This is a genomic window from Colwellia sp. MB3u-8 (assembly GCF_014076985.1).
Lineage (GTDB): Bacteria > Pseudomonadota > Gammaproteobacteria > Enterobacterales > Alteromonadaceae > Cognaticolwellia.
The window spans coordinates 230,686-288,356 of the sequence record NZ_JACGVA010000030.1; the positions used below are offsets into that span (position 1 = coordinate 230,686).

Sequence of the window (57,671 nt, forward strand, 5' to 3'; positions counted from 1 at the left end):
GGGTGCTTTGCCATTACTCGGGTAAACATCGGGCTTTGTAGGTAACAATTCAGCCAATTTTTCAGCTTAGGATACGGTGATTGCAAATACCACTGGCGTTCTATGCGGGCAAATTGACGAATAAATGGCAACAGAGCAATGTCCGCTAAACTCTCTTGTGTGGAAAATAAATAGTCATGCTGTATTAAGCGTGACTCCAATAGTTGGATATAATACTCGCATGCAGTTCGGCATTCATTCAGGTTAGTTTCATGGTAACGCTTTGCGCATTTATAAGCTTCTAAACGCAATTTAAATTCAACATCAAACTCGCTAATGAGTGCCAACATTTCATTTAACTTTTCGTTGGTCTTGTTGGGGACGGTATTGACTTTTTCGTCTGGCTTTATAGGTAAAGTGCCCCTGTTATCAGCATGGAGTAAGTTGTTGGGATCAGATTTTTTAAGCGCCCATAGCATAATATCTAGGCTTTCATCGATAACGACACGGTTATCTTCTGCTCGATTTGTACTTGCTTCGCTTAATGCTTTATTCCCTCGCGCATTATCCTGCTTAAACGGGCTGTTTTCATCCAAGACTAAAATAGGCACGGTAGCTTTGGGGGAAGCTAAAATCATCGCGGCAGGTTTATCCGTTAATACCAGATCACGCAGCGCAACCGGTTGATGCGACTTAAAAATAGCAATACGTGCTCGCATTGCATAAGGACAGTTTCTTAACGAATAAAGGATAGGTAATGCCATAACACGCAACTATTGAATTAACATTATTTATAAACGGCAACTTTAACGGTATTCATTGGTGAAATATACGGGTAAAATCCCTGCTCTTAAATTTAGCGAAAAAAATAAGTTGTACCAATGGATCATAAAATAGAATTATTAGCCCCCGGTGGAGATGTCGACGCAATTAAAGCGGCCATTATAGCGGGTGCCGACGCGGTATATTGCGGCTTAGATACCCTAAATGCCCGTAATCGCGCCGCTAATATATCCTTTGAACAGCTGATTGGCATCATACGTTTGGCACACCAATACCAATGCCAAATATTTTTAACCTTAAATGTGATTATTTTAGAACGTGAGTTTAAGTCTATTGCCAAGTTACTCAGTAAACTGGTTAACACTACGTTAGACGGCGTTATCGTACAAGATATCGGCATGTTTAATATCATCAAGAAGCATTTCCCGACCTTAGACATTCATGCTTCAACCCAGTTAACCACTCATAATATCGGACAAATTCCGTTCCTAAAAAAATTAGGTGCTTCGCGGGTTAATTTATCAAGAGAATTAAACTTACGTGAAATTACCGCCATAACCGCTGTGTGTCGTGAATATAACTTGTTGAGCGAAGTATTTGTTCATGGTTCGCTTTGTGTGGCCTTTTCAGGTTTATGTTATTCAACGTCTGCTAGTGTTGGCAATTCAGGTAATCGCGGTCGCTGTAGCCAAGCTTGTCGAGAAGAATATGAAACCACAGCCACAGGTCATAATTTCCCATTAAACATTAAAGACAACTCTGCCTTTTTTGATTTGCCCGCTTTAATCGACGCTGGTGTGCATTCGTTTAAAATTGAAGGACGTATTAAAGGCGCAAATTATGTACATACTGTGGTTGATAGTTTTCGTAAACAAATTGATGGCTTCCTCAATACCGGCGAATTAACTGAAGATGGCGAACGTCTTTACAAAGTATTTAATCGTGATTTTTCTAATGCCTTTTTAAGAGGCGATTTAAATCAATCAATGTTTATTGATAATCCGCGTGATAATTCAAAAGTTCATGCCATAAATAAACATAACGCCACTGAAAACCAAAGCCATTCGCCAGCTAAGTTTCAAGATAAGTCGCAACAAATTTCAGTCGTACAAATTCATGAGGTTGAGCAAAACCTACAAACTGATAAAAATGAAATTGAAGCAGAAGTGGTTGAGAAAATAAAGCATTTAAGTATTGAAAAAGTACCACTATCGCTACGTTTTTCTGGTCAAGCAGCACAACATTTAGAGGTTAGCGTAACCACTACCGGCTTCTCTGTTGAACAAAATAGCTTCACTGTGCAATCCACTAGCTTATTACGCGCCAGTGAAAACGCCAGTATTGATAAGGCCACGATAGAAAAACGCTTTAAAAGCTTTAACAACGCCGAGTTTTTACTGACCGAGCTAAACTGTGACAACTTAAATACCGGCTTGAGCATTCCGTTTAAAGAGCTAACCGCGCTGAAAAATCAAATCGCCAGTTTGTTAAATAATGCTGTTGATATTATTCCAGAAGTGACCTTGCCGCCATTAGTGAATCATCCAAAAGTAGCCTCTGAACTAAGCAGCCAAGTTAGCAGCCAAGTTAAAAGCCAAGCAAAAAATGAATTGTCTATTTTGATCTGTGACGAAGCCGATGCTGAGTTAGCGCATATTACCCATGCCGATATTTATTTTAAATTGCCTGATGCTTATAAACGTGACTGTACAAAATATGTTGGTTTTTTACAGGACAATCCACGTTTAATCCCGTGGTTTCCGGCGGTGCTAATTGGTAAAGATTATGACGCTGCCGTAACTATTTTAGAGCAAGTAAAACCGCCATTAATTGTCACTAACAATACCGGCATTGCCTATAAAGCCAATGCCTTAGGCATAAAATGGATAGCAGGGCCATTTTTAAATACCACTAATTCCTACGCGCTGTTAGCGATGAAAGAAGACTTTGACTGTAGCGGTGCCTTTATTTCTAACGAAATTAACGCCATGCAAATGAAACATATTGCTCGCCCAGAAAACTTTAAATTATTTTACAGTATTTACCACCCTATTTTGTTGATGACTAGCCGACAGTGTTTCTTCCAACAAAGTGTTGGCTGTGAAAAACCACGTATCGACAATGGCTGTATGCTCTCTTGTGATAAATCAACCACCATCACTAATCTCAAAGGTGTGTCGTTCGCGATTGATAAACAAAAAGCCGGTTACCCGAGTATTTACAACCAAGATCAGTTTTTAAATATGGAAATTATTGAAGACTTATCTGATTTATTTGACGGTTTTATGATTGATTTAACCAACATAGGTACCGGTGATCGCCAAGCGCCTGATAAGGCGTTGTTGATCAGCCAATTTGAAGAGTTATTAGCTTATAAAAACTCGACTAACGAGTCTAAAAACCCGATAGATAGCCATTCATCAGCAAAAAAACAGCTGAATAAATTAGTGCCTGAATCAACCAATATTCAATATCATAATGGTTTGTAACTCAATCACTCGCGATTGTCCTGTCTTAAAATAACATCAAAGCCACTGACCTTTTTCAGTGGCTTTTTTAATGCGATATATTGTTGATTCAATATACTTTTAGTACGATATAGTTTTGATTCAATATAGTTATGGCACAGCTTGACCATTTCTAGCTTCTAATAAGCGATACCAATCTTCACGCGCGTAATCTAGTGTTAAAGCTTGTTTAGCGGCAACAATGCGCTCTGGTGTGGTTGACCCTATGATGGGGCAGATATTGGCTGGATGTTTTAATAACCAAGCCAGAATAACTTGCCAAGGCGCGCAAGCATATTTTTCACTTTGGTGGCTTAATTCGTTTTCAATTCTTTGTTCATCTTCACCTGAAAAAGTATTTCCCCAAGCAGAGTAAGCAACACCCCCTAAAGGACACCAAGCAATCGGTGTAATACCATGCTGCTGACATTGATCTAAGGTGCCATCAAGTAAGCTATCAATATTGTGAATATTAATTTCAACTTGATTCACCAACAAGGGCATAGCGAGCGCAGACTTTAATAATTCAACTTGCGACGGTTTAAAATTACTGACACCAAAATGCTTAACTTTGCCACTGGCTTTTAATAACGCAAAAGTTTCAGCGACTTCATGCACATCAAATAAATAATCTGGGCGATGCAATAAAAACATATCTAAGTGATCGGTATGTAAACGTTTAAGTGAAGCTTCAACACTGGCCAACAAGTATGGCTGGCTAAAGTCATAACGCGTGGGGGCATAAGTGTCGTGATCATTATTGCGCGGTCGAATACCGGCTTTAGAGGTGAGAATAATTTGCTCACGTAAATGTGGTTTTTCAGCTAACAGTTCACCAAAAATACTTTCGCTTTCACCAGCACCGTAAATATCCGCATGATCAAAGTGATTATAACCCGCCTCTAGCGCAGCCATTATCGCTGTTTTTCCTTTAATACGATCACTGGCACTATTGTCACCGGCAATACGCATGCAGCCATATATAAAACGAGAAGATTCGATGCTCGAGTTACCCATTGAGACTTTTTTCATGTCTTTACTCTTCATTGTTATTGATTAAATATACTTAAAATTCTTCATGTGTTGGCCATTGTTCAGCCGCGTGTGCTGGCCATTGAATAACCGAATGTTTAATTAAAGCCTTTAAAATATCATATCGTTATTCTACATATATAGGATGGCGATGAATATAATCATCTTTTTCTGCACGATTAAAATAAAAACGCTTATTGCCATTATTATCACCATCACTACAAAAATATTTATGGTGAAAAAACCTGTAAAATAACGCTTAATATTCTTATTAAAGTTAAAAGTAAAGGCAAAAAAAACCAATGAACTTTTAAAAATTGACTGGAGTAATCAACACAATATAAAAATAACCTTTAACCAGCCAATAAAATACGGGGGCATGATGGGGCTTTTGTTGAGTCGTTTGAACAAGTTTTAATCCAGGTTGAACAACCCATAGACGTGATTAACGCTTTCAGCGAAATTAATTCAGCACAGCAACCACTAGCTTGCTAGAATATCGCTGTTTAAGTGAAGACTTAACTTAAAGTCACATTAAACTCATTCAACTCATTCAATATAAGTAACATAAGCAACATTAAGGGCTACGCTTTGCAACATTTAGTTTGGGATTTTGATCCCGTATTTTTCTCCATTGGACCATTGACTATACATTGGTATGGCGTGTTATTCGCCACCGCTATTTTATCTGGCTTACAAGTCATGAAGTGGATTTTTCAAACCGAGAAACAAGATTTAGTCGCGCTAGATAACTTACTGGTCTATATCGTTATTGGTGTTATCGTCGGTGCGCGTTTAGGGCATTGTTTCTTTTATGACCCAAGCTATTACTTTGCTAACCCACTTAAAATACTTGCCATTTGGGAAGGTGGCTTGGCCAGTCATGGCGGCGGTTTAGGGGCTATTATTGCAGCGGGTGTTTATAGCAAAAAAAACCAGATGAACTTTCTCTGGTTACTCGACAGACTCGCGATATGTACCGCGCTGTTTGGTTTTTTTGTTCGCAGCGCAAACTTTGTTAACTCTGAAATATTAGGCACACCGAGTAATGTCCCTTGGGCGGTAGTTTTTGCCCGTATTGATAACCTTGCTCGCCACCCTGCTCAACTTTATGAAGCCTTGTCTTATTTAACAATATTTTTTGTTTTGATGATTTTTTATAAACAGAAAAAATCCCAAACACCACCCGGTGCCATTTTAGGTGTTTTCTTAGTTTTAATTTTTACTGCTCGCTTTCTTATTGAAATGTTGAAAGAAAAACAAGCGGCCTATGCGGCTGACATTGCCTTAACTGCAGGGCAAATGTTAAGTATTCCGTTTTTTATTGCTGGTGTCCTACTAGTTATTTGGTCAATTAAAAACAATAAAAAAGTAAAGCAGTCTTAACAAATAGCGTACAGAGCATAAAAAATCATGGCGAATAAAATAGGGTTAACAATTGATGAGTAAAAAATATTATGTGGTGTGGAAGGGTGCAAAAACTGGGGTATTTGAACAGTGGAATGATGTTAAAAGCCACACCCAAGGACGTGCCGATGCACAATATATGGGTTTTGCATCAAAAGCTGAAGCCGAGGCGGCGTTTCAATCAAGCTACACTAAAGCATTAACTAAGCGCTCGATGAGTAAAAGTGCAAGCACTAAACCTGCCGCTTCTGCTGCCTACGTTAAAGCGGATAGTAGTGCCGTAAGTAATAGCTTAGCGCCGGTTAAACAAAGTGCTGATATTAATATTTATTGTGACGGAGCTTGCTCTCCCAATCCAGGAAAGTCAGGCACGGGCATGGCAGTGTATCAAGAGCAACAGCTCATTGAATTGTGGTACGGTTTATATGAGCCGATGGGCACTAATAATACCGCCGAACTTAATGGCATACTTGCCGCATTTAACTACGCACAAGATCATATTAAACAAGGTAAAACCGTGCAAGTCTTGTCTGACTCTAGATATTCAATTGATTGCATCACTAAGTGGGCAAAAGGTTGGCAAGCTAAAGGCTGGACTCGCGGTAAAGGTGAAGAAATTAAAAACCTTGAAATAATTAAGCAGTGTTTTGCGCTCTACCAAGCATTGAAAAGTAATTTAATTATTAGTCATGTTAAAGGTCATGCGAATATAGAAGGCAATGAACTCTCAGATAGAATGGCGGTATTAGCACGCGTTAAGTGCACAAAAGGTTTTGTGCAATATCAAGACACACTTGATATTAAAACTATTTTGGCCATGGCTTCGGGCTAAAATAGTTTAGTCTTTTATGGCCATTTTATTAGTGCCTTGAGCTATTTTATACGGATAAGAAATAACCCGTTGAAATGTTCACCAAGTGAATGAGCTTGCTCTTATGTAAATTAAACACCAACAGGCAGCCTTAAGCTGTCTTTTGGTTTGAATTACTCGGATAATTTACCCTTAATAATCCGGCTATCTTACCCTTTTGTGAATGCAGCAATAAGCACTCAAAACGCCACATACGACTTTAAATCCACTTTTGCTTGCAGGGTACAACTAATGTCGTTTTATCAATAATAAAAGCACCTGGGCTTGTAAGCCGTTACTACCATCAGCATTAAACTATTTAAGCGTTAAACCTGTATTCGCTAGCTAATGGGTTAATTTATCACTCGCTGCTGTCATCATGGCTTTAGCTTTATCAGCAGAACTAGCTCACTTCTTCTGCATTTTAGCTCTGATTTTTTAGCCTAAATTTAAATCGATTCAACCGCGAAAAAATTATACAGGTAAAAGTTTAAGCTGTGAACGTCGACATAGCCATGATTGATAGGATTAAAACTACGTTTGTGCGCCTTTGAAATATATTAATAAAGCCCTTGCCTAGTGCTACATATCCCAGTATCCTTCGCGGCCATTTTATATTTGGATATCAACATGATCGGATTTGATTACGGTACATCAAACTGTGCTGTCGGCGTAATGAAAAACAACACGCCAGAACTATTATCTTTAGGTGATCATGGTCGCTATATCTCCTCAACTTTGTATGCGCCCAGTCGTGACATTATTGTCAACTGGCTGCACAATAATTTGGCTTTGGCAGAACAAAAAAGCTTTCAACAGCAACGTCAAGCACAGATAAACAAAGGAAAAAACTCACTACGAGAGCTGACCTTAGATGGCTATCCAACCGAATTATCGTTTGGCCAAGCCGCATTAAATAACTATTTACAAGAGCCGGACGAAGGCTACTACATAAAGTCACCAAAATCGTTTCTAGGTGCCAGTGGCTTAATGCCACAGCAAGTTGACTTATTTGAAGATATTGTTGCCTCTATGATGAGCAATATAAAAACGCTTACCGAAGAAAGTCTTGGCAGAAGTGTTGATCAAACCGTTATTGGTCGCCCTATTAACTTTCAAGGTATGAAAGGTGAAGAAAGTAATCAACAAGCCATACAAATATTAACCAATGCAGCAAAACGGGTTGGTTTTAAAGATGTTGAATTTCAATTTGAACCTGTTGCAGCCGGCTTTGAATATGAAGCTAGTCTCACCAAAGAAACCAAAGTATTAGTGGTGGATATTGGCGGTGGTACCACAGATTGCTCAATGCTTTTAATGGGGCCAGAACACGCTGCGTTAACGGATAGAAGCAATGATTTATTAAGCCACAGTGGTGAACGAGTTGGCGGTAATGATTTTGATATTGCCTTTGCACTGAAAGGTATCATGCCGAGTTTTGGTTTAGATAGTTTATTAAAATCGGGTAAAACAATGCCAAGTAACAGTTACTTTCAGGCAATGGCGATTAACAATATTAGCCACCAAACACAATTTTACAGTGCCGAGAATGGACGGTTTTTACAGCAACTGATCCGCGATGCAGAACATCCTGAGTTATTAACTCGCTTGTTAACGGTGCAACAACAAAAATTGAGCTACCGTGTAGTTAATGCCGCAGAGCAAAGCAAAATTGGCTTAACCGAGCAAACCGAGCAGCAAATAGATTTATCTGATATCTATGAAGGACTCAGTGTTAAGCTTGATAGGGATGGTTTTACTGAGGCATGTCATCGACAACTCAGTGCGATAGCCGCGCTAATGAAAGATGCCATTGCCCAAGCTAACTGTCAACCTGATGTGGTGTTTGTCACTGGTGGTAGTGCTAAATCACCGATGTTAAATAAGTTTTTACAATCGCAATTTCAACATACCCCTATTGTTGTTGGTGACCATTTTGGCAGCGTAACGGCTGGCCTAACGCGCTGGGCTAACACTATCTATGCATAAGCTATTATTTGAGCAAAAAATTTAGCCCCATTTAAAGTCATTAACGCTAGCGAATAATAAAGTTGATGACTTTACATATTAATATATTATAGACAGTTACTTTAATAAATGGCTTTTATTAAAGTAACTTATATTGGTAAGCTTTATTGATAAGCTTTAAACATGACTCAAGTTAAAAGAGTTATAAATACTTTGTTGCTAAATGGCTAAGTGCCTGCATTTATGACCTTAATAGCTACTAGAACTAGCGCAAGGAAAGTAGATTGATTTTGCTTTAAGCTAGTGTGATTTATCAGCGGCAATAAGCTAAAGTTTTTGAAAACAGTAGCTATCGTTAATCACTAGTGGTAACTGCGTCAAAACACTTAAACTTGCCAGTAAACTTTTCTAAGAAAATATCCGCAACTGTTCTGCACTGCTTTTCATCGCTAAAACTTACAAGTTCACACACTTTGTCAGTATTTTACGCTTTAAAGTCGCACATGTTTTCGGCATTAATTTAGTGAAACAGTTATAACGTCGAGCTATAGAGTATTAGTTTTTTTTTGCTTATACATGGCTGCATCAGCCGCTTGCAGCATTGCTTCTATTGATTTGTCCGTGTCATGCTTAAAATAACTAACACCGGCACTGTACTCAATTTTGTAAGGTTTATTTAAGGTTTCATTTGCTTGATCAATAGCGCCAGCAAATCGCTCTAGTGCTATATCTGCTTTCCCTGAGTAATAGTCAGAGTCGCTCAGCATAGCCACAAATTCATCTCCACCGAGTCGAGCGATCAAATCACAGTCTCGAAATGAATTAAGCATTATTTTGGCAAAAGTAGCTAAGACAAAATCGCCTTCATGATGGCCATGTTCATCATTAATGATCTTAAATTGGTTTAAATCAAAGAATATAAACGACATTGACATTTGATTACGTCGACATACTTTTAAACTATGCTCGGCCAGAGTCAAAAAACCACGTCGGTTAGAAATCATGGTTAACTCATCTAAAGTAGCGAGTTCAATAGATTTGATTTCTTGCTCAATGATAGCCCCTAGATCTTCAAGCAACTGCTGGTCTTCTTCGTTAAAATATTTAGGTTTTGTATCGATAAGACACAAAGTGCCTATATTAATACCTTGCCTAATTTTTAAAGGACAACCGGCATAAAAGCGAATTTTCAGACCGCCAGTAACAAGAGGATTATCAAAAAAGCGTTTATCTTTGGAAGCGTCAGGCACTATGAATAAATTATCTTGATTAATGGCATGTGCACAAAATGAAATCTCGCGAGGCGTCTCCGAAAGCTCGAGTCCCTGCGTGGATTTAAACCATTGACGGTCTTCGTCAATTATAGTGACCAGCGAGATTGATACGTTAAACATGCGTTTAGCCATGCGAGTGACTCGATCAAAGCGCTCTTCGTGTGATGAGTCAAGAATTTTTAAGGTTCTAAGCGCATACAAACGTTCAATTTCATTTTTAGGCACTTCAGGTTTAATCATTAGGGGGTACTTAATTAAAAATGTAAACTCTTAAAATTATATCAGCAAATTAAGATGGTTTCTTTAAAAATAAAGCGCTTTAAAACAAGAGTGTTGCAAAAAAATCATTGTGCCAAACTGTGACAAATTGTGCCAAGCTGTGACAAATTCAGTCGCTAAATCATTGCGTAAACCAAATAAATTTATTCAAATAAAACATAATTTTACACTCTATTTTCTGAATGAACTTAAATCCATTTCAGCCTGCATTCGTTACCTATTAACCAGCTGAATCACTTAATAAACATAAGCTAATAGTTGTATAGCATATAGCTTTTCTCACCCAACGTTTTGATTTGCATGCGACAACTAAGTCCAAAATTAAATGATTACGTTTATATTTTGAAAGGACGAGACGATATTTACTGGTTTAGATGGGAGTCTGAACATGGCCAAAACGATGTTCTGCTCGCATAAATTGTGGGCAATTGTAATTGAGAGTAACGCTGCCATGCTAGATTTAAACCAGAACAAGTGGGCAATAATGTTAAAATTCTTCAAGATTTAAGTAGCTAGTTAAGCACTTAATATGAGACTTTATTATTAGGGTATATTATTCTCCACCGTCTTAGGGTTAAAAAATAAATGACAACTTGTACTTATGGGCATAAACCAGAGCAACCAAAAGTGGCCCTAATTGTTGGCGCCAGTGGTTTAGTGGGACAACATTTGTTGCAGCAACTACTAGCCAGTAAAACCTATAGCAAAGTTATCGCCTTAGTACGTAAGCCACTCTTGATAGAAGATACTAAACTTGAACAATGGCAAATTAATTTTGAACATCTAGAAGCAGAATTGACCTCAAGTACCTTTTTGGATGATAAACCTCAGGATATAGCCGCTAACCACAAGATAAAAACGATTGATCATATATTTTGCACCCTGGGCAGTACCATAAAAAAAGCCGGTTCTAAAGCTGCTTTTGCTGAAATTGACCATCATTATCCACTGCTTATCGCCAAATACTTTTATAGTCAACATGCCACTTTATTTGCCATAGTCACAGCAATGTCAGCAAATGAAACGTCTGCTATATTTTATAACCAAATAAAGGGCAAAATAGAAAAAGACTTAAGTCACTTAGATTACCAACATCTGTGTCTATTTCGCCCGTCAATGTTATCTGGGCAGCGTGATGAATGTCGACTTGGCGAGCAATTAGGTACAATAGCAATGAACGCGCTAGCTTTTATGATCCCAAAAAAATACCAAGTAATTCAAGCAAAAAAAGTAGCAAAGGCTATGCTAGTTTATGCACAAAACCCTCCAGTGGGTATTAGTATTATTCAGTCAGATCAGCTGCAAAATTACTAAGTGTTTTACCTGTCATGCGATAGCCAACCCACTCTTCTTGCGCGACAGCACCTAGTGAGTGATAAAATTCTCTTGACGGTGTATTCCAATCTAAGCAACTCCATTCAAACCGTGCGCAGTCTTTTTCCACAGCAATTTTTGCCATAGCTTTTAACAGCTTAACGCCTGCGCCTTTGCCTCGATATTCTGGCATAACGTATAGGTCTTCTAAATAAAGACCTGATTTTGCTAACCAAGTTGAATAATTAAAAAAGTAAATGGCTGAGCCAACGGCAACCCCATCAAGCTCACAAATTAAGGCAAAAACATGACTATTTTCAGCAAAAATGCTGGCTTTTATTGTTTGCTCGGTGGCTAATACTTCGTGTTCCGCTTTTTCATAAATAGCGAGATCGATAATAAATTTAAATAATATACTGGTATCGTCTGCTGTTGCTGTTCTAACGACTAAATTGCTCACATTTAACTCCTGACTATTTTATTGACTCATTTACTGGCTATTTTACTGGCCATTTCAGATAACACTGAATATTAGCAAATTATTGATTATTTAGCGCGTATTGTGCACGGCTAATTATTGCGCTTGAAAGCTGCTTAAATACCCCTTTCAATAGTACCCAATGATGCCAGTAAAGTGTTCTAGTAATTGGGTTTTCTGGCATTAAATTGATCAGTTCTCCTGATGTAAGTTCTGCTTGTATTTGCAATTTAGGGATCAAACAATAGGCTAAACCTTGTTTGGCAAAATTAACAAAGGCTTCTGAAGAGCGTACGGTGTGACACGGGTATGACCCCCCTTTTAAGCCAAAGGTTTGTTCGATATATTTAATATGCATATCATCTTTTTGATCATAAGCAACCGCGGGTGTTCGTGCCAAGGTTTGTTTATTAATACCCTCAGAAAAATAGCTTGTAATGAAGCTTGGTGCAGCAACTAATAAATAGTGCATATCGCCGAGTTTTTCTAATGTACAGCCAGGTAAAGCCTGATCATATGTACTAATCGCACCAAAAACCTCACCATCTTTCAAATAGTTAATGGTTCTATTTTCATCAGCCAATCGAAAATTTACCGCTAAGTTATATTGATGACTAACGTCACCAATTGCTGCAATTAACCAAGTGGCTAAACTGTCGGCATTACTGGCGATATTGGCGGTAATAGTTTCATGTTTTTTATTACCTGAAATATCAGGAATAATGTCTTGTTCAAGTAATTTTACCTGCTGATAATGGCCAAGTAATTTTTTGCCAATAGCCGTTGCGACTATCGGTTGTGCCCGAATTAATACCGGTTGGCCTATAATTTGCTCTAAGCTTTTAATACGCTGAGATACGGCAGATTGTGTGATAGCTAATACCGATGCCGCTTTGTCAAAGCTTTGCTCATTGAGTACCACACTCAATGCATGCAATAACTTATAATCTAGCAAGACCATTTCCCCTCTGATGTTAGCAACATTTATTACTCATGTTAGTAAAAAATACATTAGCAAAACTAATCAAAGATTAAAATCATTAATTATACTTATGATTTATTTTTCGTTAAATTAGCCACAATAACTCAGCACAGCATGAAATTTTTAGGAGCAAAAATGTTTTCCCCCCTACTACAAGGCCTTTTTTTAGGCGCCAGCATGATTATTCCTATTGGCGCACAAAACTCTCATATCCTAAATCAGGGTATTAAAAAAAATCATCACTTTTTAGCCGCTTCAATTTGCATGCTTTGTGATGTTGCCCTTATTGCATTAGGGGTGTTTGGTGGCGCACAGCTTATTAGCACATCACCAACCTTGGTAACCGTAATTTCTTGGGCCGGTATTATTTTTTTACTGGCTTATGCTAGCTTGTCATTTCGCCAAGCATGGCTTAATAATAGTACCAGTGAGCAAAATTCAGCCGATAAAACAGACAAAAAGCCTGGTTTGGTTATTGTTTCAACGTTAGCGGTAACCCTGTTAAACCCGCATGTATATCTTGATACAGTATTGGTATTGGGCAGTGTTGGCGGGCAATTTCAAGGTAATGAAAAAATCGCCTTTGCACTCGGCACTATGTTGGCATCTATGCTGTGGTTTTATAGCTTAGCTGGAGCGGCAGCAAAAATGTCACCTTGGCTTAACCAAGCTAAGGTGAGAAGAGTTATTGATATGCTTGTTGGATTAATCATGTGCGCCATCGCATGGTCATTATTTAATAGCCTAGCGATTTAAGACAATCTTTTATGCCAATTTCCAGCGTGATAAAGCGTGCAATTTTCTTCGCTGTCTAATTCTATTTGGTTTTTAACACTGTTAAGCTTTATGCCAATATCTGCCAAGCTATCGGCTATTAATAAGGCTAAGTGCTTACTCTCAGATGACTTTAGATAACTCGCTAATTTTTTATTGCTATCAAAAACACAAACAATTTTTAGACTGTCGGGGAAATTATCGAAATTAACGGTATGGGTTAACCACTCAAAGCCATCAATTTCTTCTAGCGCTGATTGGCATACTTCAGTTAACGACTTTATGATTTGATTATCTATTTTCTTATCTGATTTACGCATTATTTATTAACATTACCTTTAAACTTTATCTTTGATGAATAAGCTTTATATAATACCACTTTGATTAAGTTTTTGGTCTTGTTGTAAGCAGAGATTTTAATAAAATAATTTTCAAGCGAGGTAAACCGCCATCATTATTAATTGCTTTTTAACTTAGCGATATAAGCATAAGGGGGTGCTTGCAAGCTAAAGGATGCTTGCGCGTCAACTTGACTTAACAAATGCTCAACAAAAAAACGATTGTTATCGCTATTTAAATGCTGTAACTTTTTCAATTTAGCATGATTTTCTGTCGGTGTTTTGGCATATACTTTTGTCACTAATAAAATCACCAAAAGTAAGGTAGTAATAATGGTGAGGTTAAGTAGAGTGATCCTTCTAGTTAAGGTCATATTATAAATTCCATTTTTGACAAAAATCTAATGTTTGAATAAAAGCTTAACTTACTATCACCATAAAAGTATAAAATTTGTACTTTAATTTGAAAACGTATCTAATAGTATAGCTCAAAGTAACTCTGCTTCAGGCCTATTACTCTAAAAATACCCCAGCGTAATAATTTATTTTGGCTAGCAAACAGTAAATATCAATTTTTAATTTATACTGTTTAAAGTGTACTAGATGATCGGTCAATGACTGTTAAAAGACCATCAAAAAAGTATCAAAAAAGTAACCAATGCCATATATTACCCATGGGCAGTATAAACTCAAATTTTTCAAGTTATAACTAAGTTAATGAAAGTTTAATATAGTTTAATCACTAATTAATCGCTGAATTTGTCATTAAATTTGGCGAAGTTACCAATATAGTATTCACCTTAAAGCTAAAAAATTGTCCCTAAAATAACGTATAGTAAAAACAAACAGCAATTAACTCACTTTATGATGAGATTACGCATCAAAGTAATTCAGAGTTAATTGACTCAGGCTGGGTAATAAAACCGACAAGAAGTAGAGGATAGAAGTGAATAACGCTAAACTCACCCAAGACGAAAACCTTTCCATCAAGGTCAGTTACCAGTTGTTGCCTACTGACCACCAAAGACTCGATTTATACTTTTCACTACCGGTTGAAATGGGTATCGGCCCTAAAACCCTAGACGAGGAGCATTATTTTCATAGTAGTATAGAAAACCACAGTGCTTATTACTCAGACCAACTGCACTTGCCGTTAGTAAGAAGTCGCTTTATTAGCCAAAAAAAAGGTGAGCTAAGTGACTATCGACTTAACCTTAATTTATTTTCTTATCAAATTTTAATTGCTCTCGACACTGATATAAAACAAACGATTAAGCTTAAAGAAAGTAAAGATTTTTATCCACAAGCCATTGTACTAGCAGAGTTAATTTCTGGTTTACTGAAAAAACTAAGACGATATACGCCATCAGATAATAAGCTGAGCCCATTTTTTCAAAATGCTGACAACTACCTTAGTTGGCAAGTTGAGCAGTCATTTTTAAAGTTGCTATCTCGAGGACCAAAAAGTAGTGACTTTTCCACTGAAAGAAACTTCTTGTTTGCGTTATGTCGCAGTGAAAATGAATACCGTGCAACCCATAAATATAATTCAGAAGTTACCTTATCTGACCCTAACCGCATCACCAATAAAATGCGTTTACTGCAGCGATTAATCGAATACGGCGTAGTACTGCAAAAAGAAATGAAAAGCCTCAATCGCAATTTAAAACGCATTGTACGTGGCACAGTTACAGCGATTATTATGGCTTTTGTGATGTTGTTAGTGCTAAATGCGCGGGCAAACTTTACTGAAGTCACTATTGCCTTAGTAGGCATGTTAGGCATTGTTTATGGTTTAAGGGAGATATTTAAAGATGATATAACCCGTGCTATTTGGCGTAGCATTCAAAAAGGCTTACCTAAATGGAGAAATATTTACACAAATAGTGTTAATAAAACCCGTATCGCTAGTCAAACCATTTGGCTAGAATACATTCGCAATAAAGATCTACCTCAGCAAGTTGATAAATTATTTCAAACTCGGCGTCATCAAAACAAACAAGCGGCACAATTACTACATTTTCGCAGTGACACTAAAGTTAATGCTAAAAGTTTTTTGCCTGGCTATGATGAAATTCAGCAACGTATCTATTTTAATTTAACCCCCTTTATTCGCTTCCTAAAAAAAGGTGAAGGCCGTTTATATTCACTTGATGGTAGTAAAATAACCAAGCAAGCGGTTGAACGCCGTTACCAAATCAATGTCGTATTAATGCAAACAGATAAACAAGAACTACAACAAATACAACGTTTTAAGCTGACACTAAATCGTTCAACCATTATTAATATTGAAGCGATGAAAATAGATGACGACGATTAATAGCAACAACCTAATGGTCAAGCTAGGAGGTTAGGCTAGGTATTATTAAAGTAAACCACAAGCATGCAAAAAACTCTGTGGTGCTCAATTTTTATAATCTACTCAGCCTGAGTAAAAATGACTATATTACTGCGCTTAAGAAAATGTCTAGCTTGCTACTTGTGTCACTTGGTAAGCTTTTGTTGCTTTACCTTATGCAAAAAACTACCTACAATAACGGCGAAATTATCCTAGTAACGCTTATGGTCTTACTATAGGTAAAGCGACAAGCTGTTTCATGGAACGAAAACGATCCAACCCACGGATAGGGCCAGCATTTTGGATCACCCTCTATAGCTTGGAGTTTCTTATGATTGATTTATTATTTAATATCATTGGCATGTCTGGAACCTTTCTTATCGTTGGCGCATTTATAATGTTACAACTAGAAAAATTAAATCCTAAAAGTTTGGCTTATAACCTAACGAACCTTTCTGGCGCAATATTACTGTTAATTAGCCTATGCTATAACTTTAATTTGGCGAGTTTTGTTATTGAACTATTTTGGATTGCCGCCTCGGTAATTGGTTTAGTTAAGTATTATACTAGGTCACCAGAAACAGTAACCACCGACTAACGGTTACTTTTCGTAACAGCAAGCCTTTGTCTGCTAAGTTTTAAAAATTGAATCGGCAAAGGTTTTGTTTATTAACCCTCCACATATTGTTTTTTTATGCACCAGCGTAGAGTTTATCCCCTAATTTAAGCCTTAGCACTTGTAATAGCTTATTTTACACGTATCATGCCGACCTATTTTTGTTTTTATCATCGGAAAACCCCTGTTTCATGAGAAAATTACTTACCTCGCCAAATGCCATGTCGCTTAGCGCTACCGAACAAACAATTTACCAAAATGCCTTGTCGTTAGTCGCTGATCTCAGCCTTAATTTAATGGCAGTAAAAGTAGAGAGTCATCCAGATAATTTTCTTAACTGGTGCAGAGAGTTATACCGAATTTGCTTACACGACATCAACCAAGATTTATTAGAACCTAGTCAACAAAAACCCTTAAAAAAACTACAAGACACCATGTCAAACGGTGTTAGTGCTTGCCAATTAAAAATGGCCCGTATTATCCCATGGCCAATATTTACTAGTTTTGTACAAGAGCACTCAGGGTTACAAGCCTTACCAGAAAGACTTAAACTCTTAAATTATGTTGCGACGATACGCGGTAATAAATTAGCTGAAATGATTGATGAAGACAGATTAGCTTTTGCAGGCAAGCATAGCGCCCAGCATGATATTAGTGTTTATGACTTTGATGTTGAATGGTTTGCCGGCACACGCGGCGCAAAAACGTTTCACCAGTTGTTAAAGTCTCACCCAAAAGATTTTGATCAAGCGCTTGAGCATATTCCGTTAGACGGTGACGTTACCTTGGCAGACTATCAAAACTTTGTTAATGCCTATAAAGCGATATTTGCCAGCCATACTAATGAAGAAAAAGCGCCCTTAAGTGCAGCAACTCGTTTATTGGCTATGCGCCGCCCAGACCAATTTATTGCCCTAAACAGTGGTAAAATAGATAGCCTTTCGCAAGGCTTAGGCTTAGTAAAACTCAACAACCAGAGCTTTGATGATTATTGGCATGAGATGATAGAAGCCATTAGAAACACACAATGGTGGCGCAGTGAAATGCCTAGCGATGAAGTTGAACTTCAACTTTGGCAAAATCGAGCAATATTAATTGATTTGTTTTTGTTTGCTGATAATTCGTTGGCACAAAATTCTAATTATATTCGTATGCGTGATAAGCCTAAAAAAATTAAAATTGGTGTCGCTAAAGCGGTAAAACGTAGTAAAGCGTCAGCCGAAGCTATTGTAGATAAAGCTTTTGAATCAGATGATATTCCTGACTTTATTCTCAATATGCGCAGCACCATAGTGAACAGCGTTAAAGATGGTAAAACCGTTGATCAAGCGATAACCTTAATGCGTAACATTTTTGGTTAGTATTTACTTTGAGCTTAGCTTACTGAAATTAAATGATTATAAGCCCAATAGCATTGGGCTTTTTTATAGTTAAAATATAAACGACTTCTCTGCTTTTTTGTTTGCTGTTAAGCTTTGCTGTTGACCCCGTTCACGAGCCATTAATAACAGAGTTAAATATCGTTTTTTGGCTAATGAAAAAAGCACACCAAAGGCAATACAGCAGGCACAAATCATAATACCAGTACCCCCCCATTTTTGTGGGTAGTTCTAGATATAAAAGTCACCAATATCCTAAAATAAGTAGCGTAATACCTATCAAAATAAAAATTTAATTAAATGGACTTGTGCTGATTCCGACCTAGATCCCCAAAGATAAACTCAGTTTACTAGGCTCAAACAAGATCTGCTTTGCTCAAAAACAAGAACGTCATTAAGAATTTTTCAATAAAACACTCTCCTCACACTATCTCCACACTATCCACATTGCTCGTCTCTGTAAGAATAGCCTAACGCTAAGCAATATTATGCGATGGTATTGAGGCTTAAAATCGTTCACAAGCGTTACTTCAGTATCTATAGCCACTCCACGTCAAGATGCACAATAAATAATGACTACTAACTACTAACTACTAACTTTGTAAAATTTAGATAATTCACCCTACTATTTGGCTAGTCATTTAGTCTAATAATGCCAAGGCTTTGACCCGGATCAACGAATAACTTAACCGTTAGCGCATACTTATACTAAGCTCACTAATTATTTGATCATTACTATTGGCTAAAAACCAACTTTTTCGTTGTTTATTTAACCTTACTTAACTTTTATTTAGCCTTTATTTAATCAGTAACACAAACCGTTATTGAATAAAAATCTGGTATTTGGCCCTGTTACCTAGGTATAAAGTAGACTCGCTAATTCATAAATTTGTTATTAAACAGATACAGCTTACATTCTGTGATAAATTTAATTGTAACCTTGCCCAAATAAAGAGAATTCAGAGACAATTATGCTGATACGCAAACAGCGCCAATCTTCTATAGACTGGTCTAAATACCTCAAATCTGGCAATCGAGTTTTTATTGGCTCTAATGCCGCAGTTCCTAATGCTTTAATTGATAACCTTATTGCCAATAGCGATGGTTTACATGATATTGAAGTTGTTCATATTTTAACGCTTTCAGACAACGTTTGGGCTGATAAAAAGCACCAAGACCTATTTAAGGTCAACGCATTTTTTATTGGTGGCGAAAAAATTCGCACGGCAATTAATGAAGGTCGCGCTGATTATACCCCAACATTTTTATCTGAAATTCCCAGGCTATTTAATGAAAATATTTTACCCTTAGACGTGGCCTTAATCATGGTCGGTCCACCCGATGAATACGGTTATTGTTCGCTTGGGGTCACGGTTGATATTGTGCCCGCAGCCATTAAAAAAGCTAAGGTGGTTATCGCACAAATTAACCCTAAAATGCCACGCACTAATGGTCATAGTTTTGTCCATATGAGTCAAATTGACGCCCATATCACCGTTGAACAATATTTACCCGAATTGCCCGAGCCTGAAATTGATCAGGTCACAGAACAAGTAGGTCAATACGTGGCCATGTTAGTAGAAAACGGCGCTACTATCCAAATTGGTATTGGTAAAATTCCATCTGCTATCTTGCGTTACTTAGCCAACCATAAAGATTTAGGTGTGCACAGTGAATTAATATCTGACGGCATTATCGACTTAATGCTTTCCGGTGTTATCAATAATCGCAAAAAAACCTTTCATAAAGGAAAAACCGTCATCAGTTATTGTATTGGCACTCGTCGCTTATATAAGTTTGTTGATGGTAATCCCCATGTAGAGTTCTACCCGAGCGAACACATTAATTCGCCAGTAAACATTGCCCGTAACGACAACATGGTTTCTATCAATAGCGCCATCGAAGTTGACTTAACCGGGCAAGTGGTTTCTGACTCCATCGGCTATTATTTTTATAGTGGTATTGGTGGCCAAGTTGACTTTATTCGTGGCGCCTCATTAAGTAAAGGCGGTAAACCTATTATTGCCCTGCCATCGACAACCAAAGATGGCAAAATATCTCGTATCGTCGCACACATTACCGAGGGTGGCGGTGTAGTTACCTCACGGGGTCATGTGGCTTATGTAGTCACTGAATATGGTATCGCTTCGCTGCAAGGTAAAAGTATTCGTGAACGCGCATTAGAATTAATACGTATTGCCCACCCTAAATTTCGCGCTCAACTGCTGAAAGATGTGAGAAAACATTATTGGGTCCCTGAATACCAAGAAAACACGCCAACATCAGTACCTGAACTGGGTAAAGTTGAGATCAAACGTTTTACTTTTGCTGATTCTGAATACTTCCTTAGACCTTTATCGCCTTCAGACGAACGTAAACTACAAGAGTTTTTTTATTCTCATAACCAAGAAACATTAATGATGCGATACAACCATCATATGACACAAATGACCCGAGAGAAGTCCTGTGATCTCGTCAGTGTCAACCAGCAGGTTGACTTAGCCTTGTGTTTAACTGAACGAGATGATTTAGGTGAATCTATACAAGGTGTTGCTCGCTATTATTACCTTGAAGCAAGTAATAGTGCTGAAGTTGCTTTTGTTATTAAAGAGAGTAAACGCGGCAAAGGTATGGCAAAAGCACTACTGAGTGAATTAATCGCTATCGCTAAAATTCGTGGTTTAAGACAATTGGTCGCTTGTGTACGACGAGACAATGCTCCTATGTTAAAAGTATTTGAAAATGCAGGATTTTTAAGAGCACCTTCACAAGATTATGACGAAGTAAGCTTGGCGTACACACTATAATTAATCAATTGGGTATAAGCACATAACAGAACATTTAAGCAACTAACCTACTATTAAGTGATAAATAAGTTATAAATAACTTAATAGCTCAGAGATAAAGGAATGTACCTATGACAGTCGGCGTAATTAGTCACCACCATTGCTTGACCCACAATATGGGAGAGTATCACCCTGAGGCGCCAGAACGTATGGCCGCTATTCAGGATCAACTTATTCGTAGCGGTTTGGATTATGTTATTCGACAATTCAACGCAAAACCTATTGATAAGGAACTGCTTTATTTAGCACATGACAAAGACTATATCGAATCAATTTTTGCCAATGCCCCGAGTGAAGGCACTTATAATGTTGATGACGATACCATTATGACCCCAGATACGCTTAATGCCGCCTTACTTTCTGCAGGTGCTGCCAAAGACGCAGTAGACTTAGTCATGTCAAAAGAAATTTCATCGGCATTTTGCGCGACTAGACCACCCGGCCATCATGCGGAATATAATAAAGGTATGGGTTTTTGCTTTTTTAACAATGTTGCTATTGCCGCCGCCTACGCCAAAGAGCAATATAAATTAAAGCGCGTGGCAATTGTTGATTTTGACGTTCATCATGGCAATGGTACAGAAAATATTATAAAAAATAAAAAAGGTTATTTATTTTGTTCTACTTATCAATATCCATTTTATCCCTTTGAAATTAAAGAAAGTACTACGCCACCCATCATTAACACACCATTAGCTGCGACAGCAAAAAGTGCTGATTTTAGACAAGCTATTCTTGATACTTGGCTGCCGGCATTGAACAAGTTTAAACCAGAAATAATATTTATTTCTGCCGGGTTTGACGCGCATATCGAAGACGACATGTCACAAGTGAGTTTAGTGGATGAAGATTATCGTTGGGTAACTGACCAACTTAAAACGCTTGCTGATAAATATGCTCAAGGGCGTATTGTCTCAGTGCTTGAAGGAGGATATGCTCTGAACGCTTTAGGCAGAAGTGCGGTCGCACATATTAATGGCTTAATTGGCTATTAGTTGAGATGAAATCGCTGCTAGTATTTGGCTTAAGTAAACTTGACCTAAAGCATTTGCTTTAGGTCATATCAGAGTAAATAGTAATCTTTAACGCCCTATCAATGCCGCTAGTCGCTATTTTTCTTCAAAAGTACGAACCGCTGGTTTAACCAATATCTCAAGATAAAATGCGCTTAACTCTGCCGCTATAAGCGTATCAATTTCTTGGCTAATCGCTGTCACATGAATAACGTCAGCCGTTTGCTCTGACTTACCAATTTTACAATCAAAATCCCAATAATCCGCATCTTCAGGTAGCTTTTTATTGCGCTCACGTTTTAAATATTTTTTAACTTCGTGTTTCGCTGACTCAACCATTCTAGCGACTTTAATTTTAGGGTGAGTTAACTCGAATGTTTTTTTCATGGGATTCCTTGGAGGAGATAAAAGTACGCTTTATAGTGATTTTTTGTCATATAAAGCCAATAGGGCTATTTTACGTAAACATTTAAGTAATAGCCATACTTCATCTAATTGTTAAGTAAATAACCTCAAGGGTACCTAAATTTTATATCTTAGTCGATTCAAGTGCTCTTTTTCGCAACCTTCACAAGCGGATAAACTAGGCCTAGTGTCTTGGAATTATTCATTTGATGTAGATATAAGTAGATGGCTTTAACTCACTAGGGGGCAATGTAAAGAGCAATGTAATCAAGCGCACTTATGATTAAAAAGAAAGTATGTTTGAAAGAGGCCTGAATATAAAAAAGACCGTTTAATAACGGCCTTTGGTTTTAACTTTTAGTTTTAACTGTTAGTTAATACTAAAAGACGTGATTTAAGGACTTTCAAAAGCGTTTGACTGCTCTACTTCAAACTTCTTTTTTTGCTTAGCCGATAATACACCTTTACGATGTGCTAAAGCCGCTTCAAGTTTACTCGCTGCACTTGCTATCGCGGCATACAATTCTTTGTCGACAGCGTTAACTGAAACAGTAGCGCCTTCATAAGTGGTAGAAACTTCTAATTTTTGCTGATTGGGCTCTACGGTGATAATGACGTCTAAGGTCATTAAGCTTGGGAAGTGTTTAGCAATTTTAGCAAATTTGCTTTCAACTGCTTGGTTAATACCATCGGTAATTTCAACGTGATGTCCGGAAATAATTATTTTCATATTGCTACCTTATTGGTTGTCTTCAATTATATATTCAGGGCGAAAGCGACAAAATACAATAGCTAAAATGAAATATTTTGTCGCATTTACGCTATGCAATTGAAAAATATGTATTAAATTAAGATAAACTTATGCCTACTCAAGGGTTAATCGCCTGTTTTTCAACCGTGATATTAAGCTAACCACTGCCAATACTATAGCACCGGCAATAATACCTGTGATGCCATTAAGTAAAATCGATAAAATACTTTCAGATAAACTACCAAGATATTGCCCGATCCAAAGCTCAAGGTAATGAAATTGACGACCAAGCCATGAAAAACTATGCACAATAATACCGCCACCAACCAAAAACATCGCTATGGTACCTACCACAGTTAATAGCTTCATTAAAAATGGCGCAAACATCAATAAACCGCGGCCCATCGTTCTTTGCAAAACCTTAAAGTGCCCTGACACCGAGTTTTTCAACAGATAAAAACCTAAGTCATCTAATTTGACAATACCAGCAACAAGCCCATAAACCCCAACGGTAATCGCTATAGCTAATGTTGAAACAACCAGCACTTGTGTTTGAAACGCCGCTTCTTGTACCGTGCCTAAAGCAATAACCACAATTTCTGCAGAAAGAATAAAATCAGTACGAATAGCGCCTTTTATTTTTTCTTTTTCAAAAGCCGCAATGTCAATATTTTCATCGTTAACGGCGTTAACTAGTGCTTGCTGTTCATCTGCCAAGGTTTTTTTACTATGAAGAAACTTATGGGAAACCTTTTCGAAACCTTCAAAGCAAAGAAATAAGCCCCCAAGCACTAATAACATAGTGATCAGTGGTGGTAAAAAAGCACTAATGAACAAAGCAGAAGGCACTAAAATCAATTTATTGAGAAACGAGCCTTTGGCAACAGCCCAAACTACAGGTAACTCTCTATCGGCCTTAACACCCGAAACTTGTTCGGCATTCAGCGCCAAATCATCGCCGAGAACGCCTGCGGTTTTTTTTACCGCTACTTTTGATAAAATCGCCACGTCATCGAGTACAGTTGCAATATCATCAAGTAAGGTTAATAAACTCGAACCTGCCACCTTCAACTCCTTTTATAAATAGCGCTATATCAAAGCCATTAAATTGCTATTGCACCTTAGTTAACCCGTTATTTTTTTAACATCGACTTTAAATTTGCAAACGGGTTATAGGTTGCGGTGTCCTGATTGGTATCACCCGCTTTAATTTCTGTCTGATACTTTGCATGATCGGTATATTTTGCATGCTCATTATCATGGCAGTAAATACAGAGTAACTCCCAATTAGTGCCGTCATTGGGGTTGTTAGTATGATCATGGTCGACATGGTGCACCGTCAACTCTCTGAGATTTGAATATTCAAACGCGCGTGCACAACGTCCACAAACCCAAGGGTATAATTTCAATGCTCGGTCGCGATAACCTTGCTCTTCGCGTTTATAATTAAGGCTAGAGCCTAATGTATCTGAGGACATAATATTAACTTTTTAGTAAAAAATATCTTTATTGTATGAGTAAGGCAAGACAACTGCAATAAGGCAATTAGAATACATTAAACAAGCGCGTTATATGCTTATCTTATTTATCAAATACCTGGTTAAAAACAATAAATCTTGCCACACTCCCTTAACCTGATCGCTTTACTTTTAAGCGATAACTTGCCATGATATTTTATAAAATAATAACGCGGAACTGTCATGAAAACAGTCGAAGAACAATTATCAAATTACAAAAGTGTGCACTTGAATAAACGTAATATTCACACCCACTTTATTGGCGTGCCGCTGATTGTTTGGGCGATTACCGTCTTGTTAAGTTTAAATACTTTTACCCTAGTTCTCGCAGAACAAACAGTTACCTACACACCCGCAATAATATTATTCACTATTACTCTGCTTTACTACTTTACATTACATTTAAAATTAGCCATTGGCATGTTGATATATGTCGCTATAAACCTATACCTTGCTAGTTTAGTCACAGATATGCAAAACGTATTATGGCTAGCTATTATAGTGTTTGTTGTGGGTTGGATTATTCAATTTATTGGCCATATCTTTGAAAAAGCTAAACCGGCTTTCTTAGATGATATGATGGGCTTAGCTATTGGCCCTTTGTTTTTGATGGCCGAAGTTTACTTTATGCTAGGCTGGGAGAAAAAATTGGCCAATAACATCATCCCCAAAGCCATAAAAAAACGTCGTTTAATCGAGCGAGCACAAAAATAATTTAGTCAGTTGCACAGCAAACATAAGTCAATACAGTCCTTAACAGTTAACAATGCAGTTTTATCATCATAGGCAACAGATAAAATCAAACGATGAGTAATCGCGCTTATCACTTTTTTAAAAGTTCACTCGATTACATACACTCAAAAGCACTATCAATCACAGTGTCAACCACTAGCTTAGGATCGAACTGACAGCAGTGAAACTTTAAGGTAACGCTTTGTACGCCACAACTATAAAATCAGGCCATTTTTAACCTGCTCTGAACGCACAGCTGACATTAATATCAGCTCTACCAACAAGCCTAGCATCATGACTAATATCTACTTTATGACAACCTTTTGTTCAATACATTTGACTGTTTTAAAAACCAGCCTATCAACATAAAATTAATATCTTGCTATCATTAAAGCAATAACTTATACATATAAAAATCTTTATTACTGATCCTGAAAGAGTCAAATGATGCAATCAAATGATTATAACAACAAACAGGCTAAAGCAGCGCTCGTTAGTATAGAGGCTTTACAAAACGCTATTTTCAACAGTGTCAACTTCTCCAGTATCGCCACCGATGCTAAAGGCGTTATTCAACTATTTAATGTTGGTGCCGAACATATGTTGGGCTATAGCGCTAGCGAGGTGATGAATAAGCTCACACCAGCCGACATTTCTGATCAACAAGAGCTGATTGTTCGCGCTGAAGGCCTAAGTATTGAATTTAATAGCAACATTAGCCCAGGATTTGAAGCTTTAGTTTACAAGGCTGCACTTAGTATTGAAGATATTTATGAACTGACCTATATCCGCAAAGATGGCAGCCGCTTTCCAGCGATAGTATCAGTGACTGCCTTGCGTGATGCTGAAAAAAATATTATTGGCTACCTGTTAATTGGTACCGATAATACTGCACGTACTCTGGTCAGAGCCGGAGCATTACAAATTGCTCTTTTCAACAGCGTTAATTTCTCCAGTATCGCCACCGATGCCAAAGGTGTTATTCAAATATTTAATATTGGCGCCGAACATTTGTTGGGCTATACGGCTAAAGAGGTAATTAATAAACTCACACCCGCTGATTTCTCTAATAAAAAAGAGCTTATTACACGCGCTCAAGCCCTCAGTGTTGAACTTAACACTCCCATTAGCGCCGGCTTTGAGGCCATGGTTTACAAAGCTAGACACGGTATTGAAGATATTTATGAACTAACCTATGTTTGCAAAGATGGCAGCTACTTGCCGGCAATGGTGTCGGTAACACCATTGCACAGTCCTCATGGTGTTATTATTGGCTATCTATTAATTGTTACCGATAATACCTTGCGTAAAAAAGCTGAATTAGCGCTCATGGAGGCCAAAGTTTTACAGAACGCTATTTTTAAAAGTAAAAATTTTTCCAGTATCGCCACCGATGCCGAAGGCATTATTCAACTATTTAATGCCGGTGCAGAGCATATGCTGGGCTATAGCGCTGCGGAGGTGGTGAATAAACTTACACCAGCCGATATTTCTGATCAACAAGGGCTGATTGCTCGGGCTGAAGACCTAAGTATTGAATTTAATACTAACATTAGTGCCGGCTTTGAAGCTTTGGTTTACAAAGCGAATCATAGCATTGAAGATATTTATGAACTGACCTATATCCGCAAAGATGGCAGCCGGTTCCCAGCAGAAGTGTCGGTAACGGTATTGCGTGATGCCCAAAACATTATTATTGGCTACCTATTAATTGCTAGTGATAATACTGCACGTAAGCGAGAGGCTGAAGCTCGCCTGCAATTAGCCGCCAGCGTTTTTACCAACGCCAGTGAAGGTATTTTCATTACCGATGCTGCCGGAGCGATTATTGACGTTAATGATACCTTTACGACGATAACCGGCTATAGTCGTGACGAAGTTATTGGACAGCACCCAAGTATGCTTCAGTCGGATCAACAAGCGCCTGAGTTTTATGACAATATGTGGCGAGTGTTATTGAAAAAAGGTTTTTTCTCTGGTGAAGTATTGAGCCGCCGTAAAAATGGTCAAGTGTACAGCGAAATGCTCAACATGAGTTCAGTCAAAAATGCTAATGGCCAAACAAGTAACTACGTGGCGTTATTTACTGATATTACCCCAATAAAAGAACACCAAAATCAACTAGAGCATATTGCTCATTACGACATACTGACTAATTTACCCAATCGTGTTTTACTTGCCGACCGATTATCTCAAACCATGTTACAGTGCAGCCGTCATCAACAGTCACTCGCAGTGGTATTTATAGATTTAGACGGCTTTAAGAATGTCAATGATGCCCATGGTCATCAAGTGGGTGATGACCTACTGATTGCCCTCTCACTCCGCATGAAAGAGGCGTTACGTGAAGGTGATACTTTAGCTCGGTTTGGCGGTGATGAGTTTGTTGCGATATTAGCTGATTTATCCAAAGTTGAAGACTGTGAGCCGGTATTACAAAGGCTGTTATTGGCTGCGTCTAAGCCGATTACCATTAATAACATCGTATTAAAAATCTCCGCCAGTATTGGCGTTACCATCTACCCGCAAGACAATGCTGATACCGACCAACTGATGCGCCATGCCGACCAAGCCATGTATGTCGCTAAAGAATCAGGTAAAAATCGTTATCACTTATTTGATACCGCTCAAGATGACGCTATTAAATTACAACAAGACAATCTTGAAGCCATTCGCCGCGCATTAGACCACCATCAATTTGTGCTCCATTATCAGCCTAAAGTTAATATGAGAACAGGCTTAGTCACCGGTGTTGAAGCACTTATTCGCTGGCAGCACCCAACATTAGGCTTATTAAACCCTATTGAATTTTTGCCGTTTATTGAGAATAACCCCATGAGTATTGAGATGGGTGAATGGGTTATTGATACTACACTGAAACAAATTAGCGCATGGCAAAAAATGGGCCTTAATCGCCCACTAAAAACTAGCGTAAATATTGCTGCCGTACAGTTGCAGCAGCCTGGTTTTAGCCATAAACTAAAAAAAATACTGGCCGCCCACCCTAATATAGCACCCCATTATTTAGAGCTAGAAGTGCTGGAGACCATTGCTCTAGATGACGTACATCACGTCTCAGCCACCATGAATAAATGTATCGCGTTAGGTGTAAGCTTTGCCTTAGATGATTTTGGCACCGGCTACTCATCGTTAACTTACCTGAGACGACTGCCCGCAGACTTGATCAAGATAGATCAGAGCTTTATCCGAGACATGTTAATTGACCTTGATGATTTGGCCATCGTTGAAGGCGTAATAGCGTTAGCTAAATCATTCAAACGTCAGGTAATTGCCGAGGGTGTTGAAACAGTTGAACATGGCACTGCGCTACTACAACTAGGTTGCGACTTAGCACAAGGTTATGGCATTGCCAAACCTATGCCTGCTAGCGACATTCCTGCCTGGATCAATAACTGGCAGCCTGATGCGAGTTGGAAAACATAATAGTCTACATATAATCAACTCACTAAAAATACGGTGAAGTGAGTTTGATGAGTTTGATGAGTTTGATGAGTTTGGATAATCATGTCACTTTACTTTTAAAAGGCAACAAAACTAATTTAATTTATCATCGGTGGCGAGGCGTTGTTTATTCAACCCAGTGACAAATATTTTTACTTTAGAGCTTAAAAAGCCAGCACTAGTGCCACACTATTTTTGTAACTCATGAACTAATTCACTAGGCGAAGAGAGGTATCTAAATTACGCTAAAGTCAAAATTCTTTCCGCTGCAAACGGCGGGGAATTAGACCCGCAGAAATTAAACTTCAACGACTCTATTTCGACCTAGGTCTTTTGTTTTAGAAAGCGCACTATCTAAGCTATGATAAATTGATTCAAAATCAGTAATAGATTTTTTAATGTAAGTGATGGAAAAACTTGCTGTAACCCTTAGCTCTTTTGCATCATTTAATACCATAGGATTGTTTTCAAAACTACTGAGGATACGTTCAACAATAATTTGCGCCGATACTTTTTCTAAATCCTTTAAACAAACGACAAATTCCTCAGCACTAATTCTACCAAATAAATCTTGCTGTCGAATATTATCTTTAGTTAATTTAACGATATGTCTCAGTGCTTTATCACCAATAACATGTGAATATTTATCATTAATTGCTTTAAAATTATCTAGGTCGAAAAGGATAATAGCGTGTATATCATTGTTCTTGGTATTTTTTAGGTTCGCTATTTGTTCAAAAATAGCCCGTCTATTGTAAATACGGGTTAATTCGTCAGTTTCTAACAATATTTTTTGTTTGTTTTTTTCACGCCATATAAATAAGCCGATAGCGAGTAAAACAAATATTAGTAAACCAGATAGAACTGAAGTGATTTTTGATTGTTCTAATTTTGCCGAAACTAAACTCAGTTCCAGTGTCACTATATCTTGTTGCAATTGGGCAATGTCTAGAATAGGAACCGAGTTTTGTTGATTAATCAAAGCTTGCTGATTAATATTAATGTAACTTTCAAAGTTTTTTTGTGATGCTTCCACCTGATTTTGAGCAATATAATATTTGGTCAAAAACTCATACAGGTAACGCAGGTTTGATGCTTTTGTTTGCTTAATTAATGCTGCTTTCTTGGAAATAAAGCTATTAACGCATTGCGTTCTATTATTTTCTACACAGGCTATCGCTTTATACAAGAGCATTTTATTATTGGATTGCGACTTTTCTATCCTACTTTGATAGGGCTCAAATTCATCAATAAGCACTAACATTAGAGCAAACTTTTTTTCCATATAAGCAATTTTTATTTTCAAAATCAATAATAAAACGTTGTAATCTTCAGTGTCTGCGAAAAGGTCGGCTCCTGATTCAAATTTTCTAAAATAATGCTTACCTTCTTCAATTTCACCTGCATCTAATAATTCAGTCGCAATAGCATAATAAGTCCAATAGATATCGATATCATCCTTAATATAAGGCAAGTTATCCTTACTGTAAGATAAGTGTTTTTTTAATTCGTTTGCGGCAAGCGTAAACTGGCCCATAGATGAATATATTTCAGCTATGCTCAGGTATATATTAGCTATAAAAGGGTTATCGCCTTTACTTAACTCCCGCAGCCTAACAAAGGCTTTAATTTTCTCAACTGAGGTCATTTCAGCGCAATACTCAAGCTCAGTCATATCTAAGTACTTTAAAAACTCTGGTGACGCACTGGTCACCAATAGCCGATTCTCATGCAAAAAATCACAGGCTTTTGTTGGTGAATATCGATGATAAAAGTTTGTTAAATCATAAATAGCGAAGGATAAAATATTCTTATTTACTTCGCTACTGGGCAAAAGCGTTATTTTTTTTAAGTATCTTAAATAATCGTCACTAAACCCATACTTACAGGTAATAGTAATCGCTTTTTGCCAGAGTAATTTTGAGCGTGCTTGATTGGATAAATTAGGTGAGTTGGTTAAAAACCATTCAACTTTATCACTTAACACCTTATCTACTGGACAAACATAATGATGAGAGGGCTGAATACTATTCAAGGTAAGCTTCAAGTCATTAGCGAATGCTGAATTAATTACAGATAAAAAACAATAAAACATCAAAAAAAATATAAAAAATTTATTAGCCGCTATCTTAAAGATATTCAAAATCCGTTATTCCTTTAATGCTTAATATATAAATTAACAATGTAATTGCTATATAGAGCGAGTTTTCAAACTACTCGTCAGCCACTCTAAAGGTTAATTTTGAGTAAACCAACGACCTTAGTCATAAATATTAGGCTGAAATTTTTTCACACAAGTGATTATTTATACTAGTTTTACAAAAAATCGACTGAAAGCAAACTAAAAACCGAGTACATAAGATACCTAAATGTCTTAAAAATTAAAGCCTTGTTTAATGCAATAGATAAAATTAACAATAAGATAGGGCAATTTATTACGTTGCATAAAAAAAGTCATTAGGTTGCATTAGTGAGCCTATTTTGGAACTCAACTTCATCCATTAATTTATCACCTTAAACATTATACGTGGTCCATAAGTAAAATTAAAAATTATCGCTATTACTTTGCATTGTTTCTACTTTGATATTTATACAATAAATAACATATTCATACAATAATTAACATATCTATCATTAACTTAAAACCAACTTAATTCACATAGCCCGTCATTTCCAAAAAGCCACTGCCTTGATGACTGCCCGAAAATGACACCATACCTTCAAAATACTCGATACCAAAGCGCATAATTTGCTTATTGTTAATCACGCTAACCTCAATATCGATATCGTCTTGGGTAATGACAATTGAAAACTGCTCAGGATAGCGCGAACTATCACCTGATGTTTGTGGCTTGGTATTCGCTTTGATTCTAGTCAAGCTGATATCGCTTGATGACAATGTTTTAATTGTGCCATCGCGTCGCATAATACTGCCATAAAGGTAATCTTTAATGTCTGAACGAATTCGATAAACCATCAGCGCAGTATTTTCATTTAAGCGTAGTGAAAACCAGTCCCAACCTTGTTGATCTTCTGCCAACATTTGTGAACCCCACTCACGATCAAACCAAGCATTACCTGTTACTTTTTGCCATTTATTTTGCCAAAACACTTCGCCACTGACGTTAATAAAAGGTTGTGAATAATAATAACTGGCGATCGCTAAGGTATGATGTTTTTGGCTAAAGCCGTTTTCGCCTTGTAGGAAATACGGTGTTTTTCCTATCAGCGCTTCATCAAGGCTTAAATTCAAATTTACCTGCCAGCGTTGTGCTTGCTCAGCTAAGCCTACAACAGTTGGTTCTACAACAATTGCCTTATCACTCATTGGCGACTGAACCGTTAATTTATTCGCAAGTGGCTGTTGCTTTGATGAACTGGCTAACGCTTGCTCAGTATTAGCACTTATAAGATTACCATAGCGTAAATTAGCCGGTAATAACCCTTGTGTTGATTGCCACTGCCAATTATCAATTACCGCCTTAAAAGGCTGTGTGGTAATTTTCACGTTACCCAACTCTTCGCGACCGCTGCGAAAAGCCGATTGATGCTGGTTTGCATCAGCTAATGCGGCATGAGCAAAGTACCAATGTTTGTCTTCTACTGCTCGACGAAATAAAGTCCACTGCGCGGCCAATTCCTCGCCACTTTCAGTGGTTAAATTAGCCGTTAAATACCACCATTCTTGTTGAAAGTTTTTATGTGGAGCTTGTGCTTGCTCAAATCTAATAACAGGGTCTTTAGTCGGTTGCTCAAAATCGCCAAGCGTATCACTAAGCCCTTTCAAAGCTGAGCGCTTTGCTGGCTTTTCATCACTACAGGCCGCAAGCAGAAAAAAACTAAGCAGTGTTAGCAGAAAAATTTTACCCAATACCGGACGGTTTATCATGACAAACTAGCTCTAACGTTAAGTTTATATAATGGCAGGGCTAATGCAGGGATCAACATCAAGATACCGAGTACACTACTCACCACAAATGGCCCTATTTCAAAAACCAAGGGCATTGACCAACCAAAAGAGGCTGGTAAAATCAAGCTCACCAGCGCATTTGCCAAGGCGGTAGCAACCGGCCAACTTAACAAAATAGCACCAAAAGCTAACAGCAACCATTGCCATAGCATATGGCTAAAAAGCTCAAATTGGCTGTAGCCTAAACTGCTTAAAATATGTAAGTCGGGTTTGCGGGCTAACTCCAAACTATTCGCTGATAAAAACAAACCTAAACAAGCAATAGAAAGTAATACAAAAGCAATAGCTTGTGTTAAAGCAAAGCTTTGCTCAAACACAGCTAACGCCAGCTTTTTGATTTGCTCTGGTTGGTACATTTGGCTGCTGTCTATGCCGACATCATCAATAAGCGCTTGTTTAATAACATTAGCATCTAAGGTTAAAAACAGTCCAAAGCCAGTTTCTTGCCACGCTGATAGCTCATCAATGTTGAGTTTTGATGGTATTTTGATGGCAAAAGCTTGATTGCCATAATCGTAATAAATAGCTTGAACACGGCAAGATATACTTTGTTGACCTTGTTTTATTTCAATGACTTGCTGTATTGTAATCAAACGTTTGTAGGCTAGTTGTTCATTGATATAACAACTTCTTTCTGCACTATTAAGGGTAGCCAGCTTACCTGATTTCAGCGATAAGCTTTGTTGCTGCTTTTTCGAACTCAGGCGATGGACCTCAACAGTGTCTTCTTGATACTTTGCCACCGTGCTGGCAAATAAAACATATTCTTCAACACCGTTTTTTTGTTGCAACCATTGGCTTAATGGCTGTTTTTGCTCTGCGTTGTAACGCACAAACAAGTCGGCATTAAGTAACTGATTTAAATAAGACACAAAGGCACTTTGAAAACTATTCACCATTAAAGCGGCGGCAATACTGGCGGTTAAGGCTAAATAAAAAGCGGCAATGGGCAGATAACGCCTACCCACTTGCTGGCTGGCATCTTGAAAAATAAACTTTAAGCGAAAAGACCGGCTTATTAGTGCCAATGTTTGCAGAAAAAATTTCAACAAATTAGGCAATATCGCGACACTGGCGAGTAACAGCAAACCGTATTTAAACATCAAATGATGCCAGTTATTGTCGGGCCAAAAAACAAATAAAACCAAGAGAATAGCAGCAGCCATGGCTGTGGTTTTAAAACTAAAATATTGTTGGGGTAGCCGTGCAGAGAAGGCAATTTTTGCTGAGCCAATCAGTCTAAATTGTTTCAGTAACGCCGCCATAACAGCCATTGACGATATCGCAAAGGCCCATAAACTGTATTGCCACTGCCATTGAAATTGCCCACTGACTTGTAATTGATAAAGTTGCTCTAGCGTCAAGCCCAATAATGGCAATATAAAAGACACTAAAACAAAGGCAATAGCCATACCGAGCACACTCGCCAATAAGGTTAACGCTAAGGCCTCACACAGCATAACTTTCATAATGGTATTTAATTCAATACCCAGCAAACGCAATTGTGTGGCAAGCTCACGCCTTTTGGTCCAAGCCTGATTCGCTGCCTGAAAAGCAATAAAAAGGCTAACAATAAAACCCAAAATGGCTAATGCCGATAAATTAAGGTGTAAGGCATCGGCAAAACCTTCACGTTCTGTAATGGACCAGGTTTCTTGAATAGACAGGTAATGAGGTAGAGTCGCTTTAAGTCGTGAAACTTCGCTGACTGACATCTCACTGACCATCAAATGGCTAAAGCCTTTAATGTCTGGAAATAGCTGCCACGCCAGTGCAATATCAAGCAAAGCAACATTGCCCCAATCTGCAACATTATTGATATTCACCGCTATCGCGTCATGATTGCTGACCGTTAACGACACTGGCACACTATTTTTACTAGTCAAACCGAGCGAGTCTGCATAGCCTTGTTCAATATTGACAGCTTTGCTGGTGTAGCTTGCTGGCATGGTAAGCACTAACGGCAAAATATCTATCGCTCGAAAAGCTATTTTCTCGCCATTAGCTAAAATTTTACTGAAAACATGGGTCGCATTGAGTTGATAAAAGCCTTGTGCTCTTAACTGAGCATAATCACTTATTGAAATAGTTTGCCCCGACGCCGGTACAATATGAAAAGCAACAGGCGACTTTAAACGACTATTGGCCGATTGATACTGCTGCTCACTTGCATCATTTAGCACCAAAATACTCAACAAGGTGCTGGTTGCTATTGCTAAGCTAAAAATAAAGCCAAGGTTGAGTAAAGGTTTATTAATATATTCGCCAATGTGGGCTTTTAGCACTAAAAGAAATTCAGACTGTACTTTTTTTAAGTTAAAACTAACCATCACACTATCCTTCAAACGAGGTTAATGTGCCGTCAACAAGACGATAAATTTTATCCATACTGCGGGCTACATCAAGGCTATGGGTTACCATGAGTAAGGCTGTATTTTTAGATTTCGCCAAATTGACTAATTGCTCAACGACATGTTCACTGTTGGTTTTGTCAAGATTACCTGTTGGCTCATCGGCTAATAACAGCTGAGGTTTTGCATTTAATGCCCGCGCAATCGCTACGCGTTGCATTTCACCACCGGAAAGTGTCGCAGGAAATTTAGCGAGAAGTGACGATATGCCAAGTTCTTTAGCCAAAGTTAAGCCATGATTTTCATCAAAACGACCTGCTAACTTGGCACTAAATTCAATGTTGTCTTGTACTGACAAACTGCTTAATAAATTAAACTGCTGAAAAATAATACCTAGGTACTGTTTTCTTAAACGACTTAGCTGTTTGTCTGAGGCGTTAGATAAGGGTAAATTGGCAATCGCAATTTCCCCTTGCTGAATAGGCTCTAATCCAGCAATTAAATTTAATAACGTGGTTTTTCCGCTGCCACTCTCGCCCATTAATGCCACACATTCACCGGGTGCAACAGATAATGATAAATCAGTAAACAAATAACGATGGTTATCACCATCGGTAACTTCATGACTTAATGCTGTTATTTTTAAAGACAAACTTATTCCTTTTAACGCCATTGCTGATGACAAATAAATGCTAAGCCATTTGTCAGGATTTTCCCACTATTACTTGCTATAAAACTTGCTATAAAATACTGAGTAGAAGCTATGAGTTATTATACTTTCGTCACTATCTATTTGGATCAGTAAGTCAGTGTTATATTATCAGTAAAGCGATATTTATAGTATTTAGATAGCCCGCTATAGCTAAAATGCCAATAAGTCACTGAGTACTGAGCGCTATTCTTTAACTTTTAACCCATGGTTCTTTTTATAACTGAACGCCACAAAACAGCTTAATATTATTCCAACAGCATACTTGAGCATTACCTTAGGATATAAAAAAGGCCAGTGTGAAATATCACACTGGCCTTGATAGAATAATGACTGTTTTATTCGTAAGAGCGCTCTAACCAAACAATTTGCATTTTTAGATCTGCAATTTCATCATTGGCGTCAGTTAACTGCTGCTCAATAGTTTTTGGCATTACCATAGCGTTGACGCTAAGCTCTATTACATTGACTGCTTCTTCATGAACCATGAGGCTCTCCTAATTAACGTTACCACGCTTGTATTATTACACAACAAGTTTCATTTTTCCCGTATTAAAGGTAAATTAAATTTCACATCGAAAGGTCACCCTGATTTTCTCAATCAAAACGAAACAAAATAACATTAAAACGAAACCTCATTAAGCATAATAAAGCCTGAGTAAATATAAAAACCCTCCTAAAGCATTAAAGAACCTTATTTAAAAAGCTTTCATCTAAACTTTCACTCAAGATTACATAGGCAGCCTTACATGAAAATTCTGTAAGCTGTATTCAACTCACTATTGATTTAAGCACTATCTATCCCCATAAATGATAAAAATTTAACAAAAACATTTATCATGCGATTATTAAAATCAACTCAAGTATCCGATTTACATTCAAATATTTCACATCGTTTCACCCGTAAAGCGACTCGCGCCATTGTCTTGAACGGTGAGAATATTTTACTGCTATATACCAAGCGTTATCACGATTACACCCTACCGGGAGGCGGCATTGATGAAGGGGAAGATAATATTTCTGGCCTTATTCGTGAATTACGTGAAGAAACCGGGGCACAAAATGTCAATAACATTCAAGCATTTGGATATTATGAAGAGTATCGTAATTGGCATAAAAATGATTATGATGTGGTTCATATGCTGTCTTATTGCTATACCTGCGAAATAGATCAAGAGCTACTAGCACCAGAATTTGAGCCCCATGAATTGCAAAATGGTATGCAACCCCTTTGGATGAACATTCACGCCGCTATTTTACACAATGAAATAGTGATAAAAAATAGTGAAAAAAAAGGCTTATCCATTGAACGAGAAACCTTTTTATTAAAACGTATTGTTGCTGAATTACTTTAGCACCCTAAGATGGCTATTTTACTTAGCCATAGCAAAGCTGATACTTTTTGAGCACTGCGGTGACAATACAGTTTATTGCTTGTTGTTTTTCAAGCTATGATAATTAAACTTTAACTACTATTTACCTAACATTTATTTACCTACAATAGGTTTTTTCTTAGTTTGCGTTGCTTGGCTTACGTTGCAAAGTTAAACTCAGTGTCAGCTTACGAACAGCAGATAATTAATCCTCAAATACCCGTTTACCTCGTTTATTAACAACAGCTTGGTTTTTGTTAATAACAAAAAAAACGGTCATTGCTCTCCCTTAACTTAGCCTTAACTAAACCTGAGCTTTTAGCTGATAATCGATTTAGTGATACTTGCCACTGTACATTTATTATTAACACGTTAATCTATCAGCAAATATAAATGCAACAGTGCTAATTTACATGATAAAACCATTAACTCTCTCAATAGCCTTATTAATTTATTCATTATCTTCCTCAGCCTTTGAGCTCCAAGCAACACAACAAGCTGCAGTGGCAATGCCTGATAGTTTTAGTGCCGAGGTTTCGGCAAAAATACTTTCACAAGGGGGGAATGCCATTGACGCGGCTATTGCTGCACAATTTGTTTTGGCGGTAACCCTGCCCGAAGCCGGTAATGTCGGTGGTGGCGGTTTTATGGTGATTTATAAGGATAATAAAGCAGACTTTTTAGATTATCGTGAAGTTGCCCCCTTAAAAGCCCATCGTGATATGTATTTAGATGAGCATGGCGATGTTATTCCTTATCAGTCTTTATACGGTGTTTTATCTTCGGGTGTACCTGGCACGGTAGATGGCATGTGGCAAGCCCACAAAAAATATGGCTCACTGCCTTGGAAGTCATTAGTCATGCCCGCGGTAGCCTTAGCTGAACAAGGTTTTATTGTTCATGAAAATCTGGCAAAAAACATTGCATGGCGCATTAACAGTTTCAAACAAGAAGGTATAAAGGTTAATTTTGCTGAACACTTTGCCAGCGCTAAAACCGGTACTTTGTTTAAACAAGCTAATTTAGCAAAAACACTAGAGCGCATTGCAGATAATGGCCGTAATGGTTTTTATCAAGGTGAAACCGCAAAAATAATTACTGATTTCATGACCAAAAACGGTGGCATCATTGGTTATGACGATTTAGATAATTATCGTGCTACATGGCGTAAACCACTAGAAAAAACGTGGCGTGGTCACCAAGTGTTAACGGCCCCACCACCAAGTTCTGGCGGTATTGCTATTTTACAGTGGCTGAATATGTATGATTTACTATCAAATAATAAAGCGCCATTAGCACATAATTCAGCACCTTATATGCATCGCTTAGCAGAAATTGGTAAGCGTGTTTTTGCTGACCGTGCAAAATACTTAGGCGACCCTGATTTTTTTGATGTTCCTCAAGAAAAATTACTGGCTGATAGTTACTTAAAAACACGTATCGCGGGTATTTCAGCTGATGCTATCTCAGTTACCAACACCATTAAGCCTGGCTTAAAAGAGAGCCCAGACACCACACATTTTTCCATTATCGATAAATGGGGTAATGCCGTATCAAATACAACAACCATTAATTATACTTTTGGTAGTGGTGTTATTGTTGAAGGCGCTGGTTTTATTTTAAATGATGAAATGGATGACTTTAGCGTTAAAGCCGGTGTGGCCAATATTTATGGCGCAGTCGGTGGCAAAGCCAATGAAATTCAAGCTAGTAAGCGTATGCTGTCGTCTATGACCCCCACTATCTTGTTAAAAGACAACAAAGTTAAATTAGTGACCGGCTCTCCCGGCGGTACCACCATCATTAGTTCGGTTTATCAGTCTATGCTTAATGTGATTGAATTTGACATGGACGCTGAACGAGCGGCAAATGCCCCAAGATTCCACCATCAATTATTACCAAAAGATGTTATTCAACATTACCCTGGTATTGCTGAGCAAGAAAAATCAGCACTTAAAAAGATGGGCTATACCCTCAGCGAACGTCGATTTGGCGCAGTACAGCTGATCATTGCCAACGAGCAACAATTAGATGCGGCAGCAGAGTCTGGTGGTCGAGGTAAATCAATTGTTATCGAGCAATAACAGCACAATCGAAAAAATATAAAGGTAGCTCTTCGCGGTTCAAAAATCCAAGCGCTTAGTACTATATTAATATCCAGTTATGAAAGTATTTTTATAACTGGATATTTTTTATAACTGGGTACTAATGCCAAGCCGCATGATGACTGATTACAAGACTATTCAATAAGCACTGACTAAAAAATTCCTGTCACATTAAGTCGACTTGATTGAGATAGCAACGCACTAATGGCTTGAAATTTCACCATAAATAAAACCAACAACAGCTTTAGGTGTTTCACATAATTTACATATCAAACAATATTCGTTCTAGATTAGTACTGAATATCAATCACTTATTAAACCCTAGCATTTATATGTAAAAATAATTCTCATTTAAAATAAGTACCTGTATCAAGTTAGGGTATATGCATATAGGTGATTTTTTATAATAGTGAATGAATAATAAACAAATAGCTTCTCTGAGTTTAAGAGAACTAACTGAATCCCAGCGCTATGGCTTAGGATGTCAACCTATTGTTGATTTAAAATCTAAAGAAATTATAGCCTTTGAGTGTTTATAACACTTTTATTAAATTTGTGATCTTGTTGTGCTCAGAGAAAATGCATCAGGGCAAGACGCTTGATTGAGCAATAGCTGGCTATTGTGATTGAGAGCACCGTAGCCTTGGTGTATTTTAACCAGTACAAGTGGGCAATAACTTAATGAAATTGGTATTAGCTAGGTTTACCGATACAGACAATAACAATATCCCACCAGACATTATTTATGCGGCATTGCATGACAGTTCATTATCTCTCTTCCAAGTGGAGTACCAACAAAAAATTCTGCAATTAAACTACAGGCCAATGAACAGCGATATATTGGTTAATTAATGAAATTGGTGTTAGTTAAAGCGCTAATTAACTATGCTCATAGTGCGGGGGGGAAATCATACTTGAAGGGATAGAAACTGAAAGTGATATTATTTTTTCGCGAAAAATAAAGCTTGATTAGGTACAAGGTTTCTTATTTAAAAAATACTTTCATTACCCTAAATAAAAGTCGTAAATAAAAGCGATAAATAAATACTAGAAAATAAAAAGCCAACGATCTTAATCGTTGGCTTCAATGTGAAAGTATTATTTATCAGCGCGGCCCATAAACTTACGATCTTCGGTATTAATTTTAATTTTATCACCCGTTGACACATGCTCTGGCACTTGCACCGTTAAGCCTGTTGATAAAATTGCCGGCTTAGTACGAGCCGTGGCAGAACCACCTTTAATTGACGGATCAGTTTCTGTAATTACTAATTCAACACTTGCTGGTAAATCAATAGCAACAGGTACACCATCAACAATAATCACTAATAAACCTTGCGTATCTTCATTAATGAATAAAGCTTCATCTGCGATTGACGCTTTGCTTAAGTTATAAGGTGTGTAGTCTTCGTTATCCATAAAGACGTATTCTTCGCCATCAATATAAGAAAAAATTGCTGGTCGACGCGTTAAATCAGCAAAATTAAGCATGTCGTCAGCTTTAAAGGTTACATCAAATTTACCACCTGTCACTACGTCGTACATACGCATTCTGTACAAACTGCCACCGGCACGACCTTGGGGTACTGAACGCTCAATATCTCTAACAATCATTACTTTACCGTTATGTTCTATCGCGGCATTCTTTTTTATATCACTAGCTTTTGGCATGAAAAACCATCCTCATTAAATTTATGCAAGAAAATAGCATGTATAGCTTATTATGCAAGAAAATATAGCTTAATTGCTAGTCATAGATCGGTTAATCCAGCAATAATAGCCATTAAACTCATGAATTGTTCACTTAACGAGAATGAATAGCTTTATAGCGCCATTAAATAATTTAATGCGCCGTTAATAGCAGCCACCTGAGCAATGATGCAGTTTTCATCGTTGCTCAGTGGACTGTCGGGATAAACTTCAGTGGTGCTAACATATGGCGCATCAGTTAAGCCCATACATAAACCTAAGTCACGAGCAGCATAGTTAATCACGCCAGCTTGCGCTAAAGGTGCACCGATTAATTTATCTTCGCTATCCGCAGGGGCAATATGGGTGACTTTCTCTACCGACGCAATAATAGCTTTTTGAAAACTCGCTTGGGGTTTAGTGCTATCGCCAACTAAATAAAAACCGTCTGGTATATTCCAATTTTTCTGTTCAATAGCATCTCTTGCAGAAAGTGCTGGCCTAAATTCACTGTTATCAGTATCTGTGGTTTCATGTAGATCTATATGCGCCAAAAAATCAATACCCAGGGTTTCCATGTACTGCATAACTGCAGATGACTCTTGTGCCTGGCTATTCTCATAAAATGAGCGATTAGGATCAACCGTCAAAGGATTCCAACGATTAATGGTTTCATAACCCCACGGACTAATACAAGGTAAAACCACAAAGTTAAACGCGTCTTGAAATGGCTGTGCCGCGGTTTGTAGAAAACGAATAGCTCCTTGAACACCACTGGTTTCATAACCATGTACGCCACCTGTGATTAAAATAGCCGGTTTATCTGCTAACCAATTTGTCGATTTTAAAGCATATAATGGATAAATTTCTTCATCATAGAGTAAGTTCCCATACTGCTCGATAGTATAGTTCTCGCTTAAACCCTCTAATTTAGTAACAACCTCTTCAAAGTAGCTGCGCTTTTTCTGCTGTTGTTGAAACCATATTTCCTTATTGCCATCGGTCCACTTTTTGCCAAGCTCACCAATAGGGTATGCTGCTTCTATATTCATATTGTTACCTAATAAGTTTTTCACAGTTATAAATCGTATTAGCCCTTGGCATGTTAACAATCAAATGTAGCTAAAAAATTTAATTATCTTATCCTCGTTAGGCTAATATATTCGGTATTATTGCCACTTGAAATCAATCTTTCAATAGCATTATTCTGCGCGTTTAATGAAAATGTAACTGTATCATTTTTTCATCATAGCAATGAGAGAAATAAACCAAGGCAGGTGTAGATTAATAGTTAAACACTTTATATAAAAATATTATCACTCACTTTCTTATGTTCTTGCCATCAGCTTTACGCTGAAGCAGTCAGCATTCTAGCAAATAGATATAGCTTTAAAGTCGCACTAATTAATAACTTACTCGACAACAAAAACACCCTATAAATGAGCTCATTGGATTTAAGACTACTAGCTCATTTACGCTAGGACACCAACAGCGTAATATTTTATAAATAACTCTATTTATAGCAGTAATTTGTATATATATGCTGCAATTTCTTTGTATTTACCATAAAGTGGTTGTTATGAAACAATTCATTAACATACATATCAAAAGGAATTTTATTGTGCCTCTTCAAACAAAGTCAGTTTTACTCATGTCAATTTTACTCTGTACATTAGGTGTTAACGCTCAAGAAGCACCAAAAGCCAAAGAGCTGGTGGGTAGGTCTTATATCGGTATTCACGGTACTCGAATGAACACTGATAACGATAGACTAACAGCTAATGATGTTGACTTTATCAAGCATGCTAATGGTCTAGGCGCTGAAATGGGTCATCGTTATAATGAATTTTCAGAGTTCAGATTATCCTACACTCACTTAAACTTAACCCGAGTGGGTTGGGCGCCAAGTACACCCTCAGGTTCAAATATCGCCTTAAACTATCTTTACTTTCCGAATAAAGAGAACTTCTATGTTATGGCTGGGGCAAGTGCGCTAGACGTCATTGAAACCAAGTTATCGGTTAATATAGGTGCCGGATATCGCCATTATATCACTGACCGTAGCGCTATATATTTTGAAGGTAATGGACATTATCAAGTAGATAATACTTATACCGACATGAGTGCACAAATTGGTTTCATGTACTTTTTTGGTGATACGGCAAAGAAAATTGTCCGTACAAAACCTGTGGTTGAATCATTACCCGTAACTGATGTAGTTGCTGCACCTATAGACACTGACGGCGACGGTGTTATTGATAGCAAAGATCAATGTAAAGCAACGCCTGCAACGAACAAAGTTGATATGACTGGCTGTACTGTTTTTACTGAAGAAAACGATACCTTATATTTACAGGTTAAATTTGATCATGCTAAAGCCATCATAAAACCTGAATATTTAAATAGCATTAAATCTGCCGCTGATTTTTTAAAAAAATATCCACATATTTCATTAGTAATCAAAGGTCACACCTCAAGTATAGGACCAGCGGCATTCAATAAGAAACTTTCTCAACAACGAGCTGATGCGATTGTTAAAGTACTAATTAATGAATTTGGTATCGAATCAACACGTTTAACTGCCCAGGGTATGGGTGAAGAAAAATTACTAAATCCAGCTAACAATACTCAAGCACATCAAGAAAATAGACGTATTGAAGCCGAAGTTGTCGTCACTAAAAAAGTAGCGCTTAAACGTTAATAATAGCGAGACAGTAAAATAACAAAAAAGCGCAGTTATCATTATGTGATAACTGCGCTTTTTACCTAAACATGCTACCTAAAAATGCTGATAGCCATTTCATTAGTTATTGCTCACTTGTCCTGATTAACACTAGCATCATACTAATTTAGCAATAATGGCAATCCCTCGCCCTAGCCTGTGTCACTCGATATCGCTAATAAAAACTTTGTTTTGAACAAAGTTTCCTAGCTATGTACCGGTACAAATAAAAAACATTATCTATAAGTACAAGCCGAATTCATTTTTAGTGATGAAAGCAGTCTAGCTAAAATAGCAGAGTAAAGGCGGAAAATATTAGCCGTAGAGTAATAATATTCAGCAAAATTATTTAGTTCGATTACTATAATATATGCTAATTTAAGCTATTGTAAAAAATTGATCTTAAGGACGGCATTTACAATGCCAAAAGCTTTGCTAAACAACAAAATACATCCCATTGAAATTCAGTGCTATGAGTGTGCACTGACCGTTAAATTACCTGTATTAAAAGAAAACCAAAAAGCACAATGCCCGCGTTGTGGCTATACATTAAGCGCAATTCATCGCAATGCTAATGAAAGAATTATTGCTTTCGCTATTAGCGCATTAATATTTTTATTAGCTTCATTACCTTTTACATTCTTATCCTTTAGTACCAACGGCTTAGAAAACCACTTTAACGCCATAACAAGTTTTATAGTCTTAATCGATAATAATTATCAACTTTTAGCACTCATTGAGTTTTTCACGATATTTGCCATTCCAACTGTCGTTTTGTTGTCGCTTATTTACTTGCTTATCCCACTAAATAAAGGCTTATATCCTAAGTATGGTGGTCAAGTATTGGCCTTGGTTTTTAAGTTATTGCCTTGGAGTATGGTGGAAATATTCCTTATTGGCACTTTGGTTAGTTTAATCAAAATTATTTCTATGGCTGATATTGCATTAGGCTTATCTTTTTATGCTTTTATTTTCTTTACATTGTCGATGACACTGGTAGTTTTACATATCGATAAGCGCGAGTTATACCTATTACTGGCTAAAGTTGAAAAAGCGCATAATATCGAAATACGCCAAAGTCACACTAAAGTAGCCCAAGAAGACCCAATAAAACAGGCACTAAGTGTGCAAAAAACTTGGGCGTTACTGCTCACCGCAGTGGTACTGTACATACCGGCCAATACACTCCCGATCATGACTACACACTTTTGGGGCCAAGATGATCCCAGCACAATTATTGGTGGGGTTATTTTACTGTGGAACTTAGGCTCCTACCCTATCGCTGCCATTATTTTTATTGCGAGTGTTGTTATACCTGTCGCTAAAATATTAGTGCTGGCTTGGTTAAATTATAGTGTTCAAAAACAAAGTGATAGATTAAGCTTAGAAAGAATAAAATGGTATCGTATGGCTGAATTTGTTGGTCGTTGGTCAATGATAGATGTTTTTGTCGTTATTATTCTGGCTAGCTTAATTCAGCTTGGCCCAGCCATGAGCATAACACCTGGAGCTGCTACCTTAGCGTTTTCCGGTTTAGTTATTGTTACTATGCTCGCCGCAATGAGTTTTGAACCGCAATTAATTTGGAAAAATATAAAAAATCATGAATGATACTCAAACACCAGACGCGACAATAAAGCCCGTTAAAACCGTATCAACTATCTGGTTTATTCCTGCCATTGCAATATTTATTGGCTGTTGGATGATTTATTATCAATGGAGTAATGAAGGCACAGAAGTCACCATACATTTCCTTACCGCTGAAGGCATGGAAGCTGAAAAAACCAAAATAAAATCTCGCAATGTTGATATTGGCGAAGTAAGTTCCATTGAGCTTAATCAAAACGGTAATGGCGTGATTGTTACGGCAAAGATAAAAAAGTCAGCAGAACAATTTTTACTGGCTGACAGTAAATTTTGGGTCGTTTCGCCACAAATATCGCATACCGGCGTATCGGGTCTCAGCACCTTAATATCAGGCGTGTATATTGAAATATCGCCCGGAAAAAGCGATGAAGAACGCTATGTTTTTGATGCCTTAAACTCGCCCCCCTTAACGCCTTCAGGCACTCCCGGCTTGCATATAACTCTTAATAGCAACGACCAGTTTGCTTATAAAAAAGGTGATCCCATTATTTATAAAGGTTTAACCGTTGGCCAGTTTGAGGATATCTATTTTAATTTTGAAGAACGTGTTGTTTATTACAATGCTTTTATCAAAGCGCCATATCATCAACTTATCACCAGTAATACTAAGTTTTGGGATGTTAGTGGTCTGCAACTTGATTTAAATGCCGATGGCATATCAGTTAAAACTGGCAATTTTGAAACTATGTTAACCAACGGTGCCACCTTCGGTATTCCTAAAGGCATGAGCATTGGCGAAAAAATTGGTGAGCGTTCATATTTTGATATCTACGAGAGTTATGAAGCTGCTGACGACGAGAGATACCGCCGATCTATCGAATTTGTAGTACTGGTCAGCGACTCTATTAGAGGCTTGTCTGTTGGCGCACCCGTTGAGTATCGAGGAATACAAATAGGTAAAGTGCAATCGGTCAACATGGCATTAACCCGAAGTGAGAACAAATTTACCAAGGCAGACTTTAAAATTCCCGTACTGATCAGTCTACAGCCAGGTCGAATAGGCCTACCCGATAATGATGAAGGTAAAGCGCTTATGACCAAACAAAATATTTACTGGATTGAGCATGGTTTAAAAGCCGTTTTACGCACAGGAAATATTTTAACTGGCAGCCTATACGTTGATTTACAACACAATAAAGATCAACCCATCAGCGAAATAGCAAAATATGAAGACTTCCTAATTATTCCAACCAGTAGTGATGACTTTTCGCAAATTACCGCAAAAGCGGAACAGTTTATGGATAACTTAAATAATATTCCGCTCAATAATATGAGTAAAAATGCCAATAAACTGATGTTAGAAATGACGCAAACCGCGCAAGAGTTACAAGGGGTAAGCCATAGCTTTGATAGCTTATTAAGTAATGTTGAGCAGCAACAAATTAGTAGCGAACTCAGTAAAGCCTTACAAGGTATCAATACCTTAACCAAAGACTTGTCATCTGGCTCTCAGGGCTATGAAGAACTGCGCACCACATTACATACGCTCACGGCAACAATGAACGAATTAAAGCCTTTGCTGAATCAACTCAAGCATAAACCTAATAGCTTACTCTTTAATAATGGTGAAGTGGCTGAGCCAATACCAACAAAACTTAATGGAGCACAACCATGAAAAAGACTTTAATCGTCGCTCTTGTGTCAATTATTCTACTTGGAGCTTGTGGCTCGGCTCCTGCTAACAAAACACAATATTATTTACTTAATAGTCCAACCGCAACCGGCGCAGTTAACACTGATAACAGGCATAATAACAATCGTCAGCCCCTTGGTATTACCTTGTTAGCATTACCTGATTATTTAAGACAACCCAGTTTGGTTTTACAGCTTTCTAGTCACCAATTGCATTACTCGCACTTTCATATGTGGGCAGAGCCATTACAGAACAGCTTTACACAAGCCTTAGCGCAAGACTTAAATAATATTGATAGTCATTTTCATTATATTGTCACACCAGTAAAAAACCAAGCTACCGCGGCAACAGCCGTTGTTATTAACATCACGGCATTTCATGCCACTCATCAATCACAAGCCCTACTTTCAGGTACTTATTGGCTGCCAGATAAAAACGGGCAAAATCTAGGAAAAGCGCATAACTTTACTCTAACCGTAGCGCTTAATGAAAATGGCTATGAGCACGCTGTCGAGCAAATGCGAAAAGTGATCACCTCATTGGCGCAAAAAATAACTGATAGCTTAGTGGTTGAATAAAGCGCTTTATGTGAAATAAATTAGGCTATGAATTGCTTAGATTAGATTAGATTCAAAATATTAAAGAAGAGTTAATTAAGATGACACCTGCCGTTAAGCAACTGAATAAATTAACACTCGCTTATCAATTACATCACTATCAGCATGATGCTAATTGTAAATCATTCGGCCTTGAAGCAGTTGATAAACTCAAGGTTAGCGCTGAAGTGGTTTTTAAAACCCTAGTGGTTGATGTCGATAATGCTTATTTAGCCGTTGCTATTATACCTGTGGTTAAGCAACTCAGTTTAAAAAAGCTGGCAAAAAACCTTAAGGCTAAAAAAATTAAAATGGCTGATGCCAATAAAGTACAAAACTCTACCGGTTATGTCCTTGGGGGCGTTAGTCCATTAGGGCAAAAAAAACCATTAGTAACCCTGATTGACCACAGCGCTGAAGCGTTAAATACTATTTTTATTAGTGGTGGTAAGCGTGGTTTAGAGATAGAATTATCACCAGAAAATATTATCCTCTCGTTGCAAGCTAGTTACGCTGATATTACTAGCGAAGTATAAAGCTTAGAAAATCCCGTGGTAGAAGTTTGTATGTCAAAAAATATTATTATCTTTATCTTTTTCAGCCTAATGTCCATTAACTGTTTGGCAAATCAACCCTTTAAAGTGGTGCTTGGACTTTCTAAGCCGCCTTATGTTATTGAAGAAAATCATTCGGGTTTCGAGTTAGAGTTAATTCAGCAAATATTAACCATGATAGGCAAAGCACCAGAGTTTATTTTCATCCCCTATGGCCGTTCAGAAAAAATGCTCGCGTTACCCGATATTGATGCGGTAATGACGGCGAATAAACACGTATTCCCTAATATAGACACCCTAAGTAAAAACTACATCGATTATCAAAACGTGGCCATTTCGTTAAAAGAGAATGCCGTGTCACTTAATCGCATTGCAGATATAAGCAATTACTCGATTGCGTCATTTCAAATAGCTCACAAAATATTAGGAGTCGAATTTGCTGAGACGGTTACTGATAGTCCAATTTTCATTCAAGTGGTAGATCAAGAAAAACAGCTAGAGTTACTATTTTTAGGCCGTGTAGAAGTAGTCGTAATGGATTTGAAAATATTTTTATACTACTTAAATAAACTCAAGTTAAATGAAAGAGAAAGTGATATTAAAGTTCACCATATTTTTCCAATAAGCTCTTATAGCATGGCCTTTAAAAATGCTGATGATGTGCATGCATTTAATCAAGCCATGAAAAAATATAAAACGACTGCTCTTTATCAAAAACTGATAGAAAAATATAATTTTTAATTATTAGGTAATAATATCACCTTGCCATCACTTTTATGTTCTGCGTAATGGTCTAATGCTTGGGCAAAATCATCAAAACCAACTCGGGCATAAATATCTGTCTTAAAAATCCCTTGAGCAAACAATTTTTGTACTTTCGAACTCAAGGCTAATACCTGTAACGGTGAAGCGTCACCAATGTATTTTGCCAACCAAAAACCCTCTATTCGCATATCGCGAAAGATCACATCAGCCACACTAAACAAGCCACCAAGCACATCTTGAGTTTCGGTGAGTCGACCATAAACCAAGGCCGTAGAACTATTAGGCATGGCGTTTAAAACTCTAGGGGTATCATCGGCGGCAACAGAATCCAACAATACTTTTGCCTTGAGTTTTTTCGACCAATGCTTTAATGAATGATCAAAATTATCGTCTGACGTTAATAACACGCAATCGGCCCCTAACGCTTGCAAAACCTCAACATTCGCTGCACTGCGCACTGTCGCTATGGTCTTAATCCCTTTAAGTTTTGCATAACGAATAGCGCCCTTGCCCACTTGGCTTGCCCCAGCATTAATCACAATGGCATTACTGCCCAGTGCTATAGCTCGCTCTACTAGGCAAACAGAAGTACAAGGATTAACTATAATCGTTGCCGCTTGCTCGTCACTTAATGCTTTTCGAACCGGCAAACATAAATTTGCTTGCGTTATGGCATATTCAGCCCACACGCCGTCAATACCGGGTTGTGCTGATAAAGCAACCCGCCTGCCCGTTAACCACTTACCGTAAAGTCCGGCATTGGCGGCTTCTACAATGCCACAACCTTCAAAGCCAACAAAGTCACCCTCTTGCGCGGTTAAACCGTATTTACCCAGTAAATACATTAAATCAGAGGGATTAACCGGTGTAGCCAGCATTTTAACTAATACTTGCCCAGGTTTGAGTGCGGGTAGTGTTTTTTCAATGCCTGTTATTCTTTGTGAGGGGGTTAATTTTTCATCATCACTCAGTACTAAAGCAAAACCTTTTACCGCTTTTATCATCTTTTCAGCCAAAGTAAATCCCTAATTTTTTCTATGGTTAAATTATACTTTCAATATATAAACAGCATACCTTAGAATAAGTTATTACTAAATAAGCTTAATTTATACTTTGGCGTTCGCGTTAAGCGGGGATAATTTTCAACATTTCTCTAAGATAAACAACAAACGTTAATCTTTGTAATAGAAATTAATACCGTTATGTTGGCCAAAGCGATTAATATTAAAGCCGTTAGCCGCTAATATGGCTAGGTATATTAAGCCTAAACGGCTTTAGTTATTTTACTGGCGTAATTAGTCAGTAACGTGTTGATTTGCGCTTTAGGCGTTTTAGCTAATCGCTTGATCAAACTAAAGGGAATATCTTCTAATCCGTAGCGTTCGCTAATATCATTTAACATAATCAACCAGAGTTCTGCGGTCATTTCTGCGTCAAATAACGCTCGGTGAAAACTCCCATCGGCGGCAATATTTTTATAATCAATTAAGGTGCCCAATTTATGATTTGGCGCATCTTGATAAATACGGCGTGATATTAATAACGAACAAGTAAACTCACCTAAAACCTGACGACCCAAACGAGCAAATTCAGCCTCGAGAAAACGACCATCAAAAGAGGCGTTGTGCGCTAATAAATTACTCTCGCCGATAAAGCTCGCAAAATCAGTCATCACTTTTGCACAAGGCGATGCAACCGCCAGCATTCTATTACTAATACCGGTATAGTTTTCAATAAAACTATTAATGCGTCGACCTGGATTCATCAAAGCTTGAAACCGGTCGGTCACTATGCCATTTTCAAGTTTAACAGCGCCGATTTCAATCGCACGTTCTCCTTGAGCTGGCGATAAACCCGTGGTTTCAAAATCGAGCACAACTATTGAGTTAGCTAACACAAACGCTTCCTTTGTCGATTAATACCCATTGGATTAACCTGAATTGATTTAATACTATGACGTTAATGAAATTATCTCATAATTTAGTGCGCTACACATCAGCCACACAAGACAAGGATGTATTATGTTTAAATTCACGCGCTAAAATAAAACGTCAAATGAGCTTAACCAATTTAATATTTATTTTTCTAAATTACACTTGTCTAATGCATTTAGGCTAAATTTTATCAGGAAATTTAGCGGATCTTTAATGGGTATGAGCATAGATAACACTATCATCAATCATCTTTTTTCATATCGGGTCAATACAGCTTATTTTTTATTTAGTCAAAAATTCCTTACATGATAAAGCATGCAAAAAAAATTTAATCCCAAAAAAGTCGTCAATGTTGTTCATTGGAACGATAGTCTTTTTCTTTTAAGACCACACGTAGTCAAGGACTCAGCTTTAGGAATGGTGAATATATCATCATTGGCTTAGCACAAGAAAATACTCGAAACATTGGTTATAGATGATTGACGAGGTGGACGAAACCTACTCTTAGTCGGCACAGGAAAAGGCTTGGCGCCCTTCTTAAGTGCTATCAAAGCTCCAGAAACTTATCAGCGTTTTGACAAAGTGATTTTATTTCATGACGTAAGGTACGTGAATGAATTGGCTTATCACAAAATAATAACCACAGATCCGCCTAATCATGAATATCTTGGTGACATGATCACTGAACAGCTAATCTACTATCCCAGTGTGACTCGTGAGAGCTATAAAAATGAAGGACGCATTACATATTTAATAAAAACAGGCAAGCTCTTTCTTGATATTGGCATACCTGAACTTGATCCTGAGTTTAACCGCGTGATGCTATGTGCTAGCCCTGCTATGCTAAAAGACACCTGTGCTATGTTAGATGACAAAGTAGACCAATTTGTTGCCGTCTGGTTAGGATTTTGTGGTACTTTCTAACGCTTTTATTTCAACGGCTATTTTTTCAGCTTCAGCAGTAACCATTGAGTAGCCTTTGATATCACCTTTTCTTTGTAAATGCATAGCTTCTTCAAGTTTAGCTTCATAACGTTTGTTTAATTTTTTTAATGGGTCTGACTTAAATATTGAAAACATAAAAACTTATTATTTAATGAGGTGTTATTTATTATACGGTTGAAAACCCATTTAAGTTTTTATTAATTACACTTTTTTAATAAAACATATCAAAAATTATTTTTATACCCATTTGACTAAGTAAATGATCTACTTTTTTCATGAGGGAAATAGATAAAGCTAAAGACCATTGCCAGCGCTCTAAAGATATATTCAACAATAGCGACTTATTCTAAAGAGCAAGCTATGAGAACTTATTGGACAATTACATTAGAACTGCCAGTCATTAGCATCCAACACTGCCTCCTAATGACATCTACTGTGACCTCTGAATAACATCAGGTTTACCACTATTAAATAAGATCACTTTGTGCGCATTCCTGACATTCCAGCTAAAAATATTGCCATATATTTTCTAATGAATTAACTACTAGCGTAAACGATGTAATACCCTTTCATATGGAAGTCTGTATGATTTTTAGAGGTGTGTTACTAAGATGTCTTAGTAACACACCATTTATTATAATAAACACTAAGTAAAGCCACTTACCATTTGAATTTAATGTATTTAATGTATTTTTTGTTCATATTGATTACTGAGAGGTATTAGTAATACGCCCTAATATACATGTGATTGAGCATTACTAGTTTCTAATGCTTTGAAAATATGGGATATTAATGTTAATTATGGTGCGTGTGATACTGAGACGTATACATAATAAGCTGTTATATTTTCCGATTAACTTAGCGTTATATTTATTAAGGATGTAGAAATGAAAGAAGAACCTATGATTTATGACAGGTTTTCATGTGATAATTGTTCTAATAAAAGTAGTCTTGACTTCGATTTTACAATGGCTTTTCAGCCAATTATCAACTGTAAGACTAATCAAGTTTATGGGTATGAAGCATTGGTTCGTGGTTTAAATAATGAATCAGCATTTTCAATAATATCTAAAGTAAACGATGATAATCGTTATTTATTTGACCAGCTTTGTCGAGTTAAGGCAATAGCTTTAGCATCCGAATTAAAAATTGAATCTATGCTTAGCATTAACTTTCTTCCAAATGCTATTTACAAACCCGAGCGTTGTATTCGTACGACATTAGATGCGGCCAAGAAATACAATTTTCCAGCTGAAAGAATAATGTTTGAGTTTACAGAAGTTGAAAAAATAGAAGATAGTAAGTTCGTTAAAAAAATAGTTGAATATTATAATAAATTGGGATTTAAGACTGCAATTGATGATTTTGGCTCTGGTTACGCGGGATTGGGATTATTAACTGACTTCCAAACCAATATTGTAAAGTTTGATATGGATCTTATTCGCAATATTGATACAGATCATGTTCGCCAATCAATAGTAAAAAACTGTTTAAATATTTTTCGTGATTTAAATATTACTCCACTAGCTGAGGGTGTTGAGACTAAGGAAGAATTCATCTGCTTGCGAGATTTTGGTGTTGAATTAATGCAAGGTTATCTGTTTGCAAAACCTGGTTTTGAAAGACTGCCTAAAGTAAATTTTAGTAAATTTTAATTTAGTGTATGAATTATGAAAATATAAGAAATTCAACAGGGACAAAAAACAGTTGGCTTTTGCTCCTTTGTCGCTAATTTTAGCCAACTACTTTATTGCACATTAATTGGGCGTTAAGTAAATAATATGGTCGATCCACTCATAATAAAGCACTCTGACATCAAAGTAGCTAATGCCGGCTATAAAAGTTTATTTCTCAAGCACGGAAATATTTTGTTTGAGTTGAACATTGAGGAAAATAGAGAACTTGTTCACGCTGTAAGCCAGTTTGAGAAATACACGGGTCAAGAACCTGATATCGACCAGAGAGAATGGATTAAAAAAAACATTAATCCGCTACCATCCCTTAAGCCTTTGGCAGTATTTATATTCCTGATTACACAGTGGCGAGCAACAACAATTGTAGGGAATGCAGAGTCACCAAATGATGGATATATATACGTCAGCATCACTACAGAAGGTTCAGGGCACTGAAATCACTTAATAAGACGACTAATTAAGCCACCCATAATAACTTGTTTATTTTTTAAACAATAAACTACACTTAATTTACCCTTTTTAAGTGTGGTGATTGTTATGCCTAAGCCTCGTTCACAACAAATTAGTTTATCTGATACGCCGTATTATCATATTTGTAGTCGAACCGTCCGCAAAGCCTTTTTATGTGGTGTTGATAAAGCAACGGGTGTTAGCTATGAGCATAGGCGTAGTTGGATTGAACAGCGTATTTTTCAATTATCCCAGGTGTTTGCTATTGATATTTGTGCTCACGCTGTCATGAATAATCACTTACATTTAGTCCTTCATGTTGATAGTGAACAAGTTAATAACTGGACTACGCTAGATGTACTTTCCCGTTGGCATAAGTTGTTTAAAGGCACCCTTTTGACCCATCAATATCAGCGAGAGCAATCATTAACTACATTCGAAATGGAAATGGTTGAAGAAACAGCACAGGTCTATAAACAGCGCTTAATCGATATCAGTTGGTTTATGCGGGCATTAAACGAGCCTATTGCTCGACAAGCCAATAAAGAAGATAAATGCACAGGGCACTTTTGGGCAGGACGCTTTACATCACAAGCCCTGCTCGATGAAGGTGCATTACTCGCTTGTATGGCTTATGTAGATTTAAATCCTGTCCGTGCAGGTATTGCTCCAACACCGGAACAATCGAGTTTTACCAGTATTCAACTTCGTATCAAAGCAGCTATGATGGGAGAGCAACCGACAACGTTATTACCTTTTACTGGCCATGAACATCAAGAGAAAACCTCAGGTATCAGCTTTAGCTTGAAGGATTATTTAACCCTAGTAGATGAAACAGGTCGCGTAATAAGAGAAGACAAACGAGGCGCTATCGATGCTAAAACCGCACAGATACTGTCAAGACTTCACATCAGCGATGAAAGTTGGCTCAAACTCACCACAAACTTTGAAGGTATATTCACTGGCGCGGTGGGCACCGCAAGGCATTTGTGTGAATTTACTGAACACGTGGGTTTAAAGCGAGCACACGGTAAAGCCAATGCTCAAGCTTGTTTGAATAGCGCTTAAACTTAACTACATGCTAAGACAGCAAGAAAAACACGGCTACCTTTGGGGTAGCAAGTACCGCTTGCCTGACATTCACTCATTTAATCAAAATATATAAAAATCGATATGCAAAGGCTTAGCATATGAAGTACAGGCATTGTTGTTGACCAATGGATAGCAGTGTTTCAGAGCATTATTATTGCGTAGAATTATCATGGGTGGCATAGTTGATATAGTTGATAGTTAATACAGTTAATAATTGCATAGTTAATAATTGTGGATCTTCTGCGGTTTTTCCTTTCATTCGCCATGTACCAATCAATAATAGTAGTCAGCGACTCATAAATTTGCCCTGTGAAGGATTTACTACTAATTGACGACGGCGATCCTGTGCGCGGTGTTGCGCAGAAAATAATTACCTTTTGATGTCAGAGTTATCTTTCCTGTTGGTTTAGTTGCTTTCTATTGGTGACACCAATAGAAAGACTTAATAGCTTTTTAAGAGTGACTCGATTTCATTACGAGTTATCTAACATTACATCTGACCAGGCAATTGCTTCTTGATGGGCTTCCAGACACAAGCTCGTCTCAATATTTAATTGTGCTATTAATTTATTGCTTTCCTGCCATTGTGCTTGCTCTAGGTATTTAGCCAATGTGAGATAGTTTGCCAAATAGTTATCACCTTTAACTAATGCGGATTCTATTTCAGTATCAACGGGTAAAATAGCTAATACAGTAGATATGTCCTGATCTAAAATGGTATCAATCAGAGAAAGCATGCCGGTCAGGAAAGCCTTTGGTGGATTATCTGGTTCTCGTCTTAGGCGTGAAATTTTTTCACAAAATTTTGCTCTTATTAGTGATGTTTTTATTATTTCGCTCGGCTTATCCTGATTTAAATCTGCTAAAGTTACGAGAGCAATAAACTTTTTAAGTTCAAGCTCTCCAATGTATGTCAATGCATGCTTTAACGAGGTGATCTCTTTCTGTCTATTCCAGGCTGAACTATTAATAAAGCGGAGCAATTTGTACGTTAATCCCGGATCTGCACTAAAGATATGACTAATTGCATCAAAATCTAAGGATGAATTCAATGAATGGCTAAACAGTTGGAGGAGACCTTGTTTAGTAGTGGAAATGCGCTTTTGTTTAATAATTTGGGGCTTGGAAAAGAAGTAGCCTTGGAATAAGGAGAAGCCTAAAGCTTTGAGTTGTTCGAATTGCTTGGAACTCTCAACTTTTTCTGCTAACAAAAGCACATTTAACTCTCTAACTTGTAGTACAAAATTAATGATTTTCGCATGAGGAACATCTAGTATATCTATCTTGATGATGTCGATATAAGAGAAAAATTTAAACCATTTAGGGTCTAAGTTATAATCATCTAACGCCAGTTTGTATCCTTTGTTCTTAAGTTGTTTACATACTTGAAACACTTCTTCGCTAGGGGGGACATCCTCTAGAATTTCTATGACAATTTTAGATGGCTCAATAAAGCTAGGAAAATGCTTTAATAACAGAGATTCATTAAAATTAATAAAGGCTGGTAAATTACCTGTGACTTGCTCCAAACCTAGAGTTAGGTGGTTATTCGTTAGTATGCTAGCCGTAGCCAGCTCTGAGCTGACATTGGGAAAGCAGTTATCTTTACCATCTCGAAACAATAATTCGTACGCATAAATGTTTTGATTCCTATCTAAAATAGGCTGTCTTGCTACGTAGGAATACATAATACTCCCTCCTCTGTTTGATGATTAGAGCTACATATTCCGTGTTGCTCGTAAATTAAATTTTTATGCATCTAAAAAACAGACCCCCTGTTGAATATTTCTAATCTTTGCGTTTAATCCAAATAAAGGAGAGTTCACGGTTTTTAGAATCGAAGAGGCTAGACCTACGTCTTTTTCAATAATTAATGCTTCTGCTTTCACATTGGCTGAATTAGCTTGTCCAATGGCCTGCAATAGCATTAATAATTCTGGTTTTGCAGGTATATGAAAACCACTGGCAACCGATTCAACTATTTGTTCGTTAATATACGTCATAACTTTCCTCGTTCGTTGGGTTGTTAAAAAATATGAATGGCTCTACTTGCTTTCGGACTGACATCAATGGTCACAACTTCGACAATAGTAAGTATTTGTTTAGGTCTTAAGAAATTGGTACCGAGAAATCTCCAGGCAGAATGCTGTCTAATACTGTAGTTTAGCCTGCGAGAAAAGCATGTACTTTGTCTTGCTTGCAGATTAGCTCTTCTACAAAGCATGAGTTAACATTAATTATTTGATGAACATCACATGAGTGGATTGTTAACAGCTTATCAAATTGTTGTTTTTTGTTTATAGCTTCGCTGGGGATCGCTCTAAAAACTTTATTATTGTCAAAAGAAATAATCTGTACTAGTTCACCACTCTCCTTAATAGATACGATCGAGCCTAGAGGGTATACACCTAACATTTC

At 37.4% G+C, this 57,671-nt stretch carries 51 protein-coding genes (2 of these 51 only partly in view); 26 read left to right on the forward strand and 25 right to left on the reverse strand.

Going from position 1 to position 57,671, the window contains the following annotated elements:
- Positions 1 to 743, reverse strand: partial view of a glutathione S-transferase gene (locus H4J54_RS01190; RefSeq protein ID WP_182189002.1) — the 5' portion only. Its footprint begins 46 nt before the window's first position; only the first 743 of its 789 coding nucleotides appear in the window; the start codon lies at positions 741 to 743; the stop codon falls past the left edge of the window.
- A gap of 117 nt (positions 744 to 860) precedes the next feature.
- On the opposite strand from H4J54_RS01190, the gene H4J54_RS01195 reads away from it, so the two are divergent.
- Positions 861 to 3,251, forward strand: a complete 2,391-nt coding sequence (locus H4J54_RS01195) for a peptidase U32 family protein (protein WP_182189003.1) — start codon at positions 861 to 863, stop codon at positions 3,249 to 3,251.
- A 129-nt stretch (positions 3,252 to 3,380) separates the two neighbouring features.
- Here H4J54_RS01195 and H4J54_RS01200 read toward each other — a convergent pair whose 3' ends face one another.
- The gene (locus H4J54_RS01200; RefSeq protein ID WP_182189004.1) at positions 3,381 to 4,301 is read right to left on the reverse strand and encodes an aldo/keto reductase family oxidoreductase; all 921 of its coding nucleotides are present in this window, start codon (positions 4,299 to 4,301) and stop codon (positions 3,381 to 3,383) included.
- A gap of 591 nt (positions 4,302 to 4,892) precedes the next feature.
- Here H4J54_RS01200 and lgt point away from each other — a divergent pair.
- The 3 genes from lgt to yegD all read left to right on the forward strand — a co-directional run bounded on the left by lgt (position 4,893) and on the right by yegD (position 8,547).
- The gene (gene lgt / locus H4J54_RS01205) at positions 4,893 to 5,687 is read left to right on the forward strand and encodes a prolipoprotein diacylglyceryl transferase (RefSeq protein WP_182189005.1); all 795 of its coding nucleotides are present in this window, start codon (positions 4,893 to 4,895) and stop codon (positions 5,685 to 5,687) included.
- 55 nt (positions 5,688 to 5,742) lie between these two features.
- The gene (locus tag H4J54_RS01210) at positions 5,743 to 6,540 is read left to right on the forward strand and encodes a ribonuclease H family protein (protein ID WP_182137571.1); all 798 of its coding nucleotides are present in this window, start codon (positions 5,743 to 5,745) and stop codon (positions 6,538 to 6,540) included.
- Positions 6,541 to 7,188: 648 nt separating this feature from the next.
- Positions 7,189 to 8,547 carry a molecular chaperone gene (gene yegD, locus H4J54_RS01215; protein WP_182189006.1) on the forward strand — a complete coding sequence of 453 codons (1,359 nt, stop codon included), beginning with the start codon at positions 7,189 to 7,191 and terminating at the stop codon, positions 8,545 to 8,547.
- A gap of 524 nt (positions 8,548 to 9,071) precedes the next feature.
- Here the strand turns inward: yegD and H4J54_RS01220 are convergent.
- Complete coding sequence (locus tag H4J54_RS01220; protein WP_182189007.1) at positions 9,072 to 10,040, reverse strand: sensor domain-containing diguanylate cyclase; 969 nt, start codon at positions 10,038 to 10,040, stop codon at positions 9,072 to 9,074.
- A 624-nt stretch (positions 10,041 to 10,664) separates the two neighbouring features.
- Between H4J54_RS01220 and H4J54_RS01225 the strand changes: the two genes are divergently transcribed.
- The gene (locus tag H4J54_RS01225; protein ID WP_182189008.1) at positions 10,665 to 11,393 is read left to right on the forward strand and encodes an NAD-dependent epimerase/dehydratase family protein; all 729 of its coding nucleotides are present in this window, start codon (positions 10,665 to 10,667) and stop codon (positions 11,391 to 11,393) included.
- On the opposite strand, the gene H4J54_RS01230 is transcribed toward H4J54_RS01225, so the two are convergent.
- Positions 11,362 to 11,853: a GNAT family N-acetyltransferase gene (locus H4J54_RS01230; RefSeq protein ID WP_182137566.1), complete on the reverse strand. Its 492-nt coding sequence runs from the start codon at positions 11,851 to 11,853 to the stop codon at positions 11,362 to 11,364. The genes H4J54_RS01225 and H4J54_RS01230 overlap by 32 nt on opposite strands.
- A gap of 79 nt (positions 11,854 to 11,932) precedes the next feature.
- On the reverse strand, positions 11,933 to 12,832 hold the full coding sequence (locus tag H4J54_RS01235; protein ID WP_182189009.1) for a LysR family transcriptional regulator ArgP: 900 nt from the start codon (positions 12,830 to 12,832) through the stop codon (positions 11,933 to 11,935).
- Positions 12,833 to 12,988: 156 nt separating this feature from the next.
- Between H4J54_RS01235 and H4J54_RS01240 the strand changes: the two genes are divergently transcribed.
- Positions 12,989 to 13,609: a LysE/ArgO family amino acid transporter gene (locus tag H4J54_RS01240; RefSeq protein ID WP_182189010.1), complete on the forward strand. Its 621-nt coding sequence runs from the start codon at positions 12,989 to 12,991 to the stop codon at positions 13,607 to 13,609.
- On the opposite strand, the gene H4J54_RS01245 is transcribed toward H4J54_RS01240, so the two are convergent.
- Both H4J54_RS01245 and H4J54_RS01250 read right to left on the reverse strand, forming a co-directional pair.
- Positions 13,606 to 13,947, reverse strand: a complete 342-nt coding sequence (locus tag H4J54_RS01245) for a Fis family transcriptional regulator (RefSeq protein WP_182189011.1) — start codon at positions 13,945 to 13,947, stop codon at positions 13,606 to 13,608. The genes H4J54_RS01240 and H4J54_RS01245 overlap by 4 nt on opposite strands.
- A gap of 137 nt (positions 13,948 to 14,084) precedes the next feature.
- Positions 14,085 to 14,339: a hypothetical protein gene (locus tag H4J54_RS01250; protein ID WP_182189012.1), complete on the reverse strand. Its 255-nt coding sequence runs from the start codon at positions 14,337 to 14,339 to the stop codon at positions 14,085 to 14,087.
- A 572-nt stretch (positions 14,340 to 14,911) separates the two neighbouring features.
- On the opposite strand from H4J54_RS01250, the gene H4J54_RS01255 reads away from it, so the two are divergent.
- From H4J54_RS01255 to H4J54_RS01265, 3 genes are all read left to right on the forward strand, one after another.
- Positions 14,912 to 16,285: a hypothetical protein gene (locus H4J54_RS01255; protein WP_182189013.1), complete on the forward strand. Its 1,374-nt coding sequence runs from the start codon at positions 14,912 to 14,914 to the stop codon at positions 16,283 to 16,285.
- Positions 16,286 to 16,634: 349 nt separating this feature from the next.
- Positions 16,635 to 16,901, forward strand: coding sequence for a hypothetical protein (locus tag H4J54_RS01260; protein WP_182189014.1), 267 nt, complete (start codon positions 16,635 to 16,637; stop codon positions 16,899 to 16,901).
- A 209-nt stretch (positions 16,902 to 17,110) separates the two neighbouring features.
- Positions 17,111 to 18,280 (forward strand): hypothetical protein, encoded by a 1,170-nt coding sequence (locus H4J54_RS01265; protein ID WP_182189015.1) that lies wholly within the window; start codon positions 17,111 to 17,113, stop codon positions 18,278 to 18,280.
- Positions 18,281 to 18,349: 69 nt separating this feature from the next.
- Here the strand turns inward: H4J54_RS01265 and H4J54_RS19290 are convergent, their stop codons facing one another.
- Positions 18,350 to 18,496 (reverse strand): hypothetical protein, encoded by a 147-nt coding sequence (locus H4J54_RS19290; protein ID WP_259366977.1) that lies wholly within the window; start codon positions 18,494 to 18,496, stop codon positions 18,350 to 18,352.
- A 773-nt stretch (positions 18,497 to 19,269) separates the two neighbouring features.
- Here H4J54_RS19290 and H4J54_RS01275 point away from each other — a divergent pair.
- Positions 19,270 to 21,105: a GNAT family N-acetyltransferase gene (locus H4J54_RS01275; protein WP_182189016.1), complete on the forward strand. Its 1,836-nt coding sequence runs from the start codon at positions 19,270 to 19,272 to the stop codon at positions 21,103 to 21,105.
- A gap of 110 nt (positions 21,106 to 21,215) precedes the next feature.
- Positions 21,216 to 22,139 (forward strand): histone deacetylase family protein, encoded by a 924-nt coding sequence (locus H4J54_RS01280; protein ID WP_182189017.1) that lies wholly within the window; start codon positions 21,216 to 21,218, stop codon positions 22,137 to 22,139.
- A gap of 114 nt (positions 22,140 to 22,253) precedes the next feature.
- Here H4J54_RS01280 and H4J54_RS01285 read toward each other — a convergent pair whose 3' ends face one another.
- From H4J54_RS01285 to H4J54_RS01300, 4 genes are all read right to left on the reverse strand, one after another.
- A complete protein-coding gene (locus tag H4J54_RS01285) occupies positions 22,254 to 22,544 on the reverse strand; it encodes a DUF6172 family protein (RefSeq protein WP_182189018.1) in 291 nt (96 codons plus the stop codon).
- A 412-nt stretch (positions 22,545 to 22,956) separates the two neighbouring features.
- Positions 22,957 to 23,292: a ribosome hibernation-promoting factor, HPF/YfiA family gene (gene hpf / locus H4J54_RS01290; RefSeq protein WP_182137554.1), complete on the reverse strand. Its 336-nt coding sequence runs from the start codon at positions 23,290 to 23,292 to the stop codon at positions 22,957 to 22,959.
- Between the two features lie 135 nt (positions 23,293 to 23,427).
- Positions 23,428 to 24,378 (reverse strand): DUF808 domain-containing protein, encoded by a 951-nt coding sequence (locus H4J54_RS01295; protein WP_182189019.1) that lies wholly within the window; start codon positions 24,376 to 24,378, stop codon positions 23,428 to 23,430.
- A 68-nt stretch (positions 24,379 to 24,446) separates the two neighbouring features.
- The gene (locus H4J54_RS01300) at positions 24,447 to 24,791 is read right to left on the reverse strand and encodes a YajD family HNH nuclease (RefSeq protein ID WP_182137552.1); all 345 of its coding nucleotides are present in this window, start codon (positions 24,789 to 24,791) and stop codon (positions 24,447 to 24,449) included.
- A 222-nt stretch (positions 24,792 to 25,013) separates the two neighbouring features.
- On the opposite strand from H4J54_RS01300, the gene H4J54_RS01305 reads away from it, so the two are divergent.
- Complete coding sequence (locus tag H4J54_RS01305; protein ID WP_182189020.1) at positions 25,014 to 25,544, forward strand: DUF962 domain-containing protein; 531 nt, start codon at positions 25,014 to 25,016, stop codon at positions 25,542 to 25,544.
- A gap of 462 nt (positions 25,545 to 26,006) precedes the next feature.
- Positions 26,007 to 29,006: a bifunctional diguanylate cyclase/phosphodiesterase gene (locus H4J54_RS01310; RefSeq protein ID WP_182189021.1), complete on the forward strand. Its 3,000-nt coding sequence runs from the start codon at positions 26,007 to 26,009 to the stop codon at positions 29,004 to 29,006.
- Positions 29,007 to 29,322: 316 nt separating this feature from the next.
- On the opposite strand, the gene H4J54_RS01315 is transcribed toward H4J54_RS01310, so the two are convergent.
- The 5 genes from H4J54_RS01315 to H4J54_RS01335 form a co-directional block, all read right to left on the reverse strand.
- The gene (locus H4J54_RS01315; RefSeq protein ID WP_182189022.1) at positions 29,323 to 31,059 is read right to left on the reverse strand and encodes a GGDEF domain-containing protein; all 1,737 of its coding nucleotides are present in this window, start codon (positions 31,057 to 31,059) and stop codon (positions 29,323 to 29,325) included.
- Positions 31,060 to 31,674: 615 nt separating this feature from the next.
- Complete coding sequence (locus H4J54_RS01320) at positions 31,675 to 32,913, reverse strand: lipocalin-like domain-containing protein (protein ID WP_182189023.1); 1,239 nt, start codon at positions 32,911 to 32,913, stop codon at positions 31,675 to 31,677.
- Positions 32,910 to 35,324: an FtsX-like permease family protein gene (locus H4J54_RS01325; RefSeq protein WP_182189024.1), complete on the reverse strand. Its 2,415-nt coding sequence runs from the start codon at positions 35,322 to 35,324 to the stop codon at positions 32,910 to 32,912. The genes H4J54_RS01320 and H4J54_RS01325 overlap by 4 nt, the downstream gene beginning before the upstream one ends.
- Before the next feature lie 4 nt (positions 35,325 to 35,328).
- The gene (locus H4J54_RS01330; protein ID WP_182189025.1) at positions 35,329 to 35,997 is read right to left on the reverse strand and encodes an ABC transporter ATP-binding protein; all 669 of its coding nucleotides are present in this window, start codon (positions 35,995 to 35,997) and stop codon (positions 35,329 to 35,331) included.
- A gap of 395 nt (positions 35,998 to 36,392) precedes the next feature.
- Complete coding sequence (locus tag H4J54_RS01335) at positions 36,393 to 36,542, reverse strand: hypothetical protein (RefSeq protein ID WP_182138021.1); 150 nt, start codon at positions 36,540 to 36,542, stop codon at positions 36,393 to 36,395.
- A gap of 351 nt (positions 36,543 to 36,893) precedes the next feature.
- Here H4J54_RS01335 and H4J54_RS01340 point away from each other — a divergent pair, with 351 nt between their 5' ends.
- From H4J54_RS01340 to H4J54_RS01350, 3 genes are all read left to right on the forward strand, one after another.
- Positions 36,894 to 37,409, forward strand: coding sequence for an NUDIX hydrolase (locus H4J54_RS01340; protein WP_182189026.1), 516 nt, complete (start codon positions 36,894 to 36,896; stop codon positions 37,407 to 37,409).
- A 431-nt stretch (positions 37,410 to 37,840) separates the two neighbouring features.
- Positions 37,841 to 39,511, forward strand: coding sequence for a gamma-glutamyltransferase (ggt, locus tag H4J54_RS01345; protein WP_182189027.1), 1,671 nt, complete (start codon positions 37,841 to 37,843; stop codon positions 39,509 to 39,511).
- Positions 39,512 to 40,213: 702 nt separating this feature from the next.
- A complete protein-coding gene (locus tag H4J54_RS01350) occupies positions 40,214 to 40,384 on the forward strand; it encodes a hypothetical protein (protein ID WP_182189028.1) in 171 nt (56 codons plus the stop codon).
- 246 nt (positions 40,385 to 40,630) lie between these two features.
- Here the strand turns inward: H4J54_RS01350 and yeiP are convergent, their stop codons facing one another.
- Positions 40,631 to 41,203 (reverse strand): elongation factor P-like protein YeiP, encoded by a 573-nt coding sequence (gene yeiP, locus H4J54_RS01355; protein ID WP_182189029.1) that lies wholly within the window; start codon positions 41,201 to 41,203, stop codon positions 40,631 to 40,633.
- Positions 41,204 to 41,355: 152 nt separating this feature from the next.
- Positions 41,356 to 42,273 carry a M14 family metallocarboxypeptidase gene (locus H4J54_RS01360; protein ID WP_182189030.1) on the reverse strand — a complete coding sequence of 306 codons (918 nt, stop codon included), beginning with the start codon at positions 42,271 to 42,273 and terminating at the stop codon, positions 41,356 to 41,358.
- Positions 42,274 to 42,842: 569 nt separating this feature from the next.
- On the opposite strand from H4J54_RS01360, the gene H4J54_RS19640 reads away from it, so the two are divergent.
- The 6 genes from H4J54_RS19640 to H4J54_RS01390 all read left to right on the forward strand — a co-directional run bounded on the left by H4J54_RS19640 (position 42,843) and on the right by H4J54_RS01390 (position 49,114).
- Positions 42,843 to 43,922: an OmpA family protein gene (locus H4J54_RS19640; protein ID WP_182189031.1), complete on the forward strand. Its 1,080-nt coding sequence runs from the start codon at positions 42,843 to 42,845 to the stop codon at positions 43,920 to 43,922.
- Positions 43,923 to 44,363: 441 nt separating this feature from the next.
- Positions 44,364 to 45,554: a paraquat-inducible protein A gene (locus tag H4J54_RS01370; RefSeq protein ID WP_182189032.1), complete on the forward strand. Its 1,191-nt coding sequence runs from the start codon at positions 44,364 to 44,366 to the stop codon at positions 45,552 to 45,554.
- Positions 45,547 to 47,205 carry an intermembrane transport protein PqiB gene (gene pqiB, locus H4J54_RS01375; protein ID WP_182189033.1) on the forward strand — a complete coding sequence of 553 codons (1,659 nt, stop codon included), beginning with the start codon at positions 45,547 to 45,549 and terminating at the stop codon, positions 47,203 to 47,205. The genes H4J54_RS01370 and pqiB overlap by 8 nt, the downstream gene beginning before the upstream one ends.
- On the forward strand, positions 47,202 to 47,801 hold the full coding sequence (locus H4J54_RS01380; RefSeq protein WP_182189034.1) for a membrane integrity-associated transporter subunit PqiC: 600 nt from the start codon (positions 47,202 to 47,204) through the stop codon (positions 47,799 to 47,801). The genes pqiB and H4J54_RS01380 overlap by 4 nt, the downstream gene beginning before the upstream one ends.
- An 80-nt stretch (positions 47,802 to 47,881) precedes the next feature.
- Positions 47,882 to 48,355: a Cys-tRNA(Pro) deacylase gene (gene ybaK / locus H4J54_RS01385; protein WP_182189035.1), complete on the forward strand. Its 474-nt coding sequence runs from the start codon at positions 47,882 to 47,884 to the stop codon at positions 48,353 to 48,355.
- A gap of 30 nt (positions 48,356 to 48,385) precedes the next feature.
- Complete coding sequence (locus tag H4J54_RS01390) at positions 48,386 to 49,114, forward strand: ABC transporter substrate-binding protein (protein ID WP_182189036.1); 729 nt, start codon at positions 48,386 to 48,388, stop codon at positions 49,112 to 49,114.
- On the opposite strand, the gene H4J54_RS01395 is transcribed toward H4J54_RS01390, so the two are convergent.
- Positions 49,111 to 50,154, reverse strand: coding sequence for a zinc-binding dehydrogenase (locus H4J54_RS01395; protein WP_182189037.1), 1,044 nt, complete (start codon positions 50,152 to 50,154; stop codon positions 49,111 to 49,113). The genes H4J54_RS01390 and H4J54_RS01395 overlap by 4 nt on opposite strands.
- 248 nt (positions 50,155 to 50,402) lie before the next feature.
- Positions 50,403 to 51,035, reverse strand: coding sequence for a PolC-type DNA polymerase III (locus H4J54_RS01400; protein WP_182189038.1), 633 nt, complete (start codon positions 51,033 to 51,035; stop codon positions 50,403 to 50,405).
- Between the two features lie 562 nt (positions 51,036 to 51,597).
- Between H4J54_RS01400 and H4J54_RS01405 the strand changes: the two genes are divergently transcribed.
- Positions 51,598 to 51,996 carry a hypothetical protein gene (locus H4J54_RS01405; RefSeq protein ID WP_259366976.1) on the forward strand — a complete coding sequence of 133 codons (399 nt, stop codon included), beginning with the start codon at positions 51,598 to 51,600 and terminating at the stop codon, positions 51,994 to 51,996.
- Here H4J54_RS01405 and H4J54_RS01410 read toward each other — a convergent pair.
- Entirely contained in the window at positions 51,973 to 52,152 is a 180-nt protein-coding gene (locus H4J54_RS01410; protein WP_182189039.1) for a DUF6435 family protein, read from the reverse strand. The genes H4J54_RS01405 and H4J54_RS01410 overlap by 24 nt on opposite strands.
- Before the next feature lie 752 nt (positions 52,153 to 52,904).
- Here H4J54_RS01410 and H4J54_RS01415 point away from each other — a divergent pair.
- The 3 genes from H4J54_RS01415 to H4J54_RS01425 all read left to right on the forward strand — a co-directional run bounded on the left by H4J54_RS01415 (position 52,905) and on the right by H4J54_RS01425 (position 55,229).
- On the forward strand, positions 52,905 to 53,672 hold the full coding sequence (locus H4J54_RS01415; protein WP_182189040.1) for an EAL domain-containing protein: 768 nt from the start codon (positions 52,905 to 52,907) through the stop codon (positions 53,670 to 53,672).
- Between the two features lie 126 nt (positions 53,673 to 53,798).
- Complete coding sequence (locus H4J54_RS01420; RefSeq protein WP_182189041.1) at positions 53,799 to 54,146, forward strand: hypothetical protein; 348 nt, start codon at positions 53,799 to 53,801, stop codon at positions 54,144 to 54,146.
- Between the two features lie 102 nt (positions 54,147 to 54,248).
- Complete coding sequence (locus H4J54_RS01425) at positions 54,249 to 55,229, forward strand: transposase (protein ID WP_182189042.1); 981 nt, start codon at positions 54,249 to 54,251, stop codon at positions 55,227 to 55,229.
- A gap of 497 nt (positions 55,230 to 55,726) precedes the next feature.
- On the opposite strand, the gene H4J54_RS01430 is transcribed toward H4J54_RS01425, so the two are convergent.
- The 3 genes from H4J54_RS01430 to H4J54_RS01440 all read right to left on the reverse strand — a co-directional run.
- A complete protein-coding gene (locus tag H4J54_RS01430; protein WP_182189043.1) occupies positions 55,727 to 56,941 on the reverse strand; it encodes an EAL and HDOD domain-containing protein in 1,215 nt (404 codons plus the stop codon).
- A 63-nt stretch (positions 56,942 to 57,004) separates the two neighbouring features.
- The gene (locus tag H4J54_RS01435) at positions 57,005 to 57,256 is read right to left on the reverse strand and encodes an HDOD domain-containing protein (protein WP_182189044.1); all 252 of its coding nucleotides are present in this window, start codon (positions 57,254 to 57,256) and stop codon (positions 57,005 to 57,007) included.
- 160 nt (positions 57,257 to 57,416) lie between these two features.
- A protein-coding gene (locus H4J54_RS01440; protein WP_259367108.1) for an HD-GYP domain-containing protein crosses the window boundary here: on the reverse strand, positions 57,417 to 57,671 show its 3' portion. Its footprint extends 885 nt past the window's final position; the window shows 255 of its 1,140 coding nt (coding positions 886-1,140); its start codon lies beyond the right edge, outside the window — the gene reads right to left on this strand; its stop codon occupies positions 57,417 to 57,419.

Coding starts and splice junctions, on each gene's coding strand:
- H4J54_RS01225 (WP_182189008.1), top strand. CDS start 10,665: ATGACAACTTGTACTTATGGGCATAAACCAGAGCAACCAAAAGTGGCC.
- ggt (WP_182189027.1), top strand. CDS start 37,841: ATGATAAAACCATTAACTCTCTCAATAGCCTTATTAATTTATTCATTA.
- H4J54_RS01260 (WP_182189014.1), top strand. CDS start 16,635: ATGATTGATTTATTATTTAATATCATTGGCATGTCTGGAACCTTTCTT.
- H4J54_RS01280 (WP_182189017.1), top strand. CDS start 21,216: ATGACAGTCGGCGTAATTAGTCACCACCATTGCTTGACCCACAATATG.
- H4J54_RS01240 (WP_182189010.1), top strand. CDS start 12,989: ATGTTTTCCCCCCTACTACAAGGCCTTTTTTTAGGCGCCAGCATGATT.
- H4J54_RS01310 (WP_182189021.1), top strand. CDS start 26,007: ATGATGCAATCAAATGATTATAACAACAAACAGGCTAAAGCAGCGCTC.
- H4J54_RS01390 (WP_182189036.1), top strand. CDS start 48,386: ATGTCAAAAAATATTATTATCTTTATCTTTTTCAGCCTAATGTCCATT.
- H4J54_RS01335 (WP_182138021.1), bottom strand. CDS start 36,542: ATGGTTCATGAAGAAGCAGTCAATGTAATAGAGCTTAGCGTCAACGCT.
- H4J54_RS01350 (WP_182189028.1), top strand. CDS start 40,214: ATGAAATTGGTATTAGCTAGGTTTACCGATACAGACAATAACAATATC.
- H4J54_RS01245 (WP_182189011.1), bottom strand. CDS start 13,947: ATGCGTAAATCAGATAAGAAAATAGATAATCAAATCATAAAGTCGTTA.
- H4J54_RS01380 (WP_182189034.1), top strand. CDS start 47,202: ATGAAAAAGACTTTAATCGTCGCTCTTGTGTCAATTATTCTACTTGGA.
- H4J54_RS01250 (WP_182189012.1), bottom strand. CDS start 14,339: ATGACCTTAACTAGAAGGATCACTCTACTTAACCTCACCATTATTACT.
- H4J54_RS01340 (WP_182189026.1), top strand. CDS start 36,894: ATGCGATTATTAAAATCAACTCAAGTATCCGATTTACATTCAAATATT.
- H4J54_RS01410 (WP_182189039.1), bottom strand. CDS start 52,152: ATGTTTTCAATATTTAAGTCAGACCCATTAAAAAAATTAAACAAACGT.
- H4J54_RS01210 (WP_182137571.1), top strand. CDS start 5,743: ATGAGTAAAAAATATTATGTGGTGTGGAAGGGTGCAAAAACTGGGGTA.
- H4J54_RS19290 (WP_259366977.1), bottom strand. CDS start 18,496: ATGATTTGTGCCTGCTGTATTGCCTTTGGTGTGCTTTTTTCATTAGCC.
- H4J54_RS01435 (WP_182189044.1), bottom strand. CDS start 57,256: ATGACGTATATTAACGAACAAATAGTTGAATCGGTTGCCAGTGGTTTT.
- ybaK (WP_182189035.1), top strand. CDS start 47,882: ATGACACCTGCCGTTAAGCAACTGAATAAATTAACACTCGCTTATCAA.
- H4J54_RS01195 (WP_182189003.1), top strand. CDS start 861: ATGGATCATAAAATAGAATTATTAGCCCCCGGTGGAGATGTCGACGCA.
- H4J54_RS01200 (WP_182189004.1), bottom strand. CDS start 4,301: ATGAAAAAAGTCTCAATGGGTAACTCGAGCATCGAATCTTCTCGTTTT.
- yeiP (WP_182189029.1), bottom strand. CDS start 41,203: ATGCCAAAAGCTAGTGATATAAAAAAGAATGCCGCGATAGAACATAAC.
- H4J54_RS01300 (WP_182137552.1), bottom strand. CDS start 24,791: ATGTCCTCAGATACATTAGGCTCTAGCCTTAATTATAAACGCGAAGAG.
- H4J54_RS01370 (WP_182189032.1), top strand. CDS start 44,364: ATGCCAAAAGCTTTGCTAAACAACAAAATACATCCCATTGAAATTCAG.
- pqiB (WP_182189033.1), top strand. CDS start 45,547: ATGAATGATACTCAAACACCAGACGCGACAATAAAGCCCGTTAAAACC.
- H4J54_RS01305 (WP_182189020.1), top strand. CDS start 25,014: ATGAAAACAGTCGAAGAACAATTATCAAATTACAAAAGTGTGCACTTG.
- H4J54_RS01360 (WP_182189030.1), bottom strand. CDS start 42,273: ATGAATATAGAAGCAGCATACCCTATTGGTGAGCTTGGCAAAAAGTGG.
- yegD (WP_182189006.1), top strand. CDS start 7,189: ATGATCGGATTTGATTACGGTACATCAAACTGTGCTGTCGGCGTAATG.
- H4J54_RS01420 (WP_182189041.1), top strand. CDS start 53,799: ATGGTCGATCCACTCATAATAAAGCACTCTGACATCAAAGTAGCTAAT.
- H4J54_RS01275 (WP_182189016.1), top strand. CDS start 19,270: ATGCTGATACGCAAACAGCGCCAATCTTCTATAGACTGGTCTAAATAC.
- H4J54_RS01285 (WP_182189018.1), bottom strand. CDS start 22,544: ATGAAAAAAACATTCGAGTTAACTCACCCTAAAATTAAAGTCGCTAGA.
- H4J54_RS01220 (WP_182189007.1), bottom strand. CDS start 10,040: ATGATTAAACCTGAAGTGCCTAAAAATGAAATTGAACGTTTGTATGCG.
- H4J54_RS01425 (WP_182189042.1), top strand. CDS start 54,249: ATGCCTAAGCCTCGTTCACAACAAATTAGTTTATCTGATACGCCGTAT.
- H4J54_RS01235 (WP_182189009.1), bottom strand. CDS start 12,832: ATGGTCTTGCTAGATTATAAGTTATTGCATGCATTGAGTGTGGTACTC.
- hpf (WP_182137554.1), bottom strand. CDS start 23,292: ATGAAAATAATTATTTCCGGACATCACGTTGAAATTACCGATGGTATT.
- H4J54_RS01265 (WP_182189015.1), top strand. CDS start 17,111: ATGAGAAAATTACTTACCTCGCCAAATGCCATGTCGCTTAGCGCTACC.
- H4J54_RS01430 (WP_182189043.1), bottom strand. CDS start 56,941: ATGTATTCCTACGTAGCAAGACAGCCTATTTTAGATAGGAATCAAAAC.
- H4J54_RS01415 (WP_182189040.1), top strand. CDS start 52,905: ATGAAAGAAGAACCTATGATTTATGACAGGTTTTCATGTGATAATTGT.
- H4J54_RS01325 (WP_182189024.1), bottom strand. CDS start 35,324: ATGGTTAGTTTTAACTTAAAAAAAGTACAGTCTGAATTTCTTTTAGTG.
- H4J54_RS01320 (WP_182189023.1), bottom strand. CDS start 32,913: ATGATAAACCGTCCGGTATTGGGTAAAATTTTTCTGCTAACACTGCTT.